Source organism: Rhizobacter sp. P2_D12 (assembly GCF_056404395.1).
This window is the reverse complement of sequence record NZ_JBFUEB010000004.1, coordinates 54,479-109,769: the sequence shown is the minus strand read 5'-3', so window position 1 is coordinate 109,769 and position 55,291 is coordinate 54,479. Positions and strand designations below refer to the sequence as shown.

Annotated in this window: 59 protein-coding genes (2 of these 59 cut by a window edge); 16 read left to right on the top strand and 43 right to left on the bottom strand. The window is 68.6% G+C overall.

The window, feature by feature from the left end:
* From nagZ to AC1DYN_RS02430, 22 genes are all read right to left on the bottom strand, one after another.
* Positions 1–818 carry the 5' portion of a beta-N-acetylhexosaminidase gene (gene nagZ / locus AC1DYN_RS02535; protein WP_477957527.1) on the bottom strand. It extends 232 nt beyond the left edge of the window, so the window shows 818 of its 1,050 coding nt (coding positions 1–818); the start codon lies at positions 816–818; its stop codon lies off the left edge, out of view.
* Positions 819–834: 16 nt separating this feature from the next.
* Positions 835–1,233 carry a holo-ACP synthase gene (gene acpS, locus AC1DYN_RS02530; protein WP_477957526.1) on the bottom strand — a complete coding sequence of 133 codons (399 nt, stop codon included), beginning with the start codon at positions 1,231–1,233 and terminating at the stop codon, positions 835–837.
* A complete protein-coding gene (locus AC1DYN_RS02525) occupies positions 1,230–2,030 on the bottom strand; it encodes a pyridoxine 5'-phosphate synthase (RefSeq protein ID WP_477957525.1) in 801 nt (266 codons plus the stop codon). Before AC1DYN_RS02525 ends, acpS begins: the two co-directional genes overlap by 4 nt.
* Positions 2,031–2,033: 3 nt before the next feature.
* Positions 2,034–2,825 carry a DNA repair protein RecO gene (gene recO, locus AC1DYN_RS02520; RefSeq protein ID WP_477957524.1) on the bottom strand — a complete coding sequence of 264 codons (792 nt, stop codon included), beginning with the start codon at positions 2,823–2,825 and terminating at the stop codon, positions 2,034–2,036.
* A gap of 9 nt (positions 2,826–2,834) precedes the next feature.
* Entirely contained in the window at positions 2,835–3,770 is a 936-nt protein-coding gene (gene era / locus AC1DYN_RS02515; RefSeq protein WP_477957523.1) for a GTPase Era, read from the bottom strand.
* 21 nt (positions 3,771–3,791) lie between these two features.
* Complete coding sequence (rnc, locus tag AC1DYN_RS02510) at positions 3,792–4,496, bottom strand: ribonuclease III (RefSeq protein ID WP_477957522.1); 705 nt, start codon at positions 4,494–4,496, stop codon at positions 3,792–3,794.
* A gap of 42 nt (positions 4,497–4,538) precedes the next feature.
* Positions 4,539–4,898: a DUF4845 domain-containing protein gene (locus AC1DYN_RS02505; RefSeq protein WP_477957521.1), complete on the bottom strand. Its 360-nt coding sequence runs from the start codon at positions 4,896–4,898 to the stop codon at positions 4,539–4,541.
* A 56-nt stretch (positions 4,899–4,954) separates the two neighbouring features.
* Positions 4,955–5,920 (bottom strand): signal peptidase I, encoded by a 966-nt coding sequence (gene lepB, locus AC1DYN_RS02500; protein ID WP_477957520.1) that lies wholly within the window; start codon positions 5,918–5,920, stop codon positions 4,955–4,957.
* An 11-nt stretch (positions 5,921–5,931) separates the two neighbouring features.
* Positions 5,932–7,740 (bottom strand): translation elongation factor 4, encoded by a 1,809-nt coding sequence (gene lepA / locus AC1DYN_RS02495; protein ID WP_477957519.1) that lies wholly within the window; start codon positions 7,738–7,740, stop codon positions 5,932–5,934.
* Between the two features lie 563 nt (positions 7,741–8,303).
* A complete protein-coding gene (locus AC1DYN_RS02490; protein ID WP_477957518.1) occupies positions 8,304–9,698 on the bottom strand; it encodes a Do family serine endopeptidase in 1,395 nt (464 codons plus the stop codon).
* Between the two features lie 54 nt (positions 9,699–9,752).
* The gene (locus tag AC1DYN_RS02485; RefSeq protein ID WP_477957517.1) at positions 9,753–10,772 is read right to left on the bottom strand and encodes a MucB/RseB C-terminal domain-containing protein; all 1,020 of its coding nucleotides are present in this window, start codon (positions 10,770–10,772) and stop codon (positions 9,753–9,755) included.
* Between the two features lie 18 nt (positions 10,773–10,790).
* On the bottom strand, positions 10,791–11,444 hold the full coding sequence (locus AC1DYN_RS02480) for a sigma-E factor negative regulatory protein (RefSeq protein ID WP_477957516.1): 654 nt from the start codon (positions 11,442–11,444) through the stop codon (positions 10,791–10,793).
* A 45-nt stretch (positions 11,445–11,489) separates the two neighbouring features.
* The gene (gene rpoE / locus AC1DYN_RS02475; protein ID WP_477957515.1) at positions 11,490–12,098 is read right to left on the bottom strand and encodes an RNA polymerase sigma factor RpoE; all 609 of its coding nucleotides are present in this window, start codon (positions 12,096–12,098) and stop codon (positions 11,490–11,492) included.
* Positions 12,095–12,544, bottom strand: coding sequence for a hypothetical protein (locus AC1DYN_RS02470; RefSeq protein ID WP_477957514.1), 450 nt, complete (start codon positions 12,542–12,544; stop codon positions 12,095–12,097). The genes rpoE and AC1DYN_RS02470 overlap by 4 nt, the downstream gene beginning before the upstream one ends.
* A gap of 18 nt (positions 12,545–12,562) precedes the next feature.
* Complete coding sequence (gene fabF / locus AC1DYN_RS02465) at positions 12,563–13,807, bottom strand: beta-ketoacyl-ACP synthase II (RefSeq protein WP_477957513.1); 1,245 nt, start codon at positions 13,805–13,807, stop codon at positions 12,563–12,565.
* Positions 13,808–13,836: 29 nt separating this feature from the next.
* A complete protein-coding gene (acpP, locus tag AC1DYN_RS02460) occupies positions 13,837–14,076 on the bottom strand; it encodes an acyl carrier protein (RefSeq protein ID WP_009552529.1) in 240 nt (79 codons plus the stop codon).
* A gap of 154 nt (positions 14,077–14,230) precedes the next feature.
* Complete coding sequence (fabG, locus tag AC1DYN_RS02455; RefSeq protein WP_477957512.1) at positions 14,231–14,980, bottom strand: 3-oxoacyl-ACP reductase FabG; 750 nt, start codon at positions 14,978–14,980, stop codon at positions 14,231–14,233.
* On the bottom strand, positions 14,977–15,915 hold the full coding sequence (fabD, locus tag AC1DYN_RS02450) for an ACP S-malonyltransferase (RefSeq protein ID WP_477957511.1): 939 nt from the start codon (positions 15,913–15,915) through the stop codon (positions 14,977–14,979). Before fabD ends, fabG begins: the two co-directional genes overlap by 4 nt.
* A 32-nt stretch (positions 15,916–15,947) precedes the next feature.
* Entirely contained in the window at positions 15,948–16,940 is a 993-nt protein-coding gene (locus AC1DYN_RS02445) for a beta-ketoacyl-ACP synthase III (RefSeq protein WP_477957510.1), read from the bottom strand.
* Positions 16,937–18,043 carry a phosphate acyltransferase PlsX gene (plsX, locus tag AC1DYN_RS02440; RefSeq protein WP_477957509.1) on the bottom strand — a complete coding sequence of 369 codons (1,107 nt, stop codon included), beginning with the start codon at positions 18,041–18,043 and terminating at the stop codon, positions 16,937–16,939. Before plsX ends, AC1DYN_RS02445 begins: the two co-directional genes overlap by 4 nt.
* A gap of 180 nt (positions 18,044–18,223) precedes the next feature.
* The gene (gene rpmF, locus AC1DYN_RS02435) at positions 18,224–18,406 is read right to left on the bottom strand and encodes a 50S ribosomal protein L32 (RefSeq protein ID WP_477957508.1); all 183 of its coding nucleotides are present in this window, start codon (positions 18,404–18,406) and stop codon (positions 18,224–18,226) included.
* 118 nt (positions 18,407–18,524) lie between these two features.
* Complete coding sequence (locus AC1DYN_RS02430) at positions 18,525–19,067, bottom strand: YceD family protein (RefSeq protein WP_477957507.1); 543 nt, start codon at positions 19,065–19,067, stop codon at positions 18,525–18,527.
* Positions 19,068–19,108: 41 nt separating this feature from the next.
* Between AC1DYN_RS02430 and AC1DYN_RS02425 the strand changes: the two genes are divergently transcribed.
* Positions 19,109–19,702, top strand: coding sequence for a Maf family nucleotide pyrophosphatase (locus AC1DYN_RS02425; protein WP_477957506.1), 594 nt, complete (start codon positions 19,109–19,111; stop codon positions 19,700–19,702).
* Positions 19,703–19,706: 4 nt separating this feature from the next.
* Positions 19,707–20,465, top strand: a complete 759-nt coding sequence (locus AC1DYN_RS02420; protein ID WP_477957505.1) for an SAM-dependent methyltransferase — start codon at positions 19,707–19,709, stop codon at positions 20,463–20,465.
* A 6-nt stretch (positions 20,466–20,471) separates the two neighbouring features.
* Here AC1DYN_RS02420 and AC1DYN_RS02415 read toward each other — a convergent pair whose 3' ends face one another.
* The gene (locus AC1DYN_RS02415; RefSeq protein WP_477957504.1) at positions 20,472–21,998 is read right to left on the bottom strand and encodes a DEAD/DEAH box helicase; all 1,527 of its coding nucleotides are present in this window, start codon (positions 21,996–21,998) and stop codon (positions 20,472–20,474) included.
* Positions 21,999–22,171: 173 nt separating this feature from the next.
* Between AC1DYN_RS02415 and AC1DYN_RS02410 the strand changes: the two genes are divergently transcribed.
* From AC1DYN_RS02410 to AC1DYN_RS02355, 12 genes are all read left to right on the top strand, one after another.
* Complete coding sequence (locus tag AC1DYN_RS02410) at positions 22,172–22,501, top strand: MarR family EPS-associated transcriptional regulator (RefSeq protein ID WP_477957503.1); 330 nt, start codon at positions 22,172–22,174, stop codon at positions 22,499–22,501.
* Complete coding sequence (locus AC1DYN_RS02405; protein ID WP_477957502.1) at positions 22,498–23,790, top strand: lipid II flippase MurJ; 1,293 nt, start codon at positions 22,498–22,500, stop codon at positions 23,788–23,790. The genes AC1DYN_RS02410 and AC1DYN_RS02405 overlap by 4 nt, the downstream gene beginning before the upstream one ends.
* Positions 23,791–23,819: 29 nt before the next feature.
* On the top strand, positions 23,820–24,893 hold the full coding sequence (locus tag AC1DYN_RS02400; protein ID WP_477957501.1) for a glycosyltransferase family 4 protein: 1,074 nt from the start codon (positions 23,820–23,822) through the stop codon (positions 24,891–24,893).
* A gap of 44 nt (positions 24,894–24,937) precedes the next feature.
* Positions 24,938–25,600, top strand: coding sequence for a class I SAM-dependent methyltransferase (locus AC1DYN_RS02395; protein WP_477957500.1), 663 nt, complete (start codon positions 24,938–24,940; stop codon positions 25,598–25,600).
* Between the two features lie 4 nt (positions 25,601–25,604).
* Positions 25,605–26,501 (top strand): GDP-mannose 4,6-dehydratase, encoded by an 897-nt coding sequence (locus tag AC1DYN_RS02390; protein WP_477957499.1) that lies wholly within the window; start codon positions 25,605–25,607, stop codon positions 26,499–26,501.
* Positions 26,498–27,469 carry a GDP-mannose 4,6-dehydratase gene (gene gmd / locus AC1DYN_RS02385; RefSeq protein WP_477957498.1) on the top strand — a complete coding sequence of 324 codons (972 nt, stop codon included), beginning with the start codon at positions 26,498–26,500 and terminating at the stop codon, positions 27,467–27,469. The genes AC1DYN_RS02390 and gmd overlap by 4 nt, the downstream gene beginning before the upstream one ends.
* 16 nt (positions 27,470–27,485) lie before the next feature.
* A complete protein-coding gene (locus tag AC1DYN_RS02380; RefSeq protein ID WP_477957497.1) occupies positions 27,486–29,111 on the top strand; it encodes a hypothetical protein in 1,626 nt (541 codons plus the stop codon).
* Positions 29,108–30,070 (top strand): glycosyltransferase family 2 protein, encoded by a 963-nt coding sequence (locus tag AC1DYN_RS02375; protein ID WP_477957496.1) that lies wholly within the window; start codon positions 29,108–29,110, stop codon positions 30,068–30,070. The genes AC1DYN_RS02380 and AC1DYN_RS02375 overlap by 4 nt, the downstream gene beginning before the upstream one ends.
* Positions 30,067–31,365 carry an O-antigen ligase family protein gene (locus AC1DYN_RS02370; protein WP_477957495.1) on the top strand — a complete coding sequence of 433 codons (1,299 nt, stop codon included), beginning with the start codon at positions 30,067–30,069 and terminating at the stop codon, positions 31,363–31,365. The genes AC1DYN_RS02375 and AC1DYN_RS02370 overlap by 4 nt, the downstream gene beginning before the upstream one ends.
* Positions 31,362–32,219, top strand: coding sequence for a 2OG-Fe(II) oxygenase (locus AC1DYN_RS02365; RefSeq protein WP_477957494.1), 858 nt, complete (start codon positions 31,362–31,364; stop codon positions 32,217–32,219). The genes AC1DYN_RS02370 and AC1DYN_RS02365 overlap by 4 nt, the downstream gene beginning before the upstream one ends.
* On the top strand, positions 32,216–32,986 hold the full coding sequence (locus AC1DYN_RS02360; protein ID WP_477957493.1) for a glycosyltransferase: 771 nt from the start codon (positions 32,216–32,218) through the stop codon (positions 32,984–32,986). Before AC1DYN_RS02365 ends, AC1DYN_RS02360 begins: the two co-directional genes overlap by 4 nt.
* A 134-nt stretch (positions 32,987–33,120) precedes the next feature.
* Complete coding sequence (locus tag AC1DYN_RS02355; RefSeq protein ID WP_477957492.1) at positions 33,121–34,221, top strand: MraY family glycosyltransferase; 1,101 nt, start codon at positions 33,121–33,123, stop codon at positions 34,219–34,221.
* A 20-nt stretch (positions 34,222–34,241) separates the two neighbouring features.
* Here the strand turns inward: AC1DYN_RS02355 and AC1DYN_RS02350 are convergent, their stop codons facing one another.
* The 17 genes from AC1DYN_RS02350 to AC1DYN_RS02270 form a co-directional block, all read right to left on the bottom strand.
* The gene (locus tag AC1DYN_RS02350; RefSeq protein WP_477957491.1) at positions 34,242–35,606 is read right to left on the bottom strand and encodes a hypothetical protein; all 1,365 of its coding nucleotides are present in this window, start codon (positions 35,604–35,606) and stop codon (positions 34,242–34,244) included.
* Positions 35,603–36,952, bottom strand: a complete 1,350-nt coding sequence (locus AC1DYN_RS02345) for a class I SAM-dependent methyltransferase (RefSeq protein WP_477957490.1) — start codon at positions 36,950–36,952, stop codon at positions 35,603–35,605. The genes AC1DYN_RS02350 and AC1DYN_RS02345 overlap by 4 nt, the downstream gene beginning before the upstream one ends.
* Positions 36,949–37,140 (bottom strand): hypothetical protein, encoded by a 192-nt coding sequence (locus tag AC1DYN_RS02340; protein WP_477957489.1) that lies wholly within the window; start codon positions 37,138–37,140, stop codon positions 36,949–36,951. The genes AC1DYN_RS02345 and AC1DYN_RS02340 overlap by 4 nt, the downstream gene beginning before the upstream one ends.
* A 65-nt stretch (positions 37,141–37,205) precedes the next feature.
* Positions 37,206–39,089 carry a polysaccharide biosynthesis protein gene (locus tag AC1DYN_RS02335; RefSeq protein ID WP_477957488.1) on the bottom strand — a complete coding sequence of 628 codons (1,884 nt, stop codon included), beginning with the start codon at positions 39,087–39,089 and terminating at the stop codon, positions 37,206–37,208.
* 11 nt (positions 39,090–39,100) lie between these two features.
* Positions 39,101–39,697, bottom strand: a complete 597-nt coding sequence (locus tag AC1DYN_RS02330) for a sugar transferase (protein ID WP_477957487.1) — start codon at positions 39,695–39,697, stop codon at positions 39,101–39,103.
* Positions 39,698–39,705: 8 nt separating this feature from the next.
* Positions 39,706–40,881, bottom strand: coding sequence for a DegT/DnrJ/EryC1/StrS family aminotransferase (locus tag AC1DYN_RS02325; protein WP_477957486.1), 1,176 nt, complete (start codon positions 40,879–40,881; stop codon positions 39,706–39,708).
* The gene (locus tag AC1DYN_RS02320; RefSeq protein WP_477957485.1) at positions 40,878–41,339 is read right to left on the bottom strand and encodes a type II toxin-antitoxin system VapC family toxin; all 462 of its coding nucleotides are present in this window, start codon (positions 41,337–41,339) and stop codon (positions 40,878–40,880) included. Before AC1DYN_RS02320 ends, AC1DYN_RS02325 begins: the two co-directional genes overlap by 4 nt.
* Positions 41,324–41,572, bottom strand: coding sequence for a FitA-like ribbon-helix-helix domain-containing protein (locus AC1DYN_RS02315; RefSeq protein ID WP_477957484.1), 249 nt, complete (start codon positions 41,570–41,572; stop codon positions 41,324–41,326). The genes AC1DYN_RS02320 and AC1DYN_RS02315 overlap by 16 nt, the downstream gene beginning before the upstream one ends.
* Positions 41,573–41,638: 66 nt before the next feature.
* The gene (locus AC1DYN_RS02310) at positions 41,639–42,325 is read right to left on the bottom strand and encodes a class I SAM-dependent methyltransferase (RefSeq protein ID WP_477957483.1); all 687 of its coding nucleotides are present in this window, start codon (positions 42,323–42,325) and stop codon (positions 41,639–41,641) included.
* The gene (locus AC1DYN_RS02305; RefSeq protein WP_477957482.1) at positions 42,322–43,560 is read right to left on the bottom strand and encodes a glycosyltransferase family 4 protein; all 1,239 of its coding nucleotides are present in this window, start codon (positions 43,558–43,560) and stop codon (positions 42,322–42,324) included. The genes AC1DYN_RS02310 and AC1DYN_RS02305 overlap by 4 nt, the downstream gene beginning before the upstream one ends.
* Positions 43,557–44,675, bottom strand: coding sequence for a glycosyltransferase family 4 protein (locus AC1DYN_RS02300; protein ID WP_477957481.1), 1,119 nt, complete (start codon positions 44,673–44,675; stop codon positions 43,557–43,559). The genes AC1DYN_RS02305 and AC1DYN_RS02300 overlap by 4 nt, the downstream gene beginning before the upstream one ends.
* Positions 44,672–45,742, bottom strand: a complete 1,071-nt coding sequence (locus AC1DYN_RS02295; RefSeq protein WP_477957480.1) for a glycosyltransferase — start codon at positions 45,740–45,742, stop codon at positions 44,672–44,674. Before AC1DYN_RS02295 ends, AC1DYN_RS02300 begins: the two co-directional genes overlap by 4 nt.
* A complete protein-coding gene (locus AC1DYN_RS02290; RefSeq protein WP_477957479.1) occupies positions 45,739–46,488 on the bottom strand; it encodes a class I SAM-dependent methyltransferase in 750 nt (249 codons plus the stop codon). Before AC1DYN_RS02290 ends, AC1DYN_RS02295 begins: the two co-directional genes overlap by 4 nt.
* Positions 46,485–47,744 (bottom strand): lipopolysaccharide biosynthesis protein, encoded by a 1,260-nt coding sequence (locus AC1DYN_RS02285; RefSeq protein ID WP_477957478.1) that lies wholly within the window; start codon positions 47,742–47,744, stop codon positions 46,485–46,487. Before AC1DYN_RS02285 ends, AC1DYN_RS02290 begins: the two co-directional genes overlap by 4 nt.
* Positions 47,741–48,832, bottom strand: coding sequence for a DegT/DnrJ/EryC1/StrS family aminotransferase (locus AC1DYN_RS02280; RefSeq protein WP_477957477.1), 1,092 nt, complete (start codon positions 48,830–48,832; stop codon positions 47,741–47,743). Before AC1DYN_RS02280 ends, AC1DYN_RS02285 begins: the two co-directional genes overlap by 4 nt.
* Positions 48,829–49,410, bottom strand: coding sequence for an acyltransferase (locus AC1DYN_RS02275; protein WP_477957476.1), 582 nt, complete (start codon positions 49,408–49,410; stop codon positions 48,829–48,831). The genes AC1DYN_RS02280 and AC1DYN_RS02275 overlap by 4 nt, the downstream gene beginning before the upstream one ends.
* A gap of 13 nt (positions 49,411–49,423) precedes the next feature.
* Positions 49,424–50,482, bottom strand: a complete 1,059-nt coding sequence (locus AC1DYN_RS02270) for a Gfo/Idh/MocA family protein (RefSeq protein WP_477957475.1) — start codon at positions 50,480–50,482, stop codon at positions 49,424–49,426.
* Between the two features lie 120 nt (positions 50,483–50,602).
* Here AC1DYN_RS02270 and lysS point away from each other — a divergent pair, with 120 nt between their 5' ends.
* Together lysS and AC1DYN_RS02260 are read left to right on the top strand one after the other, a co-directional pair.
* On the top strand, positions 50,603–52,108 hold the full coding sequence (lysS, locus tag AC1DYN_RS02265) for a lysine--tRNA ligase (protein WP_477957474.1): 1,506 nt from the start codon (positions 50,603–50,605) through the stop codon (positions 52,106–52,108).
* Between the two features lie 35 nt (positions 52,109–52,143).
* A complete protein-coding gene (locus AC1DYN_RS02260) occupies positions 52,144–52,842 on the top strand; it encodes a class I SAM-dependent methyltransferase (protein ID WP_477957473.1) in 699 nt (232 codons plus the stop codon).
* 26 nt (positions 52,843–52,868) lie between these two features.
* On the opposite strand, the gene AC1DYN_RS02255 is transcribed toward AC1DYN_RS02260, so the two are convergent.
* The 3 genes in view from AC1DYN_RS02255 to AC1DYN_RS02245 are tightly spaced (at most 52 nt apart) and all read right to left on the bottom strand, a layout consistent with a single transcriptional unit that may run on beyond the window.
* Entirely contained in the window at positions 52,869–53,657 is a 789-nt protein-coding gene (locus AC1DYN_RS02255; protein ID WP_477957472.1) for an enoyl-CoA hydratase, read from the bottom strand.
* 52 nt (positions 53,658–53,709) lie between these two features.
* Complete coding sequence (locus tag AC1DYN_RS02250) at positions 53,710–54,795, bottom strand: DUF3108 domain-containing protein (protein WP_477957471.1); 1,086 nt, start codon at positions 54,793–54,795, stop codon at positions 53,710–53,712.
* Positions 54,780–55,291: the 3' end of a M61 family metallopeptidase gene (locus AC1DYN_RS02245; RefSeq protein WP_477957470.1), read on the bottom strand. The gene runs 1,246 nt beyond the window's last position; 512 of the gene's 1,758 nt are visible here — the last part of the coding sequence; its start codon lies beyond the right edge, outside the window; it ends in the stop codon at positions 54,780–54,782. Before AC1DYN_RS02245 ends, AC1DYN_RS02250 begins: the two co-directional genes overlap by 16 nt.

The following is a 55,291-nucleotide window of genomic DNA, read 5'->3' as shown; positions in this document are numbered from 1 at the left end:
AGCGCGGCGATGCCGCCTTCGACCGGGTTGCCGGCGATGCGCGCGCCTTCCATGCTCAGGTCGTCGCAGCAGATCGCGCCGGTGAAGCCGAGCTGGCCACGCAGGATGTCCTTCAGCCAGCGCGGCGAGAAGCCGGCCGGCAACGCATCGACCTGCGGGAAGGTGACGTGCGCCGGCATCACGCTGGTCAGCGCGGTCGACAGCCAGTCGTAGGGCTTGGCGTCCTCGGCCAGGATCTCCTGCAAGCCGCGGTCGTCGACGGCGCGCGCGACGTGCGAATCGGCCACCGCATAGCCGTGGGCCGGGAAGTGCTTGCCGCAATTGGCCATGCCGGCCCGCAGCAGCCCGGTGACCAGCGACTGCGCCAGCACCGAGACGACGCGCGGATCGCGGTGGAAGGCGCGGTTGCCGACCACCTCGCTGCGCCCGTGGTCGAGGTCGACCACCGGGGTGAAGCTGAGCTCGACGCCGCAGGCCAGCAGCTCGGCGCCCAGCACATAGCCGGCCGAGGTGGCGGCATCGATCGCGCGCATCGCATCCTGCATCCACAGCGCGCCGAACTCGCGCATCGCCGGCAGGTGGGTGAAGCCGTCGGTGCGGAAGCGCTGCACGCGCCCGCCTTCGTGGTCGACGGTGATCAGCAGGTCCGGGCGGATGGCCTTGACCTCGGCGGTCAGCTCGGTGAGGTGGCGCCGGTCGACCCAGTTGCGCGTGAACAGGATCATGCCGCCGGTCAGCGGGTGCCGCAGCCGGCGTCGGTCGTCGTCGTTGAGGGCAGTGCCGGCGATGTCGAGGATCACCGGGGCGTGTTCGCTCATGCTCGTTCTTTCGGGTTCAAGGTTGCTTGACTTCGACCACGACGAAGCTGGCGGCGTAGTCGGTCTCGTCGCTGACGCTGACGTGCGCGACCAGGTGGCGCGCCTCGAACCAGGCGGCCAGCTCGCCGTGCAGCCGGATCTCGGGCTTGCCGCTGGCCAGGTTCAGGATCTCGCAGGCGCGCCAGGTCATCGGCATGCGCATGCCGCGGCCGATGGCCTTGGAAAACGCCTCCTTGGMCGAGAAGCGGGTCGCGAGGTAGCTGATGCCGCGCGATTCGACGCGGGCGCGCCGCGCATGGAACACCGCCAGTTCCTGCGGCCCGAGCACCTTGCTCGCGAAGCGGTCGCCGCGCCGCGCCAGCGAGGCCGCGATGCGGCGCACGTCGCAGACGTCGGTGCCGATGCCGTAGATCACCGCGCCGCCGCCAGCTGGATGCAGCGCAGGTAGTCGCGCACCGTCTCGGCCATGCCCAGCTCCAGCGTGTCGGCGATCAGCGCGTGGCCGATCGACACCTCGTGCACGCCGGGCACCGCCCGCAGGAAGTCGGTGAGGTTGTCGCGGTTCAGGTCGTGGCCGGCGTTGACGCCCAGGCCGGCGCGCGCGGCAGCCTCGGCCGTCGCGGTGAAGGCCGCCAGCACGCCGGGGCCGGCAGCGCTGCCGTGCGCGCGGGCATAGGTCTCGGTGTAGAGCTCGACACGGTCGGCGCCGACCTCGCGCACGGCCGCCATCGCCTGCGGCTGCGGGTCCATGAAGAGGCTGACGCGCACGCCCAGCGCCTGCACCTCGGCGACCAGCGGCGCCAGGCGCGCGGCGTCTTCGGGAAAGCGCCAGCCGTGGTCGGAGGTCGCCTGCTCGACGCTGTCGGGCACGAAGGTGCACTGGTGCAGCGGCAGGCCGCGGCGCTTGAGCTCGTGCGCGAACTCGAGCAGGTTGTGGAACGGATTGCCTTCGATGTTGTATTCGACCTGCGGCCACTGCTTCAGCAGCTCGGCCAGCTCGTAGACGTCGGTGGCGCGGATGTGGCGCTCGTCGGGCCGCGGATGCACCGTGATGCCCTGGGCACCGGCCTGCAGCGCGAGCTCGGCCGCACCGGTGACGCTGGGAATGCCCAGCTGGCGCGAGTTGCGCAGCAGCGCGACCTTGTTGAGGTTGACCGACAGCGCGGCCTGCATGCTGCGCGGGTCGGTGCCGGTGGTCTGTAGAGGATTCATGGGTCAGCGCTCCAGGGCTTGCACGTCCAGCATCACCTGCCGCGTGCGCAGCACCGATGAGCCGAGATGATAGTGAAGCAGCGCCCGCAGCAGCAGCTTCAATTCCTGCAGCGCCGGCCCGCAGGCCTGCTGCAGTGCGGCGATGCTGCCATGCTGCAGCGCAGCCTGCAGGCCGATCAGCACCTGGCCCGCCAGCTCGCCATCGCGCCCGCGCGAGGTCGCGACGCCCTGCTCGGGCAGCAGCAGGTAGGCGCCGCCGGGCTGCACTTCGTCCTGCGTCGAGGTGACGCGGCTCAGGTCGGGCAGCACGCCCACCCGCTGCAGCAGCGTCAGCTCGAAGGCCCGCAGCGCGGCCTGCACGCTGCCGTCGTCGCGCGACACCAGGGCCGGCAACGTCAGCAAGTAGGCATCGAACAGCGCGGGATGCGGGTCGCTGCGCGCGAGCAGCTTCATCAGCAGCTCGTTCAGGTAGAAGCCGCTGAACAAGGCCGCGCCGGTCAGCATCGCGCTGCCGCCGGCCCACTCGGCACCGCGCAGCGTCTGCACCTCGCTGGCCTGCTCGGCGCCGGTCTCGGATGCGCGCGGCGGCTTGCCCAGCGACACCTGGATGCGCTGGAACGGCAGCAGCACCGACCGCAGCTGCGAATACGGCCGCTTCGCGCCCTTGGCGACCACCGCCAGGCGGCCCTGTTCGCGGGTGAAGAGGTCGAGGATCAGGCTGGATTCGCTCCAGTCGTAGTGGTGCAGCACGTAGGCCGCCTGCGTGGCCGGTGCGCGCGCGGGGCGTGTGGCCATGCGCCGCGCCTACTCGTAGCCGTAGCTGCGCAGATGCTCTTCGTCGTCGGCCCAGCCCGACCGCACCTTGACCCACAGCTCGAGGAAGACGCGGCCGTCCATCAGCCGTTCGAGTTCCTGGCGCGCCTCGGAGCCGATGCGCTTGAGGCGCTCGCCCTCGTTGCCGATGACCATGCCCTTGTGGGCGTCGCGCTCGACGATGATGGTGGCGGCGATGCGCCGCAGCGCGCCCTCTTCCTCGAACTTGTCGATCACGACCGTCGAGGTGTAGGGCAGCTCGTCGCCGGTCAGGCGGAACAGCTTCTCGCGGATGATCTCGCTGGCGAGGAACTTCTCGCTGCGGTCGGTCAGCGCGTCTTCTTCATAGAACCAGGGCTGCTGCGGCAGGTAGGGCTTCACGATGCCCAGCAGGCGCTGCACGTCGGCGTCTTTCCTGGCCGTCAGCGGCACGAACTCGGCGAAGGCGTGGCGGTCCTGCATGCCCTTGAGCCAGGGCGCCAGGTCGGAGCGGCGGTGCACGTTGTCGAGCTTGTTGGCGATCAGCATCACCGGCTTGTCGGCCGGCATCAGCGCCAGCACCTTGGCATCGTCGAGCCCGAAGCGGCCGGCCTCGACCACGAACAGCACCACGTCGACGTCGCCCAGCACGCCCTGCACGGTGCGGTTCAGCGTGCGGTTCAGCGGGGCGCTGTGGCGCGTCTGGAAGCCCGGGGTGTCGACGWASAYRAACTGTGYGTCGTCGMCGGTGYGGATGCCGGTGATGCGGTGCCGCGTGGTCTGCGCCTTGTCGGACGTGATGCTGACCTTCTGGCCGACCAGCGCGTTCAGCAGCGTCGACTTGCCGACGTTCGGGCGGCCGACGATGGCGACCAGGCCGCAGCGGGTGGCGGCCGGGGGCGCGCCAGCTCCGGCTTCGCCGGCAGGGGTGTCAGGTTGGTCGGTCATGCGGGGGAATGGAGGGAGCGGTCAGGAGCGCAGCGCGCTGCCCGGCTTGTCGTTGGCCTTCAGCGCCACCAGCATCGCGCGGGCGGCTTCCTGTTCGGCGGCGCGGCGCGAACGGCCCTCGCCGGTCTGCGTGAGGCCCAGCGCCGGCACGGCGCACTCGACCTCGAAGGTCTGCGCATGCGCCTGGCCACGGGTGGTGACGATGCGGTAGGCCGGCACCGGCAGGCGGCGGGCCTGCAGCCATTCCTGCAATTCGGTCTTGGCGTCCTTCGACCAGCTGTCGATGTCGGTCGTCTCGATCACTTCGCCGAACAGGCGCTGCACCAGCGCCTGCGCGGCCTCGAAGCCGCCATCGCGGTAGGTCGCGCCGATGATCGCCTCGAGCGCATCGGCCAGGATCGACGGCCGCTGCGCGCCGCCGCCGCGCGCTTCGCCTTCGCTCAGGCGCAGCACCTCGGGCAGCCCGACCAGCAAGGCCACCTTGTGCAGGCTGTCCTCGCGCACCAGGTGGGCCCGCACGCGCGTCAGGTCGCCCTCGTCAGAGCCTGCGAAGCGCTCGAACAGCAGGTCGCTGATGGCCAGGCTGAGCACCACGTCGCCCAGGAATTCGAGGCGCTCGTTGTGGTCGGAGCCGAGGCTGCGGTGGGTCACCGCGCGTGCCAGCAGGTCCGGCTGGGTGAAGCGGTAGCCCAGTCGTTGCTGCAGGGCGGTCAGTCGGGCATCCACGCGTGCGGCCGGTTCAGCGGGGCATCGATTCGGGCCGCGGCCTTACCTCGAACGCCCTTCGTACTTCAGCAACAGGTAGACCGGCGCCATCAGCTCGATCTCCTTGTTGTAGGCAAAGCCGATCACGACCTTCTCGTTCACCTTGGTGATCTCCAGGTCCTTGCCGCTGATCGAGACGATCGAGTACTCGATGTCCTTCTGCTTGTCGAAAGCGGTGCGGATCTCGGGCACCGTGGTGGCGCCGCTGGTGGCGATCTTCTCGACCGCGCGCTTGATCGTGAAGTATTCGTTCAAGGTCGGCAGGACCTTCAGTCCGATGAGCGACACGATGCCGATCAGGATGGCCCAGAACATCAAGCCGAACAGCGTGACACCACGCTGGCGGGTAGGCCGGGCGGTCATTCCCCGAAGCTCCATCGTCATTTCCCTGCTGCTCCTGTTGCTGTTGGCCTGGCGGTTCAGTTGAACGAACCGATGCGCTTGAGGTTACCGAAATTCATCCAGACAAAGAAGGCCTTGCCGACGATGTTCTGGTCGGGCACGAAGCCCCAGAAGCGCGAGTCTTCCGAGTTGTCGCGGTTGTCGCCCATCATGAAATAGTGGCCGGCCGGCACCTTGCATGTCACGCCTTCCGCACTGTAGCGGCAGTTTTCCTTGAAGGGAAACGGGTCGTTCGGGCGCACGAAGGTGGGCCGCCGGGTGTCGACCAGGATGCGGTGGTTCGCCGGACCGAGCTTCTCGGTGTACTGGTCGAAGAAGCGCACCGTGTCCTCGTCGTAGAACTGGGCCATCGGCTGGGTCTCGACCGGCTTGCCGTTCAGGAAGAGGCGTTGGTTCAGGTAGGCCACCTCGTCGCCCGGCACGCCCACCACGCGCTTGATGTAGTCGACGCTCGGGTTGGCCGGGTAGCGGAACACCATCACGTCGCCGCGCTGCGGGTCGTTGATCTGCACGATCTTCTTGTTGATCACCGGCAGCCGGATCCCGTAGTGGTATTTGTTCACCAGGATCAGGTCGCCGATCAGCAGCGTCGGCACCATCGAGCCGGAGGGGATCTTGAAGGGCTCGAACAGGAACGAGCGCAGCAGGAAGACGACGAGGATCACCGGGAACAGCCCGGCGGTCCAGTCGAGCCACCACGGCTGCATCAGCAGCGTCTCGCGCGCCTGCGCGACGTTGCCGTCGACCTTGGCGATGCCCTGTGCGGCCAGGCGCTCGCGGCGCTCGGCATCCTGGCGCTCCAGCGTGGCCGCCGCGGCGGCGCGCCGGGGCGCGAAATGGAAACGCTCGGCCAGCCAGTAGGCCAGCGTCACGATCGTCAGGATGAACAGCAGCAGCGAGAAGTTGCCGGTCCATTTTCCGAGGTACCAGCCGCCGAGGTACAGCACGAGGCAGCCATAGAGCACACCGGTCAGAGAACCCATCAGAGAGCCCATCAATCGTCCACTTGGAGGATGGCCAGAAACGCTTCCTGCGGCACCTCGACGGAGCCGATCTGCTTCATGCGTTTCTTGCCGGCCTTTTGTTTTTCGAGCAGCTTGCGCTTGCGCGAGATGTCACCGCCGTAACACTTGGCGAGGACGTTCTTTCTCAGCGCCTTGATTGTCTCACGCGCGATGATGTTGGCCCCGATGGCGGCCTGGATCGCCACGTCGTACATCTGGCGCGAGATCAGCTCGCGCATCTTGGCCACCACCGCGCGGCTGCGGTAGGCGCTCTGGCTGCGGTGCACGATGATCGACAGCGCATCGACCTTGTCGCCGTTGAGCAGGATGTCGACCTTCACGACGTCGGCCGCGCGGTACTCCTTGAACTCGTAGTCCATCGACGCGTAGCCGCGCGACACCGACTTCAGCTTGTCGAAGAAGTCGAGCACGATCTCGGCCAGCGGCATCTCGTAGGTCAGCATGACCTGCCGGCCGTGGTAGGCCATGTTGATCTGGTTGCCGCGCTTCAGGTTGGCCAGCGTCATCACCGGGCCGACGTAGTCCTGCGGCATGTAGAGGTGCACCGTGACGATGGGCTCGCGGATCTCGTTGATGCGGCCGAGGTCGGGCATCTTCGACGGGTTCTCGACCTGGATCACCGTCTTGTCGCCCAGCTCGACCTCGTAGACCACGCTCGGGGCGGTGGTGATCAGGTCCTGGTCGAACTCGCGCTCCAGGCGCTCCTGGACGATCTCCATGTGCAGCAGGCCGAGGAAGCCGCAGCGGAAGCCGAAGCCGAGCGCCTGGCTGACCTCGGGCTCGTAGCGCAGCGACGAATCGTTGAGCTTGAGCTTCTCGAGGGCGTCGCGCAGCTGGTCGTACTCGCTCGCCTCGGTCGGGTAGAGGCCGGCGAAGACCTGCGGCTGGATCTCCTTGAAGCCGGGCAGCGCCTCGGCGGCCGGGCCGGCGTTGTTCGGCAGCTTCTTCTCGAGCGTGATGGTGTCGCCGACCTTGGCCGCCTGCAGCTCCTTGATGCCGGCGATCACGAAACCCACCTCGCCGGCGCGCAGCACGTCGCGCGCCAGCGACTTGGGCGTGAACACGCCCAGTTGCTCGGCGGCGTAGGCGGCCTCGGTGGCCATCATCTTGAAGCGCTCGCCCTTCTTCAGCTCGCCGTCGACCACGCGCACCAGCATCACGACGCCGACGTAGTTGTCGAACCAGGAGTCGATGATCATGGCCCGCAACGGGCCGTCCGGGTTGCCGCGCGGCGCGGGCATGCGGGTGATCACCGCCTCGAGGATGTCGTCGATGCCCTCGCCGGTCTTGGCGCTGCAAGGGATCGCATCGGTGGCGTCGATGCCGATCACGTCCTCGATCTCGTCCTTCGCGCGCTGCGGATCGGCCTGCGGCAGGTCCATCTTGTTCAGCACCGGCACGACGTGCACGCCGAGCTCGATCGCGGTGTAGCAATTCGCAACCGTCTGCGCCTCGACGCCCTGGCTCGCGTCGACCACCAGCAGCGCGCCTTCGCAGGCCGACAGCGATCGGCTCACTTCATACGAGAAGTCGACGTGCCCCGGCGTGTCGATCAGGTTGAGCTGGTAGGTCTGGCCGTTGCGCGCCCGGTACGTCAGCGCGGCGGTCTGCGCCTTGATCGTGATGCCGCGTTCGCGCTCGATGTCCATCGAGTCGAGCACCTGCGCTTCCATCTCGCGATCGCTCAGGCCCCCGCAGCGCTGGATCAGACGGTCCGCCAGCGTCGACTTGCCGTGGTCGATGTGGGCAATGATGGAAAAATTTCGGATGTGATCCATTGAACGATTCCGCTGCGCCGACGTTGATCGCATTCGACGCTGCAACGGCCGCGCCGTTGCGTTGGTGGCTCACATCGCATGCATGCGCGCTTGCGATGTGATGGGTATGCGGCTCTCGCGACCCTCGCCGTGAACAAAAAAAAGGCACGTCGAAGAACTGACGCGCCTTCCAACAAAACGTATGGCAACTGCTTGTTGGGCTTTCATTGTAGCCAAAAGGACCCCGCCGGAAACCGCGCCATTGCTTGATTTCTTGTCGTTGCAGGTCCCCAACAGCAAATCTTATCAACAACTTATCCACAAAGCCTTGTGGATCTCTTGGGGATAGTTTCAGCAACCTCTACTCGTTGACCGGATTGGCAATAAAGCCGATGCGCGACCTCTGAATTGTAGCCAAAAGCACGCTGAATTCGGTCCCTTGACCCACATATGCGAGCACACACTCACTTAAAGAAAATCGGACACTTCCGACTCCGGATTTTTTTGAGAGCGGCAGATCTCGCATTGCGAAACACGGACGGCAATCCCCATATCGGCAGTCGGATATCGGTGCCTGTGCCGCTTCACTTGAGTGCAGGGATGCGCAGGAACTGCGCCCAGTCCCCGCGCAGCACCGTGACGGGCAGCGACTTCGCCTTGTCGAGCTTGGACACCACCGCGTCGAACTGCTTCACGTCAGTGACGTCGGTGGTGCCGACCGCCACGATCACGTCGCCCGCGCGCAACCCGGCGGCCTCGGCTCCGCCGGTCACTGCCGCGACGCGCACGCCGGTGGCGCCGCGCAGCGCCTGGCGTTCGCTGTCGCCGAGGTTGGCCACCGTCAGGCCCCAGGCCTTCGCGGCACCGGCCGCGCGCGGCTCGGCCGGCACTTCCGCTCGCTCGGCCGCTGCGGCTGCGACCTGGGGGTTCAGTTCCGCGAGGCTCGCCTTGAAGTCCAGCAGCTTGCCGCGCCGGTTGACCTGCAACGCGACCGGCGACCCCGGCTTCAACGCCCCCAGCGTACGGCGCAGGTCGACCGCGCCGTCCACGGCCTTGCCGTTGACCGCGAGCACCACGTCGCCGGGCTGGATGCCGGCCTTGTCGGCCGGTGTGCCGCTGACGACCTGGCGCACGAAGGCGCCCTTCGCCTTGCCCTTCGCGAGGCCGTACTCCTCGGCCAGTTCGCGCGGAACGTCGATCGGCTGGATGCCCAGGTAGCCGCGCACTACGCGCCCGGTGGCCTTCAGCTGGTCGGCCACGCGCATCGCCTCGTCGATCGGGATCGCGAACGAGATGCCGACGAAGCTGCCGACCGGGCTGAGGATCTGCGAATTGATGCCGACCGCCTCGCCGCGGATGTTCAGCAGCGGGCCGCCGGAGTTGCCCGGGTTCACCGCGACGTCGGTCTGGATGAAGGGCACGTCGGAGCCGGTCTCGCGCTGCTTGGCGCTGACGATGCCGGCGGTGACGGTGCTCTCGAGGCCGAACGGCGAGCCGATCGCGAGCACCCATTCGCCCACGCGCAAACGGCCCACGTCGCCGATCTTCACCCATGGCAGCGCGGTGGCGTCGATCTTCACGAGCGCGACGTCGGTGCGTTCGTCGGCGCCGACGATCTTCGCCTTGAACTCGCGCTTGTCGGTCAGCGTGACGTAGACCTCGTTCGCGCCTTCGACGACGTGCGCATTCGTCATCACGTAGCCGTCGCTGCTGAGGATGAAGCCCGAGCCCTCGCCGCGCGGCGTCTCGTCGCCCGGCTGGGGCACCGGCCCGCGGCGGCGGAACGGGCCGCGCGGAGCCTCGGGCGCGCGCTCGGTGGTGCGGATGTTGACGACAGCCGGGCTGACCCGCTCGACCAGGTCGGCGAAATCGGGCAGCTCGCGCGCCTGCGCGTGCGCCATCGGGAGGGCGACAGGCACGACACCCAGCGCAACCGCCAGGCCCAAGGCCGCCAGGCCCGCGTTGATCAGAACTCGCATGCGACCACTCCCTCGATCATGTTGCCTTCGCCGGGGGCCGCGCGCGGCCCACCGCTATTTTCTGCGCTCGAGGCCGGCCGCGAACGCGCGCAGCGTGGCCGTCGGCACATCACCCATCACCGTGACCCAGAAATCGCCCTGGCGCCGCATCATCGTCTGCGTGGCGCCGATCACGGTGGACATCGCGCGCTGGTGGCGCTCGGCGTTGAAGGGCTCGATGAAGATGGAGACGAAGGTGAGCCCGTCGGAATAGACCGCCTGCAGCACCGGGTCGGCCGCGCCGCGCACGCGCAGGGCGCCGTCGAAGGGCCGCTTGACGCAGCTGACCATCGTGAAGCCGGGGATGTCGTGCTTGAGCGTCCAGCCCTCGGCCTCGAGCTGCGTCGCGGTGACGGGCGGGCGCACGATGCGGTAGCCGTCGAGCTTGCGCAGCGGCTGGGTCACCAACTCGACCTGCGGTTTCACGTTGATGCTGACGTCGGAGAACGCCGACGACTCCAGCACCTCGGCATGCTCGCCCAGCACCTCGGTGCGCAGCAGCAGGCCGGTCGTCTTCTCGGCCCACAGCCGGTAGCCGAAGCGGTGCGCATCCTTCGCGCGCAACTGCAGCACGTTGGCCTCGTGGCCGGCAACGCGCTCGACGCCCATCGGCTTGAGCTCGTAGAACTCCGCCACGTGCTGCGCCCCGGCCTGCAGCAGGCCGGGGAACGAGCTCATCCCGTCGCGCTGCTCGACCATCGCGACCCGGCTTTGCGGCCACACGGTGTGCACCAGGTCGTTCTGGCGCAGCACGTTGCGCATCTGGCCTTCCAGCGAATCGATGCGCTCGTACTGGTTGCGGCCTTCGCAGAAGTGCGCGATGCGCGAACTGGCGACCGTGCCGCCGGCACTGACGACGACCGTGCCCTGGAAGTTGCGCTTGTTCGCCGCCTCGTTGATGCGCGTGAGCCAGGTGTTGGTCTCGCGTGCCTCGACCAGCGGGTCGCCGCTGCCGCCGGCACCCTGCGCCCGGCTGGCCGGAGCGAACGCGACGAACGCACAACTCACCATCAACGCAGACAAGCGCAGCAGCATGGGGTCAGCAGTCCTGTGTCAGCGGGCGGGGGCTTCGGCTGCGGCATTGCGCAGGAAACCCGACGGAACGCCCGGCGCAGAACTGCCGCCGAACTTCTTGTGGACCGACAGGTATTCGTCCAGGCGGGCGTCGCGGATCAGCTGCCCGTTCAGCCGCACCGGCGCGGCTTCGGCCTGCGTCGTGCTGACGGCCTGCAGGCCGGGCGCGGCGGCAACGACCGGCGCGGGGCCGGCCTGCGCCAGCGTCGGCGTGCTGCCGAACGGCAGCGAACCCGGCACCGAGGTGACCACCAGTGCGCCGGCGACCACCATGAAACCGGCGGCCACCGCCACCGGCGTGCGCCATGCCCGGCGCGAACCGCCGGCGGCCGCCACCGCAGGCAGCGGCGCCAGCAGCGGCGCGGCCAGTTCGGCCGGCGCCAACACCACCGGCTCCTGTGCGAGCTGCTCGCGCAGGCGCAGCAGGAAGCTGCAATCGCGCTCGGCGGTCGACGCCAGGTCGCCGGAGCGCAGCACGTCGCCGATCAGCGCGTAGGCATGCCAGGTCGCGCGCGCCTGCGCATCGTCGCGCCACTGCCCGCACGCGCGGGCGCCGGCTTCGGACTCGAGTTCCCCATCGACCAGGGCCGACAGGTTCTCCATCGACGCACTGCTTTCAGACGACTGTGACATTTCCAGCTCCAGCATTCACATTCAGCAAGTGGCACGGCAAGCGCTTCACCAGCGATCGCCTTCCCGGGTGTCCAACAACGGCCGCAGGCGCTGCGCGATCGCCTCGCGGGCGCGGAAGATGCGCGATCTGACCGTCCCGATCGGGCAATTCATCACTTCGGCAATCTCTTCGTAGCTCAGGCCCTCGATTTCGCGCAGCGTGATCGCCTGGCGAAGATCCTCAGACAGTGCATCGATCGAAGCGTTCACTGTCGCCGCAATTTCTTTCGACGCCAGCAAGGCTTCGGGTGTCTCGCCGTCGCTTAGTTCATTCTCGATCCGGGAAGTTTCGTCATCATCATCCCTCAGCGCGCGTGCCGATTCCGTCACGAGCGGGTCGCGTTTCATCTCGACCAGGGCCTTCTTCGCGGTGTTGACCGCGATCCGGTACAGCCAGGTGTAGAAGGCGCTGTCGCCGCGGAACTGCGGGATGGCCCGGTAGGCACGGATGAAGGTCTCCTGGGCGATGTCCTGCACCAGGTCGGTGTCGCGCACCATGCGGCCGATCAGGCGCTCGATGCGGCGCTGGTACTTGACGACCAGCATCTCGAAGGCCTTCACGTCGCCGCGCTTGATGCGCTCGATCAGCGGGGCGTCGGCGTCGGTGGCGGTCATGGCGGCTGGCCCGCGCCCGGGGCGCCGAACAAGGTGCTGCGGAAGCGGTGCCAGGCCGCACCCAGCCCGCGGCGCTGCACCGGCAGCCAGCGCGGGGCGCCGGAACCCGGCGGATGCGGCACGAATTGCAGCAGCAACCACGCGCCGGCATCGATCGCGACGCGCAGCGTGCCGGCCTGCGGCTCGGACGCGCCGGGCGTCAGATGCCAGCACCGGGTGTCCCAGCGCAGCTGGAACGGGCGGACGCGGCCGAGCGTGAACAAGGCCAGCGTCGCGCCGGCGCATGCGAGCCACAGCAGCATGCCCGCCGGGGATGCCGGCGCGCGCTCGGTGGCCAGGGCCCACGCGAGGCCGCAGCCCCACACGGCCGCACCCAGCCCCGCCAGGCCGGCGCGCCAGGCACCGAAGCGCGTCACCGAGACCTGGAATTCAGCTGGCGCGTGCATGCGCGGCGCTCGTGGCGATCACACGCGCTTGAACACCAGGGTGCCGTTCGTGCCGCCGAAACCGAAGTTGTTCTTCACCGCGTACTCCATCTTCAGGTCGCGCGCGGTGTTGGCGCAGTAGTCCAGGTCGCACTCGGGATCCTGGTTGAAGATGTTGATGGTCGGCGGCACCACCTGGTGGTGCAGCGCGAGCGTCGTGAAGACCGATTCGATGCCGCCGGCACCGCCCAGCAGGTGGCCCGTCATCGACTTGGTCGAGCTGACGACCATCTTCTTCGCATGGTCGCCGTAGGCCAGCTTGATCGCGTTGCTCTCGTTGACGTCACCCAGCGGCGTCGAGGTGCCGTGCGCGTTCAGGTACTGGATCTGGTCGGGGTTCAGCCCGGCATTGCGCAGCGCCGCCTTCATCGAGCGCTTCGGCCCGTCGACGTTCGGCGCCGTCATGTGGAACGCGTCCGCACCCATGCCGAATCCGACCAGCTCGGCGTAGATCTTCGCGCCACGCCGCTTGGCATGCTCGTATTCCTCGAGCACCACCACGCCGGCGCCTTCGCCGAGCACGAAGCCGTCGCGGTCCTTGTCCCAGGGGCGCGAGGCCGTGGCGGGATCGTCGTTGCGCGTCGACAGCGCACGCGCCGCCGCAAAGCCGCCTATGCCCAGCGGCGAGACGGTGGATTCGGCACCGCCGGCCACCATCACGTCGGCATCGCCGTACTCGATCAGCCGGCCGGCCTCGCCGATGCAGTGCAGGCCGGTGGTGCAGGCGGTGACGATGGCCAGGTTCGGGCCCTGGAAGCCGTACTTGATCGACACATGCCCCGAGATCATGTTGATGATCGAGGCCGGCACGAAGAACGGCGAGACACGCCGCGGACCGCGCTCCACCAGCTCGGCATGGGTCTCCTCGATCATCGGCAAGCCGCCGATGCCCGAGCCGACGAGGCAGCCGATGCGTTCGGCCTGCTCCTCGGTCAGCGCATCGCCGGTCGGCAGGCCGGAATCCTGCACGGCCTGCATCGATGCGGCCAGGCCGTAATGGATGAAGGTGTCCATGTGCCGGGCTTCCTTGGCGGGGAAGTAGTCCTCCACCTTGAAACCCTTGACCTCGCCGGCGAAGCGACAGGCGAAGGGCGACGCATCGAACTTGGTGATGGTCGCGATGCCGGAACGCCCGGCCACGATGTTGGCCCACCCCTCGGCCACCGTGTTACCCACGGGACTGATGAGGCCGAGCCCGGTGACGACGACGCGGCGACGGCTCATGCGATTGCTGCTCGGTTGGGAATGAAGGCTCAGGCCTTCTGGTGCTTGACGGCGTAGTCGATCGCCAGCTGCACGGTCGTGATCTTCTCGGCTTCCTCGTCGGGGATCTCGATGCCGAACTCGTCTTCGAGGGCCATCACCAGTTCCACGGTGTCGAGCGAATCAGCGCCCAGGTCTGCCACGAAAGCCTTCTCGTTGGACACATCGGCTTCCGGAACGCCCAGTTGTTCCGCGATGATTTTCTTCACACGTGCTTCGATATCGCTCATGACTCCTCCAAGAGGGTTTGCTGAAACAGCCCGAGATTCTAAGGCTTGCAGGGTGTCGGCTCTAAGTCAGGCTGACACGCTGGAAACCAGGTTCCGGTCGGGGCCTTCCGGTCGGTCTGGAAATGCGTTCGACGCGAGATGACGGTGGTTGGCGTCAGTTCATGAACATGCCGCCATTGACGTGCAACTCCGCGCCGGTGATGTAGCCGGCCTGGGCCGATGCCAGGAAGGCCACCGCATGCGCAATGTCGCTCGCCTGGCCGAGCCGGCCCAGCGGAATCTGCGCCAGAAGCCCGGCCGTCTGCTGTTCGGACAGCTCGCTGGTCATGTCGGTCTGGATGAAACCCGGGGCGACGCAGTTGACGGTGATGCCGCGGCTGCCCAGCTCGCGCGCCAGCGCGCGCGTCATGCCGGCCACCCCCGCCTTCGACGCCGCATAGTTGGCCTGGCCGGCGTTGCCGCTGGCACCCACCACCGACGTGATGCTGATGATGCGCCCGAAGCGCTGCTTCATCATCGGGCGGATGACGGCCCGGCTGAGGCGGAACACCGCCTTCAGGTTGGTGTCGATCACCGCATCCCAGTCGTCGTCCTTCATGCGCATCGACAAGGTGTCGCGCGTGATGCCGGCGTTGTTGACGAGGATCTGCAGCCCGCCGTGCTCCTTGACGATCGCATCGACCGCCGCCTCGACGCCCGGGCCGTCGTTGACGTTCAGGCACAGGCCGCGGCTGCCGGGAAAGGCGGCCAGCGCCGCGCCGATCGCGTCGGCGCCCGCCGGTGTGGTGGCGGTGCCGATGACCTTGGCACCCTGCGCGGCCAGCGCCAGCGCAATGGCCCGGCCGATGCCGCGCGAAGCGCCGGTCACCAGGGCCACCTGGCCGGTCATTGTCGATTCACTCATTGCAGCAGGCCTTTCGCTTCAAGCAGCGTCGCGGGATCGTGGATCGCCGCCGTGACCGCGTCGGGGTCGATGCGGCGGATCGTGCTGGCCAGCACCTTGCCCGGGCCGCATTCGAAGATGTGCCGGATGCCGCGGCCGCGGATCGCCTGCACCACCTCGACCCAGCGCACCGGCCCGCAGGCCTGGCGCACCAGGGCGTCGCGGATCATCGCCGGATCGTCCTGCACCGCGACGTCGATGTTGTTGACCAGCGGGATGCGCGGCGCGTTCAGCGAAACGGCTTCGAGCCGCGCCTTCAGTTGCTCGGCGGCCGGGCGCATCAGGCTCGAGTGGAACGGTGCCGAGACGGACAGTTGCAGCGCACGCTTGGCACCCTTGTCCTTCAGCAGGCTGCAGGCGAATTCGACGGCGGCCTTGGTGCCGGCGATCACGGTCTGCTTCGGGTCGTTGAAGTTCGCGGCCTCGACGATTTCTCCGGAGGCGGTGCTCGCCTCGGCACACCCGGCACGCACGACCTCGGCATCCAGCCCGAGGATCGCCGCCATGCCACCGGCCCCGACCGGCACCGCCTGCTGCATCGCCTGCGCGCGAAAGCGCACCAGCGGCAACGCATCGGACAGGCTCAGCACGCCGGCCGCCACCAGCGCGGCGTATTCGCCGAGCGAATGGCCGGCCACCACCGCGGGCTGCAGGCCGGTTTCAGCGAGCCATGCGCGCAGGCAGGCCACGCCTGCGGTCAGCATTACCGGCTGGGTGTTCTCGGTCAGGTCGAGCGCTTCCTTCGGGCCGGCGTGGATCAGCCGGCCCACGTCGACGCCGAGCGCCGACGTGGCTTCGGCCAGCGTGTCGCGCACGGCGGCGTGATCGCCCCAGGCGTCGAGCATGCCGACAGCCTGCGAGCCCTGGCCCGGGAAGACGAATGCAAACGGTGTCATGTCAATGCCTTGAATCTCGGCAACCAGTGGGCTCAATAGTCGAGCAGCACCGCGCCCCAGGTGAATCCGCCGCCGACGCCCTCGAGCATCACGGTGTCGCCGCGCTTGACGGTGCCGGCGCGCACCGCCACGTCGAGCGCCAGCGGAATGGAGGCGGCGGACGTGTTGCCGTGTTCGTCCACCGTCACGACCAGCTTGTCCAGCGGCAGCTTCAGCTTCTTCGCCGTGCCCTGCATGATGCGGATGTTGGCCTGGTGCGGGATCAGCCAGTCGATGTCGGCATCGGTGCGGCCGGCCTTCGCGAGCACCGAGCGGGCCACGTCTTCGAGCACGCCGACTGCCAGCTTGAACACCGCCGGGCCATCCATCTTCAGCAAGGGGTCGCCGGTGATCTTGCCGCCGGAGACCGAACCCGGCGTGCACAGGATGTCGACGTGGCGGCCATCGGCATGCAGCTCGCTGGCCAGGATGCCGGGGGTGTCGCTGGCCTCCAGCACCACGGCACCGGCGCCGTCGCCGAACAGCACGCAGGTGGTGCGGTCGTTGAAGTCGAGCAGGCGCGAGAACACCTCGGCGCCGATCACCAGCGCCTTGCTGGCGGCGCCGGTGCGGATCATCGAATCGGCCACCGTCAGCGCGTAGACGAAGCCGGAACACACGGCCTGCACGTCGAACGCGGCGCAGCCGGCGACGCCCAGCTTGTGCTGCACGATGGTCGCGGTGGACGGGAACACCATGTCGGGCGTCGAGGTCGCGACGATGATCAGGTCGATCTGCGCGGCGCTGATGCCGGCCGCCTCGAGCGCATGGCGCGCGGCCGSCACGGCCAGGTCGCTGCAGGGCACGTCGGGCTCGGCAAAGTGGCGCGCGCGGATGCCGGTGCGCGCGACGATCCATTCATCGGAGGTTTCGACACCCTTGGCAGCCAGCTCGGCGGCCAGGGCTTCGTTGGTCAGTCGCTTGGGCGGCAGGAAGCTGCCGGTGCCGGCGATGCGCGAATAGCGGTTCGAAGAGGGGTGGGTCATGCAGCGAGGGCGGCACCGGCTTCCGGCGGCTCGCCGGCGGCACCTGCAGGGGTCGGCAAGGCGTGCAGCGAATCGCGAATCCGGTCGTGCACCCGATCCAGCAAGTGATTGCGGGCCGCATCATAAGCCCGATTCAAGGCCTGCTCGAAGGCATAGGCATCGGACGAACCGTGCGCCTTGAACACCAGGCCGCGCAGCCCCAGCAGCGCACCGCCGCTGTAGCGCCGGTGGTCGACGCGGTGCTTGAAATGGTTCAGCACCGGCAGCGCGACCAGCGCGGCCATCTTCGTGAAGATGTTGCGGGTGAATTCCTGCTTGATGAAATTGGACAGCATCGATGCGAGGCCTTCCGCCGTCTTCAGCGCGACGTTGCCGACGAAACCGTCGCAGACGACGATGTCGGTCGTGCCCTTGAAGATGTCGTTGCCTTCGACGTTGCCGTGGAAGTTGATGTGCCCGCCTTCGGCCGCGGCGCGCAGCAGCTCGCCGGCGCGCTTGATGGTCTCGTTGCCCTTGATGACCTCTTCGCCGATGTTCAGAAGGCCGACACTCGGGTTCTCCTTGCCGTCGACCGCCGCCACCAGCGCGCTGCCCATCACGGCGAACTGCAGCAGGTGCTCGGCGCTGCAGTCGACGTTGGCACCCAGGTCGAGCACCGTCGTGTAGCCGTCCTTCTGGTTGGGCATCACCGCGGCGATCGCCGGGCGGTCGATGCCGTCGAGCGTCTTGAGCAGGTAGCGCGCCACCGCCATCAGCGCGCCGGTGTTGCCGGCCGACACGCAGGCATGCGCACGCGGCGGCTGGCCATCCGCCCCGGCCTTCAGCTGGCCGAGCGCGATGCGCAGCGACGAATCCTTCTTGCGGCGCAACGCCACCTCGACCGCGTCGTCCATCTCGACGACTTCGGAGGCGACGACGCTGTGGCAGCGCTCCCAGCGCGCGGCCGGCGCCAGCGCCTCGGCACGGCCGACCAGCACCACTTCGGCCTGCGGGTGGGCGGCCAGGAAGGCCCGGCAGGCCGGTAGCGTGACGGACGGACCGTGGTCGCCGCCCATGCAGTCGACGGACAGCCGGATGACATCGATCGCGCCGGATGGCGACATCGCGTTCATGGTGACAAAGGAAGCAAGGGGAGCAACGGGATCAAGCCGGCGCGACCAAAAAGACAAACACCCGGCACTGCAGCGCGCCGCAGGCCGGGTCGGTACAAGGTCTCGCCGGGTTCACGCATCGTGCCTTGGCCGCGACAGGGCGCGAACAGGCGGAATTGCGCGACAACAGACTCAGGCGTCAGCCTTGGTCTTCAGGACCTTGCGCCCACGGTAGAAACCGTTGGGGCTGATGTGGTGACGCAGGTGCGTCTCGCCGGTGGTCGGCTCGATCGCGATGCCCGGGTTCACCAGGGCATTGTGCGAACGGTGCATGCCGCGCTTCGAAGGCGACTTCTTGTTTTGCTGAACGGCCATGAAAATTCTCCTTGAGACTCCTGGACACTCTCGCAGGAGCCAGGCGGGGTGCACTGACAGACAAGTCAGCGCCTTGACGAAAAAGCCTGCGATTCTAGCATGGCCCCCCAGGCCGGGATCAATTGGGCAGGCTGCCGCGCTTCAGCGCCGCCAGGCCGGCGAACGGATGGGGCGCCTTTTCCGCCTCGTCCTCCTCGTCGGCCGGCAGCACCAGCGGCTGCGGGCACTCGGCGTGGCGCGGGACGATCGGCAGCGACAGCAGCAGCTCGTCCTCGATCAACTCCAGCAGGTCGAGGTCGCGGTTCAGCGCCAGCACGTCCTGCTCGCTCTCGGCATCGAGCGCGGCGGCGGCGTCCTCGCCGGGGACGAACAGCAACGAGCGGTCGATCGAGATCGGCGTGGCAACGGCCGACAGGCAGCGCTGGCATTCGAGCTCGACCTCGGCATCGGCACGCAGGTGCAGCCAGGTCTCGACGATGCCGGCCCGGCCTTCCCGGCGTTCGCCGTGGGCCGACCAGCTGATGTTTGCGGCACTGCCGGGCAGCGCCGTCTGCTGCAGGCGGGCCAGCATGGCCAGCGGCCAGACGCCGGCCAGCTCGGCAGATTCCTTGGCGAACGCCTCGACGTCCAGGTGGCGGGGATCGGAAACACGCGACTTCATGCGTCCAGTGTACCGAGGCCGCACGATGGGAGAATCGCCGCATGACCCCACGTCCCCCTCTGATCCTGGGCTCCACGTCGCGTTACCGTCGCGAGCTGCTGGAGCGCCTGCGCCTGCCGTTCGAGGTGCGCTCCCCGTTGGTCGACGAGACGCCGCGGGCCGGCGAAGCCCCGGCGGCGCTGGCGCTGCGGCTGGCGCTGGCCAAGGCGCGTGCCGTCGCGGCACAGGCACCGGACGCGGTGGTGATCGGCTCGGACCAGGTGGCCGATCTCGACGGCCAGCCGGTCGGCAAGCCGGGCGACCATGCGCGCGCCGTCGCGCAGCTGCAGGCGATGCGCGGCCGCACCGTCGTGTTCCAGACCGCGGTGGCGGTGGTGCACCAGTCGGCCGGCTTCGAGGCCTCGGCCCTGGTGCCGGTGCGGGTGCGCTTCCGCGACCTGGGCGACGCCGAGATCGAGCACTACCTGCGCACAGAGCAGCCGTACGACTGCGCCGGCAGCGCCAAGTCCGAGGCGCTGGGCATCGCATTGCTGGCCGCCATCGAATCCGATGACCCGACGGCGCTGGTCGGCCTGCCGCTGATCCGCACCGCCGACCTGCTGCGCCAGGCGGGCATCGACCCGCTCAAGCCCTGACCCGATGGCCAGCCGCGGGCAATTGTTCCTGGTGCCGAACACGCTCGATTTCGGCGTCGCCGGCGACGCCGACCTGCGCGAGGTGCTGCCGATGGGCGTGCTGCGCACCGCAGCCTCGCTCGGGCATTGGGTGGCCGAGAACGCGAAGACGACGCGGGCGTTCCTGAAGCGGGTCGACGCGGTGGTTCCGCTGGCGCGTCCACTGCAGGAGCTGTCCATCGTCGAGTTGCCGCGCCCGCCGAAGGGCCGGGATGCGGTCGCCGCCGACCTGAAACCGCTGCTGGCCCCGGCGCTCGCCGGCCACGACGTCGGCCTGATCTCCGAGGCCGGCCTGCCGGCGATCGCCGATCCGGGCAGCGATCTGGTGCGGGCCGCGCATGCGTTGTCGCTGGAGGTGGTGCCGCTGGCGGGGCCCAGTTCGCTGTTGATGGCGCTGGGCGCGAGTGGCCTGAACGGCCAGAGCTTCGCGTTCGTCGGCTACGTGCCGGTGGACGGCGCGCAGCGTACGAGCCGGCTGCGCGAGCTGGAAACGCTGTCGCGCAAGGCCGCGCAGACGCAGCTGATGATCGAGACGCCCTACCGCAATGCGGCGCTGCTGGCGGCCCTGCTGGGCGCGCTGCAGCCGCAGACCCGGCTGTCCGTCAGCTGCGGCCTGACGCTCGCCGGCGCATGGACGCGCAGCGCCACGGTGGCCGAGTGGCGCAGCCACCCCACCGCGCTGCCCGCCGACGTGCCGGCGGTGTTCGCGCTGCTGGCAGGCTGAGCGCGCTCAGGGCTGCGCAGGCGCGGGCTTGGCGCCGAACAGCGCCGCAACCTTCTTCTTCGGCTTGATGTTGGGCGACAGGCGCCCGGCGGCCGGCGCCGCGGCGGCCTTGCTTTCCCAGGCCGGCTCTGCAGCGCTGGAACTCGGCTCGTAGGGCTTGTCGAAGAACGGATCGGCCGGCGGGCGCGGCGGCGCGTAGCTGCGCTGCGGGCGTGCCTCGCGCGGCTCGCGCGATTCGCCGACGGGGCCATCGTCCCAGCTGCGGCGCGGGCGCTCGCTGCGTTCGCCCCGGTCGCTGCGGTCCGACATGCGCGGGCGGGCATCGTCGAGTTCCAGCGGCTCGAGCTCGATCTTCTTCTTGATCAGCTTCTCGATGTCCGACACGAGGCGCGCGTCATCGCGCGTCACCAGCGTCACCGCCAGGCCCGAAGCGCCCGCGCGCCCGGTGCGGCCGATGCGGTGCACGTAGTCCTCGGCATTGAAGGGCACGTCGAAGTTGAACACCGCCGGCAGGTCGGCGATGTCGAGCCCGCGCGCCGCGACGTCGGTGCAGACCAGCACGTCGACCTCGCCACGCTTGAACGCGTCCAGCGCCTTCAGGCGCTCGTCCTGCGACTTGTCGCCGTGCAGGGCATTGGTCTTCAAGCCCTCGCGCTCCAGCGAGCGTGCCAGGCGCGCGCAACCGAGCTTGGAGTTGACGAAGACGATCGCCTGCTTCAGGTCGCGCTCGACCAGGATCTTGCGAATCGCAGCGCGCTTGTCGTCCGACGTCACGCTGTAGAAGCGCTGCTCCACGTTCGTCGCCGTCGCGTTCGGCCGTGCCACCTCGACCAGCACCGGGTCCTGCAGGTAGCTTTCGGCAAGCTTCTTGATCTCGGTCGAGAAGGTGGCCGAAAACAGCAGCGTCTGGCGCTGCTTCGGCAGGTAGCTCAGGATGCGCTGCAGGTCGGGCAGGAAGCCGATGTCGAGCATGCGGTCGGCCTCGTCGAGCACGACGTACTCGACCTGGTTCAGCACCGCGTTCTTCGCCTCGATGTGGTCGAGCAGGCGGCCCGGCGTGGCGATCAGCACCTCGACGCCGGCTTTCAGCTCGAGCGTCTGCGGCTTCATGTCGATGCCGCCGAAGACCACGGCCGCGCGCAGCTTGGTGTGCTTGGAATACGTCTTGATGTTCTTGGCGACCTGGTCGGCCAGCTCGCGCGTGGGGGCCAGCACCAGTGCCCGCACCGGGTGCCGCGCCGGCGACATGCTGGCGTTCTCGTGCCGCAGCATCTTGTGCAGCAGCGGCAGCGAGAAGGCAGCCGTCTTGCCGGTGCCGGTCTGGGCGGCGCCCATCACGTCGCGGCCGGCCAGCACGATCGGGATCGCCTTGGCCTGGATCGGCGTGCACTTGGTGTAGCCCGATTCGGCAACGGCCTTCTGTAGGACAGACGCGAGCCCGAGGGAAGAAAACTCGACGGCCGGAGGGCTGTCCGTCGTGTCGGCGGCCTGCTCCGAGCCGGTACCGACGCCGTCCTGCTTGTGTTCAATCATTCGCGGATTATCCCCTGTACGGGAAACCATCCCCCCGACGGAGTGAACGAAGCCCGCCTGCCGAGCGCGTTCAACGGKTGAACGCTCTCGCATACACTCCCGCGTTCACCCGTTGAACGCAGCACGCTCCCGTGAAAGCCCCCCCGTCACGCCCGACCGAAGACTTGGCCACCATGCTGGAGGCGCTGCGGCTTCTGGCCGAGCGGCCGGAGCTGTCGCAACGGCAATTGTCTCAGGCCATGGGCGTCAGCCTCGGCAAGACGCACTATGTGTTGCACGCGCTGCTCAACAAGGGGCTGATCAAGATCCAGAACTTCCGGCGCAGCGGCAAGAAGATCGCCTACGCCTATCTGCTGACTCCGCAAGGCGTGAAAGAGAAACTGCAACTGACCCAGGCCTTTCTCGCGCGCAAGGAGGCCGAGTTCGAGACCTTGCGCAACGCCATCTCGGCGCTGCGCAAGGAAATCACCGACGCCGGCAGACCGAAGGACGACGCGGAATGAAGCTCGGCGTGTCTCTGGGCGGCTTGGCGGCAATGCAGCTGGTCTCCAGCCTGCTGCTGCAGATCGCAATCCTGGGCATTCTCGGGGCCGGCGAGGAAACCGACGCATGGGTGGCGGCACAAGCGGTGCCGCTGGTCGTGTTCGCGGTGCTGTCCGTCGCACTGCAGGGCGCATGGCAGTCGCGCCTGGCGGTGGCAGCGCACGATCGCGCGCAATGGTCGACTCTACAGCGAACGGCCCAAGGCCAGCTGCTGCTCACGTTCGGCATCGTCACGGCCGCGCTGGTCGCCACTGCATTCATCTGGGTTCCCTGGGTGTTTATCGGGATGGGTGCCCACCGCAGCACGCTGACCGTCGAGATGACGCAGTTGCTGCTGGTCGCTGCCTTGCTGAACGGACAGTCCGCCCTGCTGACAACCGCCTTGCGGGCACGCGGCGACTTCATCGCCCCGGAAGCCACCGCGCTGGCCGGCTCGATCGGGACCATCGTCCTGGCCGTGCTCACCGTACCGCACTTCGGCATCATTGCCGCTGCCTGGGCGAGTCTGCTGCGATCTGCCTTGGTCAGCATGATCCTGTTCCATCGCGCAGGCCGCCCCGTGCCTTCGCTCCCGGCCGCATGGCACGACTCGCAGGGCTGGCGACAGGCCCGGCCGATTCTGGTGGGATCGTCGTTCTACAAGACCGGGCCGCTCGTGGACCGCTTCTGGAGTTCACTGGCGCCGGCCGGCGGGATGACGCTCTTCAATTTCGTGCAGATGGGCATGGGGGCGATGGCTTCAGTTCTCGAGCGCGCGCTGTGCATGCCCGTCGTGCCCACCCTCGCCCGCTCCGCCGAGGCCTGCGACTGGATCGGCATGCGCGCCACCTACCGCCGTTCGATCGTCCGCGTCGGCTTGTCGAGCCTGGCGATCCTGATCGCCCTGCTGGCACTTCGTCCCGTCTGGCCGATGATCGCGACGCCTGTCCTCAAGTTGCGTGCCGACGCCTTGCTGCAATCGTGGTGGCTGTGCGTGCTGCTCGTGGGCTATCTGTTCCCGGCTGCGGCAGGGTCCGTGGTCGTGTCATCGTTCTACGCGCTCGGTGATACGCGCACGCCGACCCGGATCGGTATCGCGGGGTTTTGCCTCTCGCTCGCATTGAAGGCTGGCGGTTTCCTGTGGATCGGCCTTGTCGGCCTCGCGTTGGCGACCATGGCGCACTACCTGGGCAACATGCTCGCCATGCTGTGGATCCTGGAGCGCCGCATTGGCCGCCTGATCAGTGCACCCGCGACGGAGCAGGCCTGACCTGACTTCACCAGATAATCGGCCCCCTCATGGACAACAAATCCCTCTCCATCGGCACCTGGCTCAAGTTGACCGCCCTCGGCTCGCCGCTCGTCGCCGGTGCACTCGATCGGCTGGCGAGAGCACTGCCGCGCCGAGCGTCCGAAGGACCGGTGGCGGACGTCGTCTTCGTGACACCGCCCAAGCCGGCCCAGGGCTGGATCCTCGATGCCATCTGCCGGGAAATCGGCACCCGGCTGCCCGGCCTGGACGTCCGCTACTGCGCCTTCGGGACACCGCTGCCGGCATCGCGGCGCTATTTCTTCTCGCACTACATGTACTACGTGGGTTCGCTGTCGCGCCTGCGCCCGTTCCGCCTTGGACAAAGCCATGTGTTCGCGACGCACCTCGAAGCCTCGAAGCACGGCGTGTCCGACGAGATGCTGGCACGCCTGCTGAACACGAGCGACTCCATCATCTGCATGAACGACGCCTTGCGCGACAGGCTCGCCAGCCTCGGCGTCGAACCGAACCGACTGAGTGTGAGTGTCGGGGCGGCCAGTGCCGCCGTCTACAGGCCGCATCCGCGGCGTGCCGACGGCAAGGTCGGATTCTGCTCGGCGTACTACCCCCGCAAGTCGCCGGACCTGGTGCTCGAGGTCGTGCGCGCCATGCCGCACCGCAAGTTCGTGCTGCTCGGCAAGGGCTGGGATGCCTATCCGCGGTTTGCCGAGCTGTGCGCGCTGCCCAACTTCGAGCTCGTCGACACCACCTACGAGCACTACCCGGCGTTCTATGCCCAGATGAGCGTGTTCATCTCGGCATCGCAACTCGAAGGCGGGCCGATCCCGCTGCTGGAGGCGATGATGTCGAACGCCGTGCCGGTGGCCAGCCGCACCGGATTCGCACCCGACGTCATCGAACACGGCAAGAACGGCTTCCTGTTCGACATCGGCACCCCGGCGGCGCAGGTGTGCGCGCTGGTCGAGCGGGCATTCGAGCTCGACTGTGCCGTCGACGAAACCGTACGCCACTGCGACTGGGTGCCCTATGCCGCCAAGATCGCCGACCGCATGGGCATCCGCGCGCCGCAAGCGGCCATCACGGCCCTGAAGCCGGCCTGAGCCCTCCTTTTCCGCACGACGAATCAACCATCACCCGATCGCCGATGAACAGCACTGTCGACAACAAGGCCGCACATCCAGACTACGCCGTGCGTGCGCTCAACCCGGAGCGGCTGGCCGCGGTGGAGCGCCATGCGGGCGACGTGGTACTCGACGTCGGTTGCGGCAACGGTGCCTACGTGCTCCACCTGGCCGACCGGTATCGCATCCGCGGCATGGACTACCGCCAGTTCGAAGCCTGGAAGCAGCGCCCCGAGCTGTTCGACGTGTCGGATGCGCAGGAGCTGCAACTGCCCGACGCCAGCGTCGACACCATCCTGTCGTTCGAGACGCTGGAGCACCTGCCCGATCCGGCGCGCGCGCTGCGCGAGTACTTTCGCGTCAGCCGCAAGAACCTGATCCTCACGGTGCCCAATTGCACGCTGACGCCGGGCATGCGCGGCAGCGGCATGATCTACAACCACTGGATCGACCGCACCCACGTCAACTTCTGGGACATGGACGGCCTGTGCCGCGAGGTGGAAGCGGCGGGCTTCAAGGTCGAGGTCAGGCAGCCCATCAATCACCTCAACCTCGGCCCGGTCGCGATGGAAGCGCTGGGGCTGCGCAATTCGGCGGCGCGGTATGGCGCGGCGCTGTTCCGGCGCCTGCAGCGAACCCGGTACCCGATGACCTCGCTGGTCGTTGCGGTCAAGCCTGGCGCGTGATTCCGTGAAGACACTCGTCACCGGACTGTCCGGCTTCGTCGGCTCGCACTGCGCCGAGCAGTTTGCTTGCGTCGATCTCGAGCTCGATGGCCAGCCCGTCGATTTGCGCCGGGCGGGCGATGTCTGCGCGGCGCTCGACCAGATCCGCCCGCAACGGGTGATCCACCTGGCGGCGCAGAGTTCGGTGCCTGCCGCCTTTGACGATCCGGCCGGCACGCTGGATGTCAATCTCGGCGGCACGCTCAACCTGCTGTCCGCGCTGCGCAAGACGGGCTTCGACGGCCGGATGCTGTTCGTCGGTTCGGGCGACGTCTACGGCACGGTGCCCGAGAGCGAGCTGCCCGTCATCGAGGACCGCCCGCTGCGCCCACGCAACCCGTATGCGGTGAGCAAGGTGGCGGCCGAGGCGCTTTGCTATCAGTGGAGCCAGACGGGGCCCTTCGACATCGTGATCGCGCGTCCGTTCAACCACGTCGGGCCGCGGCAGGACCCGCGCTTCGCGGTGGCGAGTTTCGCGCAGCAACTGGTGCGCGTTCGCCGGGGGAAGGCGGCACCGCAACTGACAGTGGGCGACGTGGATGCAACCCGCGACTTCACCGACGTGCGCGACGTGGTGCGCGCCTATTCGCACCTGCTCGAGAGCGGTCGCAGCGGATCGACCTACAACGTGTGCTCGGGCGTGGAGCGAAGTTTGCGCAGCATCATCGAGACGCTGTCTGCGCTCACCGATACTGCCGTCGCGCTCACTGTGGCGTCGGACCGCCTGCGCCCGTCGGAACAGCGGCGAGTCCGGGGCAGCCACGAACGGCTGTCGCAAGACACCGGGTGGCAGCCGTCGATCGCATTCGAGCAGACGCTCGCCGACATCATCGAATACTGGGAACAGAAAGAAGCAGCATGAGCAAATCGGCATTCATCACGGGCATGACCGGCCAGGACGGCGCCTACCTCGGCAAGTTGCTTCTCGAGAAGGGCTACCGAGTCAGCGGCCTGCTCGCGCGCCGCTCGTCGGACACGTTGTGGCGGCTGCGCGAACTGGGCATCGAATCGGACGTCGCGCTGCTCGACGGTGACATCACCGACCAGTCGTCGCTGATCCGGATCGTGGAGCAGACGAAGGCCGACGAGATCTACAACCTGGCGGCGCAGAGCTTCGTCGGCACCTCATGGTCGCAACCGCTGCTGACCGGCAACGTGACCGGCCTGGGCGCGGTTCACGTTCTGGAGGCGGTGCGGATCGTCAACCCGACGGCCCGCTTCTACCAGGCGAGCACCAGCGAGATGTTCGGCAAGATCCAGGAGCCGATGCAGAGCGAGCAGACGCCGTTCTATCCGCGCAGTCCGTATGGCGCAGCCAAGCTCTACGCGCACTGGATGACGGTGAACTACCGCGAGAGTTTCGGGATGCACACCTCCAGCGGCATCCTGTTCAACCATGAATCGCCGCTGCGCGGCATCGAGTTCGTCACGCGCAAGGTGACCGATGCGGCGGCGCGCATCAAGCTGGGCCAGCAGCGCGAACTGCGGCTGGGCAACATCGACGTGAAGCGCGACTGGGGCTTCGCCGGCGACTATGTGAAGGCGATGTGGCTGATGCTGCAGCAGGACAAGGGCGACGATTTCGTGATCGCCACCGGACGCACGACGACCGTGCGGGAGATGTGCCGGATCGCCTTCGAGCATGTCGGGCTGAAGTATGAGGATCACGTCGTGATCGACCCCGCCCTGTTCCGCCCGGCGGAGGTCGACGTCCTGCTCGGCAATCCGGCGAAGGCGGCCGAGCGGCTGGGCTGGAAGGCGCAGACTTCGCTCGAGACGCTGATCCGGATGATGGTGGATGCGGACCTGGCACGGATCGGTGGTCAGTGATCGGCATGTCGCAAGCATGAGCAAGGACATTCGGCCCTTCGACCTGTCCATCGCGGCTGRCCGCGGCGCCGCGGCCGGGCACTGGTTGGTGGTCGGCAAAGGACCGTCCTCGTCGAAGTTCGAGCCTTCGCTTGCCCGGTCGCACAACGTCTTCGCACTGAACCATGCGATGGGCGGCATCGAAGCGCTGGTAGGACATGCCATCGACGTCGAAGTATTCGAGCACCTTTCGCCTGACGCACTCGAACGCGTCGAGTACCTCTGCGTTCCGTGGATCCCGCACGTCCGTCAGCATCGTCCGCTCTACGGCGGCAAGGTCTTCTTCGGCCCCGGCACGCAGACCCTGGCGGACTACTGTGACACCATTCCCGTCCTGAGGTCATACCGAAGCCAGGGGCGCCTTCTGTCGTACAACTTTTGCTCGGCGGCGCCATCGCGCAGGCTCCCGGGCCTGCCGTACGTCACGGGGTATTCGTTCAGCGCCGCGGTTGCGCTGCGCCTTCTCGCCCAATCCGGCGCGACCGAGGTGCGCACGCTTGGTGTGGACGGAGGCAATGCCTACGCCTCGGCATTCGGAGCCATTGCGGCCAAGACGAAGCTGCAGACGGCTCAGACGAGCTTCGACGAACAGTTCAAGGAAATGGCCGCCACGATGAAAGAGTTCAACACCGTCTCGGGCCCGATGGATGCCGGCATTCCTGCCCGGGTCTTTGTCGGCTGCATGCCGGAGCAGGATCTTGCGTATCGCGTCCTCGAGTACTCCATCCACCGTCACTCCAGCGTATCGGTCCGCGTGGAACGCCTGCACGACGCGATCGAGCAAAGCGGATTCGAGGTGCCGGTGCCACGAGATCCCCGCAACCAGGGCCGCACTCCGTTCTCGTTCCAGCGATTCGCGATTCCGGCGCTGTGCAACCATGAAGGGCGCGCCGTCTACGTCGACTCCGACATGCTGGTGCTGCGCGACCTGCGGTCGCTGTGGATGTTCGATATGCACGACCACCAGATGGTCTCGGCCGCGCAGCCGGCAGGCAGCGGACGGCGGCCTCAATTCAGCGTGATGCTGATCGACTGCGACCGCCTGCGCTGGAACGTCCGCGACGTGGTGAGCAAGCTCGACGCCGGTGAACTCAGCTACGAGCAGGTGATGTACGACATGGCAACGGTCCAGCGCTGGGCCGCGGATCTGCCGGAGACCTGGAACAGCCTGGAGCACTACGAGCCCGAGTCCACCTGCCTGGTGCACTTCACGGACATGGACGGCCAGCCCTGGTTGAATCCCCTGCATCCCCATTCGGCGCTGTGGTCGCGCTATCTGCTGGACGCCGTCAGGGAAGGTGCGATCAGCCGGACGCTGGTGGAGGAAGAGGTCAAGCGAGGGCATGTGCGCCCCAGCCTCCTGGCACAACTGGACCAGGACGAGGAAGACGCGCTGCGCCTTCCGTTCGCCACCCTCCGCCGCGACCTGACCGAGTTCTTCCCCCCCCATCGCCGTCAGGGCCGCCGGTTGTCGCGCATCAAGCATGAGCTCTATCGCACCCGGGCTCTCGTATCGCACGTCGTCGGCAAAGGGCTCGTCCAGCCGACCGTGCGTGCCGCGCGACGGTTTGCGTCGTCGCTCATTTCGGCCGCCACCCGATGAGCTCACCTGTCGTTTCGGTCCTGCTGTCCACCTACAACGGCGAGCGATATCTCGGCGCACAGCTCGCCTCGCTCTGGCAGCAGACCTTTCAGGATTTCGAGCTTGTCGTGCGAGACGACGGATCGAGCGACGGCACGCGTCAACTGGTGCAACAGGCGGCCGACGAGCACCCCGGCCGCGTTCGCATCCTGCCGGAAGACGGGCTCCGGCTGGGTCCCAAGGCCAGCTTCGGCAAGCTGCTCTCGCACGCCACCGCCCCCTACATCGCCTTCTGCGACCAGGACGACTCGTGGCTTCCCCACAAGCTTGAACGCCTGCTCGACGCCATCAAGGAGCAAGAGACTGGTGCCGCATCCGGCACGCCTGTGCTGGCCTGCAGCGATGTCCAGGTGACGGACGCGCAGCTGAATGTCACCGATGACTCGTATTTCGCCAAGCATCGGTTCAGCGTGTCCGACGGGCGCGATCTGGTGCTCCCCCGCATGCTGTTCCGCAACTACGCGATCGGCGCGACGACGATGATCAACAGGCCGCTTGCCGCTCACTGCATGCACATGCCGGATTCGGCCATCATGCACGACTGGTGGTGTGCGCTGGTGGCGTGCGCGATGGGACGCGCGGTCGTCGTCGCCGAACCGTTGATGCTCTACAGACAACACGGCGCCAACGCCGTGGGTTCGAGACGCCGAGCTGTTCCGCGCACCCTGGCGCAGGCGGGTGAGTACCTGAGCTGGTGCAGGGCCGCCAGCGCTCGTTGCATCGGGCAGGCCATCGCACTGCAGGGGGCCCTCGGCCACCAGCTGCACCCGGCCGAACGTGCCGTCCTGGACCGATTCGTTTCGTTCGCTTCGCAGTCGGCATGGCAACGTGCCCGCACGATCGCCACGACGCGAGCGTTCAAGCCAGGCGTGCTGCTGAACGGCCTGCATGTGTACGCCTGCATGACCGTGACGCTATGACATCGCTGGCAACCCGCCCGATCGCCCACGGCAGGCGCACAACGCGCCTGGAAACGGTGGCCTTCGTGCTGGCCTGCGTCTTTGCCGCCGAGATCATTCTGGGGGGCCCCGGCTACTGGATGGTGGGCGGCACGAGCATCAGGAAGCTGCTGTTCATGCTGAACCTGCTTGTCTTCGGGGCGCTGTGGCTCGGCGGGACGATCCGCCTCGGACGGGGCGGCATGACGCTGGCTGGGGCCCTTCTGTTGTTCATGTCGGTGTGGATCCTCCTCATACCGGCATGGCGGGATACGAGGCAGGTGTCGATGGCGTTCCAGGACGGTTCGCCATTGGCGACTGCGCTCCTCGGCCTCTTCTTCTTCGCGTTCTTCGAGCGCCGCCCGGCCATGTGGCAGACCTTCTGCCGCGTCGCCACGGTGTGCCTGTCGCTGGTTGCCGTCTTCAACATTGCGCTGTGGTGCCTCGGCATGACCGGCGAGGATGGCAACTTCCTGGCGCAGGCGATCGCGCTGTTCTATTTCACGTTGGGCAACATCGACCTGGATCCCCCGCTGTACGTCGGCATGATGGCCGATGGATTCTTCCGCGCCTTGTGGATCACCGGAACGCTCTATCTGCCTGCGCTGCTGTACTGCATTGCCGTCAGGCACTTCGCCGGCGTACTTCTGTTCAGCCTGGCGCTGCTCGCAACCTACACCCGGTCGCTCTGGCTCGCCGCCGCGCTGGGCCTGATCGTCGCCCAGGCGGTGAGCACACGGCGCGAGCGTTTCGTCGACGGGCGGGTGATCGCCGGCGCCTTGATCGCCGGATGCTTGCTCGTGGTGACCGTCGGCCTCCTGTCGTCCGGCGCAGACGAGGGATTGTTCGCGTTGTTCGGCAACCGCGTTGCTTCGACCTTCTCCGACAGCTCGGCAGAGCAGCGCTACGCGCAAGTCGGCCCGCTGCTCGATGCATGGCAGGATTCCCCCGTGATCGGGAAGGGATTCGGTGCGTCTGCCTCGCTGGTGCGATCGGAGGAGACACCGTTTTCCTATGAACTGACCGTTCTGGCCATGCTGATGAAGACGGGAGTCTTCGGGTTGCTGACCCTGGGCATCATCGTCATGGCCCTCTGGTTGCCTGCCCTGCTGCAGCGCAGTTCGCGCTCTCGCACTGCCTGCGCCGGCATGGGCGCCATCATGGCGTTCCTGGCGGCATCTGCAACGAACCCTTACCTCGTCAACTTTGTCGGCATGTCGGCGCTGTCCTTCATGTTCACGAAGCTCCATTTCGACCGTCTCACAACACAGCCATGAGCACCACACGTCCACCCGCCACATACTCGCGCAAAGACATCGCCGACGCGATTCTGTCGCGCCTGGACTCATCGACCGTCGAGGAACTGCGCAACCAGTTCGCCTCCAATCCGGTCATCCAATGGTTTGCGGTCGATGACCTGCTCCCGGTCGACATGGCCCACACCATCCGCCGTTCCTTCCCGCAACCGGGCGACATGCGCGAACGCAAGACGCTTCGCGAGCACAAGCATGTGGCCGCGCAGATGGACCGCCACGATGCCCAAGGCGAGGAGGCGCTGTTTGCGTTCCAGGAGCCGCAGGTTCTCGCCGTCGTGGCACAGATCACCGGGCTGCGTTCGCTGACCCCGGACCCCGCGCTCTACGCAGGCGGATTGAGCCTGATGACGCGGGGCCACTTTCTCAATCCGCATCTGGACAATTCGCACAACAACGACCGCACGCTCTATCGCGCACTGAATCTCCTTTACTACGCTTCGCCCGACTGGACCGAAGACAGCGGGGGGCATCTGGAACTGTGGCCCGCCGGGGTACGCGGTACGCCCATCACGGTGCACAGCGCGTTCAACCGCTTGGTGGTCATGACGACGGGGCCGCAATCCTGGCACTCGGTCTGTGCTGTTCGCAGCGACCAGGCACGCTGCTGCGTCTCGAACTACTACTTCAGCCCGGATCCCATCGGTGGCAAGGACTATTTCCGAGTCACCAGTTTTCGCGGCCGCCCCGAGCAACCTCTTCGGGACCTGATGCTGCGTGTCGACGGCACGCTTCGACAGGCCGTGCGGAAGATTCGCCCGAAGGGCCTGGTGCAGACCACGCACATCTACCGTCGCCCGGACGGCCGTGATCGGTGAGCGCGATCACCGTCTCCATCGTCAGCCATGGCCACGGCCGACTTCTGGACTCGCTGCTGCAGGATCTCGATCGATGCGAGAGCCTGCGCGGAGCGAAGGTGATCGTCACGATGAACCTGGGCGAGGAGCCGTTCCAGCCACGCTCACACCACCACATCAGCGTGGTGATGGTGCGCAACGCTGCCCCGCAGGGGTTCGGCGCCAACCACAATGCCGCATTCGCCCACTGCGATGGCCGCTGGTTTGCGGTGCTGAACCCCGACCTGCGCATTCCCAAGGACCACGATCCATTCAGGGAATTGCTCGAGCGGGCCGAGCGGGACGACAAGCTGGCGCTCGCGGTCCCCGTCGTCCTGAACTCGCGTGGAGGCACCGAGGATTCCGTGCGCTCCAACCTCACGCCGGCGTCGGTCTTCGCACGCCGGCTCGCCGGCCCTCGAGCTGCGCCGGTCCGCGCTGACGCTTTCCGCTGGTTTGCCGGGATGTGCATGCTCTTCAGGAGCACGGCCTTCCGCGCAGCAGGCGGCTTCGACGATCGCTACTTTCTGTATTGTGAGGACTACGACATCTGCGCGCGCCTTCACCTGTCCGGCCACGCCCTGGCTCAGGTCGCGACCGCGCGAGTGATACACGACGCACAACGCGACAGCCACCGGTCCCGCAAGCACCTGAACTGGCATCTGCGCAGCCTGTTGCGCGTCTGGACCTCGCTGCCGTTCTGGAAGATTCTGCTGAATGTCCGGCCATCCGGCACAGTTCATCGCTGAATCTGCCATCTGACAGGGCATGCCGGCATGTGGATTGCAGGCCAGAAGCAGGCGACAATCGCGGCCCTTCCCAGGCCATCCGTGACTTGCGACAGAAGCCAGCAAGAGGCTGGTGCGGGCCCTCAGTCAAAACCATGACCTACTTTGCCGTCTGCTTTCTGGTTGGCCTGCTGGCCACCTTGTTCCTGGTGYGTTCCGCGGTTCGACATGGCCGCCTGTCCGCCGACCACGACCTGAAGGGCCCGCAGAAGTTTCACACGCGCCCTGTGCCGCGCGTTGGGGGCATCGGGGTGATGGCAGCCCTGCTGGCCGGGACGGTCATCGCGCAGGTGGTCGAGTCGCCCGCGGCAGGCAGTCTCTGGCTGCTCTTGATCTGCAGCCTTCCGGCCTTTGCGGCCGGCATTGCGGAGGACCTCACGAAGCGCGTCTCCCCGCGGCGAAGGCTGCTGGCGACCGCGGCGTCTGCGGCGCTCGGGATCGCCATGCTGGACTCCGTGATCGACCGCACGGCAATCCCTGGCGTCGACCAGATGGTCCAGTGGGCCGCCTTCTCGTGGCTGCTGACCATCCTCGTCATTGCGGGCGTCGCCAACGCAGTGAACATCATCGACGGCTTCAACGGCCTCGCATCGATGTGCGTGCTCATGATGATCCTGGCCCTTGGCTACGTCGCCTTCCAGGTACAGGACGTCTTCATCTTCACCGCAGCATGGATCACGGCCGGCGCGATTCTGGGCTTCTTTGTCTGGAATTTCCCCGCCGGCATGATTTTCCTCGGTGACGGAGGAGCGTACCTGCTGGGCTTCCTGCTCGGCGAACTGGGGATTCTGCTGGTTCACCGCAACGCATCGGTATCACCGATCTTTCCCCTGCTGCTGTGCGCCTACCCGGTGTTCGAGACGATCTTCACGATGTATCGGCGCAAGTTCGTGCGCGGCGTCGCGACGGGGGCTCCGGATGGCATCCATCTCCATACGCTGATCCACCGTCGCCTGATCCGCTGGACGCTCGAGAACAATCGGCAACGCCGCAGACTCACGAGGCGCAACTCAATGACCTCGCCCTACTTGTGGCTGCTGTGCCTGCTGTCCATCATCCCGAGCGTGCTGTGGTGGAACAGCAGTGCCATCCTCGGGTGGTTCCTGCTCGGCTTCGTGATCTTGTACGTGTGGCTGTACTCGCGCATCGTGCGTTTCAAGACGCCGCGCTGGATGGTGTTTCGCCGCACGAGGTAGGCTGCGAGGACCCGCCCGCCTCAGTCGGCCAGCCGGAACACGTCGATGTTCTCGCTCACCGTCGCAAAGGCTTTCGGCACCTCGCCTGCCACGATCAACGGCACCTTCGTGTCGACGAGATGCGGCGGCAACGGGCAGCCGTTCTGCCGGTACTGGCTGCTGCCGCACCAGACGGCGGAACGCAGGGGGTGGTCCGAGAACACGACGATCGTGTAGCGGCGATCGGGCTCTCGTGCCGCCCGGGCGGCGATGCGATCGACCAGGCGCACCGCACGCCCCAGGTTGGCGGCGTAGTGGCTGGCCAGTGCCCCCTGCCCCTCTCCGGGCGGGTGCGGCAGCGGCACGTGCGCAAACAGGAATCCCCCATCGCGCCACACCGGAGCGCGTGCTATCGCCTCCTCGACACCCGTCACGACGCTCAGCCAGGTGACGCCGCCCAGCTCGGCGCACTGCTTGTCGGCATCCGTGCCCGCCCAGGCCGCCACCAGCGCGGAACGGCGCAACGCCGCGCAACGCCAGCGCGCCACATCGAATGCCGGGGAGCTGGGCGAGAAGTGCGCGCAGCTGCGCAAACCACGCATCGCGCAGTACGGCTCATAGAAGCCGACCACGTCGACGTCGGGCCGGCTGGCGACCACCTTCGAGAAATCCAGCACCTGGGCACCGCTGCAGACGGTCTGCAGGCCGCACGGCTTGGCATCCGGGAATCGCCGGCCCGTGAACATTGCCGGCACGACCTTTGCCGTCCCGTCACCCACCGGCTGCAGCGACTTCATGGTCACCCCGCGTCCCGCCTTCGCGAGGGCTTCGACCACCGGGCCGGCCGCGCTGGCATTCAATTCGTCAAGCAGCAGGAACACCGTGACGTCGCGCGCGCCCGACGGTCCACCGTGTGCTTGCGGCCATGAGATCGTGGGCGCACTCAGCGCCGCAATCACCGGCTGGCTGGCCACGAACAGGAAGGCAGTCGCGCTGAGCGCACGTCGACACGCCGACCAACGCTTCGCATCCGCTCGCAGCGCATACCAGGCACCTGCGACGAAGACTGCAAAGACCGCGCCGTGAACCAGGGTTCGGTGACCTCCCGACACGCCCGCCAGCCAGGCAATCGCGACGTCGCCGACCAGGTCGAACCACACGGCCAGCGCGATGAAGACGGCAACGCGCCCGACCAGCCGATGCCGTGCCGGATCGACCCGCCGCCCGAGGAAGGACAACGCCAACAGCATGCCGATCCAGATCAGCGCCAGCAGCAACAGCCGCGGCAGTTCGGCGAACATCCGGTAGTACAGCTCGCGCAAGGCAAGTTCGAGCGCCACGGACGACAGCACCACGCAGGCAGCGATCACATCCTTCGTGTCGATCCGGGAATGGATCTGGTTCATTCGGCGGCCCGGCGCAACAGGGCGAGCGTGCGACCGGCCGGAGCCAGGTCAACTTCCGCCTCGATCCGCAGGCCCGCAGCCCGGAATGCGGCACGCTGCCGCTCGATGGAGAACTCCGCCGGCTGGCGTTGGCGCTGATTGCACAGCGACACCAGCTGCGGATCGGATGCATCGATCAGCTCGACGATCAACGCATCGCGCGTGCAGCCGGCCGCGAAGGCTGCCACTTCATCCAGCGGCACCGCCGCGCCGATGGCGAGGTGATGCACCAGTGCCAGCATCATCACCAGGTCGAAGCGGCCAGCCAGGCGCTGCGCAAGGCCCGGGTGCTCGCTGCCGGCCCAGCCGCGACCGGCACCGATGTCGTCCAGGCGCGCGACCAGCGGGTACAGGCGCGTGCCGGCAGGCGTCTCGCGGTACAGCCGTTCGATGCTGTCGTGATCGGCGTCCAGCGCCACCACTTGCGCCCCTTGCTGCGCGGCCATGCGCGAGAACTCGCCGGTGTTGCAACCCATGTCCAGCACCCACCCGGGCGCCACGCGCGAGACCCAGCCGGCGACCGTGTCGCGCTTGCGCTGCAGGCTGTCGCCGCCGTAGTGCGGGCGGTCCTGCTCGTAGCCGGCCCAACCGGCCGCAGCCGCGCCGCGCAAGGGCCTCGGCGCCACGCCGGCCAGCATCCATTCGAGTGCCGAATGCAGCCCATTGCGGAACGACACGGTGCCGGCACGCGCCTGCACATCGGGCTGCGGCGCCTCGGCCAGCGCCGAATGCCGGGGCGCGCCCGCTGCCGCTTCGCCCAGCAGCAGCGAGCCGTAGCGGGTCAAGTACAGGCCGCGGCCGAACAGGCGGCGCGCCGCCGATGCGGCCATGCCGTCGCGCCACATCGCGAACACCTCGTGGCCGTGCAGGCCGCGGCGCCGCGATGCCAGCAGCGGAAACAGAAAATGCCGCGCGTACTGGCCCATCGCCCACCACTTGCGCTCGGCCAGCGGTACGAACGACAGCAGGTCGCAGAAGACCGGCCGGCAGCCGTCGAACAGCACATTCCAGGCCGATGCATCCTTCAGGTCGAAGCCCGCGGACACGGCGTCGCGCTGCATCGCAAGCGTCAGCGCCGCCGCATCGTGCAACTGTGCATCGCACCATTCGGTGGGCTGCGTCACGAACGGCAGGCGCGGCGACGCCAGCGTGGTGTCATCCTGCCACTCGAAAGCGACCAGCCGCCGCTCGGCAACCCAGCGGGCTGCCAGCGAGGAACGAAGGAAATGGTCGTCCGGCAGCGCGCGCACCAGCGTGCGCAGCACCCGCTCGCCCTCGAAGCGGATGCGACCCTGCGGATCCCTCATTTGCCGCGCAGCCGCTCGATCAGTCGCTTCAGCGTCTGCCAGGGACTGCGCGCGAACACGATGACCGCGCCGATCGCGGCGATCAGGCCTTGCCACAACAGCATCCCGCTGCCGGGGTCGACATAAGCGAAAGCCGTGGCGGGCAGACAGCAGGCCAGCACAGCCAGAAGCAGAAGGCGGTTCTTCACGGCAAACGGGTTCCCTGGGATCAAGCACCGGATTGTCGCCGTTTTGTCACACGACCCCAAGCGAGTCAGTCGGGACGGTTGTATTCGGGCACCAGTTCCTGCAGCATGCGGCGGCATTCGGACGGTGGCGTCGCCGTGGACGCGTTGCCGAGGAAGGTGCGCAGCCGCTCGAGCCAGACGCCACTGGCCGGCTCCTGCAACTGTGCCACCCGAAGACGCGGGTGCGCGGACGCAAGCGTCGCATCCGCATCCGCCAGCAGTTCCTCGAACAACTTTTCGCCGGGCCGCAGGCCGGTGAACACGATCGGGATCTCGCCGTCGCGGTGCCCCGACAGCCGGATCAGGTCGCGCGCCAGGTCGACGATGCGCACCGGCTCACCCATGTCCAGCACGTAAACCTGGCCGCTTTCGGCGAGCGCCGCGGCCTGCAGCACCAGCCGTGCAGCCTCGGGAATGGTCATGAAATAGCGCGTGATGTCCGGGTGGGTGACGGTGACCGGCCCGCCCTTGGCAATCTGCTCCTTGAACTTCGGGATCACGCTGCCGCTCGACCCCAGCACGTTGCCGAAGCGCACGGCCGCGAAGGTCGTCCTCAGGCCCTGGGTCGACAGGTGTGACAGCGCCATCTCAGCGGCCCGCTTGCTGGCCCCCATCACGTTGGTCGGGTTGACGGCCTTGTCGGTCGAGATGAGCACGAAGCGCTCCGCCCCGGCTTCTGCCGCGGCGCTGGCCGCCTGCAGTGTGCCCAACGTGTTGTTGTGCAGGGCCATCCACGCGTTCTCGTCCTCCATCAGCGGGACGTGCTTGTAGGCCGCCGCATGCAGCACCAGCTGCGGCCGCCAGGTGTTGCAGGCGTGCCCGATCTGCTCGCGGCTCTTCACGTCGCCGATCAGGCGCACCAGCGGCAGGTGGGGATGCAGTTCGCTGAGCTGCTGCTCGATCTGGTACAGCGCCAGTTCGCTGAGCTCGAAGAGCACCATGCGTGCCGGCCCGTAGCGGGCCACCTGCCGGCACAACTCGGAACCGATCGAGCCGCCGGCGCCCGTCACCAGCACCGTCTTGCCCGAGATCAGGCCGGMGACGCCCGCCTCGTCCAGCAGCACGGGTTCGCGGCCGAGCAGGTCTTCGGGCTCGATGCTGCGCACGCGCTCGATGTGCGCGCTGCCGTCCTGCAGCTCGCTGGCCGACGGCACCATCAGCACCGGCAGCGCGGTCGACGAGGCCAGTTCGATGGCGCGGCGGCGCTGCGCTGCCGTGGCACCGGGCAGCGCGACGATCACGTGCGTGGCACCGGCGCGCAACTCGTCGCGCGCCAGATCCTGCAGCGTGCCCAGCACCGGCACGCCGCCGATGCGCGCGCCCCGCTTGGCCGGGTCGTCGTCGAGCAAGCCCATCACGATCCAACCTTGATGGTGTATCGTCGCCAGCAGCCGCTTCGCCGCTTCGCCGGCCCCGATCACCAGCGCGCGCCGCACGTCCGTGTCTCCCCCGGTGATCTGCGCACGTGCGTGCTCGTACAGCATCCGGTAGGCCACCCGCACCATGCACAGCCCGATCAGCGACACGAACGGGTGCAGCGCCAGCACCGCCCGCGGCACCTCGGCCAGGTGCGCCATCAGCACGACGGCAGCACTCAGCAAGCCGCTGACCCCGCAGGCGAGCGTGAGCCGCTTGACCTCTCCGAAGCCCGAGAACCGCCACATGCCGCGCGGAATGCCGGCCGCCGCGAACACGGCCAGGTAGGTGGCCACCACGGCCGCCATGACCCAGCCGTCGTACGAAGGCCGCGCATGCATCCAGCGCTCGAAGCCGAGGCGGAACAAGTAGGTGGCATTCCAGCAGAGGGCGACGATCACGCCGTCGATCAGCAGCGACAAGGGCCGGCGGTGCGGGCGCACGCGCGCGAGCGCGAGGTCGAGGCGGTGCCAGAGGGAAAGATGGGTCGTCATGGGCAGCCGTATCAGCGCAGCAGCAGGCGGCGCAAGGTCAACCCGATCAGGTGCAGGTCGGTGCGGATCGACATGCGGTCGACATAGTCCGCCGCGCGGCGCAGCTTGGCGGGCATGACCTGCTCGATGTAGACGCGCTCCGGGTCACCGGCGCGCGCGAGCAGCTCGCTCTCATCGCGGAACTCGATGGAGGCGGGATCGGTGATGCCCGGGCGCACGCTCAGCACCTTGTCGCGCAGCGCCGCAGGGTACAGCGCGACATAGCGCGGCACCTCGGGCCGCGGCCCGACCAGGCTCATCGTGCCCGCCAGCACGTCGATCAGCTGCGGCAGCTCGTCGAGCTTGCGGCGCCGCAGCGCCTGGCCGGCACGCGTGATGCGCGCATCGGCACCGACGGTGATCTGTGCGCCATGCTCGTGCGGCGCATGGCGCATCGTGCGGAACTTGTGGATGAGGAAGCGCCGGCCGTGGCGGCCGACCCGTTCCTGGCGGAAGAACACCGGCCCCGGCGAATCCAGCTTGATCCACAGAGCAATCCCGAGCAGGAACGGTGACAGCAAGAGCAGCCCGGCGGCCGACAGCAACAGGTCGAAGGCGCGCTTGGCCATTTGCCCGGTCACGCGAGGGTCGCGCGGATCACGTCGGCGACGCGCCGCACATCGTCGTCGCCCATGCGCGTGTACAACGGCAGGCTCAGCATGCGCTCGTACGCGAGCTGCGACCTTGGAAACTGTTCCGGCTTCAGCGCGTAGCGATCGCGCCAGTACGGCTGCAGATGCAGCGGGATGTAGTGCACGCTGCAGCCGATGCCGGCGGCGAACAGCCGCTCGATCAGCACGTCGCGCGTCACCTTCGCGCCGTCGGCCAGGCGCAGCACGTACAAGTGCCAGGCGTGCTGCTCGCCGGTCGGCGGCTGCGGCGGCAGCACCACCGGCAAACCCGCCAGCGCTTCGGCGTAGAGCGCCGCGAGCTCCGTGCGCCGCTGCTGGAAGGCGCGCGCGCGCTTGAGCTGGTGGATGCCGAGCGCCGACGCGATGTCGGTGAGGTTGTACTTGAAGCCCGGCGCGACGATCTCGTAGTACCAGCTCGGCACCTTGGCCGTGAAGCGATCGAAGGCATCGCGGCTCATGCCGTGCAGGCGCATCACCTTGATGCGCCTGGCGAGTTCGGGATCGCGCGTGACGACCATGCCGCCTTCGCCGGTGGTGATGGTCTTGTTGGCGTAGAAGCTGAACACCGTGACGTCGGACGCCAGCGTGCCGACGAGCTGGCCGCCCACCGTGGTCGGCAGCGCGTGCGCCGCGTCCTCGACCACCTTCAGCCCGTGCTTTTTCGCCAGCGCCAGCAGCGCGGGCATGTCGGCGGCGAGCCCGGCGTAGTGCACCGGGATGACGGCCTTGGTGCGCGGCGTGATCGCCGCCTCGACCGCCGCCACGTCGATGCACAGCGTGGCCGGGTCGATGTCGACCAGCACCACGTCGGCGCCGAGGTAGCGCACCACCTCGGCAGTGGCGGTGAAGGTGGCCGTGGTCGTGATGACCTCGTCGCCCGGGCCGATGCCCAGCGCCTCGAGCGCCAGGTGCAGGCCGGCCGTCGCCGAGTTGACCGCCATCGACTGCAGGGACGCGTCGCCGAGGAAGGCGGTGAAGTCCTCCTCGAAGCGCCGCGTCTTCGGGCCGGTCGTGACCCAGCCGGATTTCAGCGTGTCGACGACTTCGGCGATCTCCTCGTCGCCGATCTCGGGCAGGGCGAAGGGGAGGAAAGGCAGCTTGGCCGGATCGGGAGAACTCATGAGGTGACAGCCGTGTCCCAAGGGTTGATCAGGACCAGACCTGGGAGATGGTCGAAGTCCTTGGTGTTGCGTGTGGCCAGCGGCAGGCGATGGTGCGTGGCGATGGCGGCGATCTGTGCATCTTCCACCGAGATCGGTGCCCCGCGGCGGCGGCGCGTCGAAACAATGGCCGCGTAGTCCTGCGCAACGTGTTCGTCGAAGGCCAGGTTCGCCCCCTGAAACTCCTGGGCAAACATCTGATGGGCTACATCAACCAGGCCGGTGCGCTTCTTGCCGGCCGGCAGCAGCGAGATGCCCAGCAGGATTTCGGCCTGAGTGATGGCCGTGACCAGAAACCTGGCTTTGCTTCCCTGTGCCGCGAACCATGCGAGCACCTGCGAATCCGCTCGCGGTCGCATCAACTCGGACAGAACGTTCGTGTCCAGGATGATTCGTCCACCACTCACTTGCCACTCCATTTCGGCGGCAGCCGTGGCGCCTGCCTCGGCGGCACCGGCAATTCGTCCACCGCCACTTTCGCGAACCGTTGCTGGATGCGTTGGGCAAACGGCTCATCGGGCGCCGGCCCGAGCACCGCCTGCTCGATGATGTCCCTCGCCTGCTGCTCCATCGAGACGCCACGCCGTGCGGCGAGGATGCGCAACTCGGCCTTGACGCGCTCGCTCATGCTGCGAATCATCAATGTGGCCATCGAGCACTCCTCTTTGAAGCGGGAGACGTCATTGTAATCAGTGAATGCACTGCTAGCATCCCTCTCTCAGCCGGGTTTCTCCACCCATGCCAGCACATGCGTGCGCAGCAGCGGCAACGCGTTGAACACCGGATACAACCCGGCCCCCAGGCGGCAGACTGCCCGCGCCAGCGGCGGCGCCAGCGTGATGCGGCGCGGGTCGATGCGGCCGTGCGGGAACAGCTCGCGCACCCGCGCCAGCGGCACGCCGCGCACGTCCGGATTGCGCGGGTTGTCGACGGTGAAGTCGTACCACAGCACCGCACCGCCCGGCTTGACCCAGCGCCACATCGCGGCGGCCAGTTGCTGCTGGAACGCGTCGTCCAGCAGCGACGAGAACACCGTGGCGACGAAGACGATGTCCTGCGATGCATCGGCGACCGGCGCCTGCAGCGCGTCGCCTTCGTGCAGCACGAGCGCCGCCGGCAGGCAGCGGCGTGCCTGCGCCAGTCGCTCGGGCAGCAACTCGATGCCGGCCAGGTGCTCGGGCGCAAAGCCCAGGCGCAGCAGTTCGAGCAGGTTGCCGCCCTGGCCGCAGCCGACCTCCAGCAGCCGCAGCGCCGACAGGTCATGCACCCCGGCCCGCGCGAACAGCTTCAGCATCGCGCGCTGCCGCTCATGCACCATCTGCCACACCTCCGGCCGCAGCAGGCTGTAGCGGTCGCCGACGCGGCGACGCGCGTAGCGCTCGGCCACCTGCTGCGGCTCGGTCATCGCGCGGCTCCCTGCACGGCATCGATGAATCGCTGCGCCAGCACCGGATAGGTGTGATGGGCCTGCACGAAGGCACGCCCCCGTTCGCCCATCGCCTGCCGCGCCGGCGCACCGGCCGCCAGCAGCTCGTGCAGGCCCCGCACCACCGCCGGCGCATCCTCGGGCGCCACCGTCACGCCGCAGCCTGCCTCGGCCACCGGGTCGTTGCCCGCCTCCACCGAGTGCAGCACCGCGCGGCCCGCCATCATGTAGTCCATCAGCTTGTTCGGTGCGATGCCGAAGCGGTAGATCGGCGTGCGCTGCCAGCCGATCCAGGCGATGTCGACCCCCCCCAGCAGCGCCGGGATCTGCGCCTTCGGCACCGGCGGGAACAGTGCGACCTTGTCCAGGCCTTCGGCGGCCACGCGTTGTGCGAGCCGCGACTTTTCCATCCCGTCGCCGACGAGCACGAAGGCCACCGGCTCGTCCTTCATCAACCCCGCCGCATCCAGCAGCACGTCGAGCGCATTCGGCAACCCGTGCGAGCCGGCATAGCCGACGACCGTGCGGCCCAGCGCCCGCTGTGCCGCGACATGCGCGGCGATCGCCGCATCCAGCGGCGCCGTCTCGCCCGCCCAGTCGTCCGGCGAAATGCCGTTCGGCACGATGTGCAGCTTGCGCAGGTCCAGCCCGTGCGCACCCATGTGGCCCGCCACCTTCGGCAGCATCGACACCACGACGTCGGCATCGCGGTAGGCGTCGTCCTCGGCCTTCTGGCACAGCCGCGCGAACGGATGCCGCGGCGACATGCCCGACAGCTCGATCGGCGACAGCGGCCACAGATCGTGCACCTCGAACACCAGCGTCGCCTTCGCACGCCGCGCGATGCGGCGCGCGACCCAGACGTCCATCGGGTAGGTGCTGGAGGCGATGACGACGTCGGGCCGGAAGCGCTCGACCAGCGCCGGCGTCTCGCGCCACAGCCGCCACAGGAAGGCCGCGATGTTGCGCAGCCGGCCGATGCCGTTGCCTTGGTAGCGCGGCGCCGGCAGCCAGCGGTAGGCGATGCCGTCGATCGTCTCGTCGAGCGGCTGTGCGCCGACCTCGGGCTGCCGGCTGCGCACGTGCGATTGCGACGCCGCGACCACCTGCACCCGGTGCCCGGCGCGCACCCATTCGCGCGCCAGGTAGTACGGCCGGAACTCCATGCCGTGGCGCGGCGAGCCGGCGTAGTGGTTGATCAACAGGATGTTCAACGCAACAGCTCGCCGTAGAAGGCCAGCAGCGCGCGTTCCGCCTGCGGCCAGTTGAACACCTCGTTGACCGCGCGCTGTCCGGCGCGGCCCATCTCGCGCACCCGGTCGGGCGCATCGCGCAGCAACCGGATCGCATCGGCGATCGCATGCGGGTCGAGCGGATTGACGCAGACGCCGCAGCCATGCGCCTCGACGATGGCGCGCCACTGCGGAAAGTTGGACGCGATCACCGGCAACTCGGCCGACATGTATTCGAACATCTTGATCGGCAGCGCGTCGAGGTAGCTCGGCATCGGCTGCAGCGTGACCAGCCCGGCGAACGAGCGCGCCATCACGTCGCGCACCTGCTCGCGGCCCACCTGCCCCAGGTAGTCGACTTGGGCCCAGCCGGGCAGCGCGCGCAGCTCGGCCTCGAGCGCCGCATCCTCGAAGCGCCCGCACAGCAGCAGCCGCACGCCCGGCACCTGCGGCAGCGCGAGAAGCATTTCGTGCGCGCCGCGCGTGCGGGTGATGCCGCCGACGTAGCAGACCGCGTTCTCCTTCGGCAAGGCGGTGCCGGCCGGGGCCAGCTCGTCGAGGAACGGGAAGTTGCTGACGTTGGCCGTGCGCCGGGCCAGCGGCGCGAAGCGCTCGGTGATGTGCGGCGTCGCGCCGACCACGCCCGACAGCTGGCGCACGCGCCAGTTCTCGTAGCGCTCGAACGCGTGCGACAGCGGCGTGCGCAGCGCCGCCGGGATCCACTGCTTGGTCAGGATCTGGCGCGGCACGTCCTCGTGTGCGTCGTACACCGCGACGATGCCGCGGCGCGCCAGCGCGGCGCCCACCGGCAGCAGCTCGGGGTCGTGGAAGTGCACCAGCGCCGGCTGCAGGTCCAGCACGCGGCGCAGCGCGAGCCGCGGCTGGCGCCGCATGCGGGCGATGCGGCCGGCCGGCGGCGCACCGATGTCGACGATGCGCACGCCGTCGGCCTGCGCGTCGCCGAGGCCGTCGCCGACCACCTGGATCACGTCGTAGCCGGCGCGCGCGAGCGAGCGGCATTCCTTGCGGAAGATGCGGATGTCGTCGCGCGGGTGCACGGTCGTCAGGTGCACGATGCGGGGCAGCGTGGGGGTCATGGCTCTGGCCTGCGCAGGCGGTCGTAGAGTTGCAGGAACTGCCGGATGTTGCCCGAGAACATCGCCTTGTCGCGGATCAGCTGGCGGTTGAACGGCTGGCCGTCGCGGGCCCAGGTGCCGCTCTCCCAGGTGTCGATCGCGCGCAGCAGCACGTCGTCCAGCCTCGCCAGGTCGCCGACCAGGAAACCGTTGTGGCCCTCGGTCACCCACTCGCGGTTGGCCGGCAGGTCGCTCAGCACCGGCAGGCAGCCGGCGGCCATCGCCTCGAGCAGGCTGACCGAGGTGCCGTCCGATTCGGGCACGCTCGCGAACAGGGCCGCTCGGCGGTAGCTGCGGGCCAGCGACTGCGCGTCGAGCAGGCCGGTGAATTCGACGCGCGGGGCGATGCCCAGCGTGCCGGCCATGCGGCGCAGCTCGTCGGTCTGCGGGCCGGCCGCCGCCACCTCGAGCGTCCAGCCGGCGCAGCGCTGCGGCAGCCGCGCGAAGGCCTGCAGGATCGCGTCGATGCGGTACAGCGGCTTGTGCAGCCGGCACGACAGGATGCGGCGCTCGGCCACCACGCCGGGCAACGCCGGCGGCTCGGCGATGCCGAGCGGGATCCATTCGCGCAATGGACCGTCGCCGGCCAGCTCGCGGGCGGCTGCCAGCAAGACCTGCGCATCGGCCGTCCAGGCCTGCGCGCCCAGCAAGGCCTGGCGCACCATCCAGCGGTGGAAGGCGCTGCGCGACGGCAACGTCAGCACGTCCGAACCCCACAGCGTCAGCAGCAGCGGCACGCCCGTGCCGCGCACCGCGCGCGCCGCATGCCAGCCGACGCTGTTGGCCTGCTGCGCATGCAGCACGCGCGGCGACCAGCGCCGCACCAGGCGGCGCAGCCGGTACGGCGTGTCGAGCCGGGCCACCGAGAAGTCGACCTGCGCGACGTCGAGCAGCAGCGGGTGCGGCTCGATCGCCAGTTCGCCATGCGTGGCCAGCACGACCGGCTGGCCGGCCTCGCACAGGCCGCGCACCACCCGGGCGACATGGATCGACGCGCTGCCGACCATCAGCACCGGCGCACCCGTCATGCCGATCTCCTGGCGAAGACCAGCAGCTGGGTCGGCGACGCCGGCTGGGCCAGGAACTCGGTGTCGGCATCAGCCGCGGCGTGCGCGATGCGCGCCAGCAGCGGCTGCGCGCCGGGCACTTTCCAGCCCGCCAGGCGCGACAGCAGCCGCACCGCAAGCCGCTTGCGGTAGGCCAGGAAGGCGGGCGTCGGGCATTCGGTGGGGTGGTAGAAGCCGCGCCGCGACTGCAGCGACAGGCCCGCCCGCGCAAACGCGTCGACCAGTTCGGCCTGCGTGCGCCGCTTCAGGTAGCCGCCATCGCGTGTCTCGTCGGCCAGCGTTTCCAGCACGATCATCCGGCCCCCCGGCTGCAGCGCGTCGGCACAGCGTTCCAGCAGGGCCTGCAGCTCGCCATCGTCGACCACGTGCTGCAGCACCGTGATGCTGAGGATCAGGTCGTRGCGCTGCGACCACACCGCCTGCGCGATCGGCTCGTAGCGGATCGCCGTCGACGGATGCTGCCGCGCCGCGCGCAGCAGCGCCTCGCGCGACAGGTCGTGCCCGACCACGCGCTGCGCGCAGGTGGCCAGCAGCGCGCAGAAGTCGCCGACGCCGCAGCCGTAGTCGAGCGCGCTGTGCACCGGCTTCAGCAGCCAGCCGACGGCCTTCAGCCGCAGCCGCTGGTCGTAGGCGTAGGTCGCGGCATCGGACCAACCGGTGTGCCCGTAGCGCCGCACGCGCTCGCTCCAGAAGCTGACCGGGCTCATGCGATCCGCCTCGTGGCCGCCAGCCGGTGCAGCCATGCGCCATAGGCCAGCAGCACGACGCAGGACGCCGCCGACTGCAGCGCCAGGGCCGTCGCGATGTCCCAGCGCAGCACCCAGGCCAGCACATAGGGCAGCAGCATCGACACCTGGTAGGCCACGCCGAAGGCCAGCGCCCTGCCCTGCTGACCGACGACCAGCGGCAGCTGCGACAGGGGCGAGGTCAGGAAGTTCAGCAGCATCCACGGCGCGAGGATGCGCGCCTGCACGCCCGCCTCGCGCCACTCGGCACCGAAGGCCCAGGCGAACAGCGCCGGCGCGAACAGCATCAGCAGCGCGAACGGCAACGCGAACAGCGCGAGCCGGCCGGTCGTGCGCCGCGCGAGGCCCGCCAGGTCGCCGCCCTCGTTCCACACCTGCGCCGCGCGCTGCTGGAACACCTGGCCGACCGATGCGCCCAGCATCGCGAGCGGCGTGCGCGCGATGCGCAGCGCGAACGCATACCAGCCCAGCACCTGGCTGCCGAAGGCGGCCCCCATCACCGCCAGCAAGGCACTCGCCTGCAAGGCATCGAGCAGTGCATGCGGCAGGTTGATGCGCGGGAAGTTGCGGTACTGCCGCGCCAGCGCACGCAGGCGCGTCGCCCGGGCCGGCCGCAGGTCGCCGCGCGCCTGCCAGCCGAGCAGCCCGGCCGACAGCGCCTGGCCGACGGCACCGCCCAGCAGCAGCCCCGGCGCGGCCCAGCCGGCCGCCCCCAGGCCCAGCGTCGCCGCGACCCCGCCGCCGCTTTGCACGACGCGGTTGCCGGCCAGTTGCCGGTACTGCCGGCGCCGGTTGGCCCAGCACCCCAAGGTGTTCACCGCCGCGGTCAGCGCCACCGACAGCGGCAGCAGGTACAGCCAGGGCGCGAGCGTGGCATGGCCGGCCTCGGCCGCCAGCCAGCGGCCGGCCAGCGCGACGACCACCAGGCACAGCAGGGTCACGCCGAGCGCGATCAGCAGCGCCAGCAGCAGCAGCTGCCAGCCGTCGTCGTCCGATTCGGGCAGCACCACCGCCAGCTCGTAGCGGCCGGTGGCCAGGATGGCCAGCACGGCCACCACGCTCTGGAACAGCGCGAACACGCCGAAGTCTTCCGGCGCGAACAGCCGCGACAGCAGCGGGCTCGCCGCCAGCGCGATCACCTGGGCCAGCCCGGTGCCGGTCAGCAGCGTCAGCACGTGCCGCGCCGAGCCCGACCCCGCGTGGCCCGGTGCCGTCATGCGAGCAGGGCGTGCACCACCCGCTGCTGGTCGGCGAGGCTCAGGTCGGCGCTCATCGGCAGGCTCATCACGCGCGCGGCGGCGCGCTCGGCGTTCGGCGTGCCGCCCGGCACCTGCCAGGCCCGGTAGGCCGGCTGCTGGTTGATCGGCAGCGGGTAGTGCACGGCGGTCGGGATGCCCTGCGCTGCCAGCTTCGCCTGCACCGCGGCGCGGTCGTCGACGAACACGGTGTACTGCGCGAACACGCTGTTGCGCCCGGGCCGCTGCGCGACCACCGGCAGCTTGCCCGACAGCATCTCGTCGTAGCGCGCGCCGATCGCCAGGCGCTGCGCGATCTCCCAGTCGAAGCGCTCCAGCTTGGCCAGCACGATGGCGCACTGCAGCGTGTCCATGCGGCCGCCGACGCCCACGCGGGTGTGGGTGTAGCGCGCGCTCTGGCCGTGCACGCGGATCTCGCGGCAGGCCTGGGCCAGGCGGTCGTCGCTGGTGAAGATCGCACCGCCGTCGCCGTAGCAGCCGAGCGGCTTGCTCGGGAAGAAGCTGGTGCAGCCGAAGGTGCTCAGGTTGCAGCTCTTGCGGCCTTCGTAGTCGGCCCCGAAGCTCTGCGCCGCGTCCTCGATCACCGGCAACCCGTGGCGCTGCGCGATCGCGTTGATCTCGTCCATGTCGGCCGCCTGGCCGTACAGGCTCACCGGCATGATGGCGCGGGTGCGCGGCGTGATGCGCGCCTCGAGCTGCGACACGTCGATGTTGCAGGTGTCGGGCTCGATGTCGACGAACACCGGCACGCCGCCCAGCAGCACGATCATCTCGGCGGTGGCCGCGAAGGTGAACGGCGTCGTCACGACCTCGTCGCCGGGCTTCAGGTCGAGTGCCATCAGCGCGATCAGCAGCGCCTCGGTGCCGCTGGCCACCGTGATGCAGTGGCGCGCGCCGGTGTAGGCGGCGAGCTGTTCTTCCAGCTCCTTGACCTCGGGGCCCATGATGTACTGGCCATGGTCCAGCACGCGCTGCATGCGCTCGGCGATGCGGTCCTTCAGCGCGGCGTACTGCGTCTTCAGGTCGATGAATTCGAGCTTGGCGCTCATGCTTGAACTTCCTCTGCAGGTTGGCACACCGCGTTGCGCAGCACGTAACGCTCGCCGGTGGCCGGGCACAGCGCTTCGCCGTCGCCGGCCAGCGGCAGGTCGAGCCGCTCGCCGTGCCGGCTCATCCAGCCGACCTGGCGCGCCGGCACGCCGACCATCAACGCGAAATCCGGCACGTCGCGGTTGACCACCGCGCCGGCGCCGACGAAGGCGTAGCGGCCCACCGTGTGGCCGCAGACGATGGTGCAGTTGGCGCCCAGCGTCGCGCCGCGGCGCACCAGCGTGCGGCGGTATTCGTTCTTGCGCGCGACCGCCGAGCGCGGGTTGTAGACGTTGGTGAAGACCATGCTCGGGCCGCAGAACACGTCGTCCTCCAGCGTCACCGCGTCGTACACCGAGACGTTGTTCTGGATCTTCACGTTGTGGCCGATCGCCACGTCGTTGCCGACGTAGACGCCCTGGCCGAGCGAGCAGCCGTCGCCGATGCGCGCGCCGGCGCAGACGTGGGCGAAGTGCCAGACGCGGGTGCCGGCGCCGAGCTGCGCGCCGTCGTCGACGATGGCCGAGGCGTGGATCATCGGGACGTCCGGCTCAAAAGACCAGCGGCAGGCCGACCCGCACGCCGTCGCGCGCCGAGCGGTAGCCCGCGATCAGCACCTCGAGCGAGCGCAGCCCTTCGTAGCCGTCGACCTCGGCATGCGCCTCGCCGCGCAGCGTGTTGATCACGTTGTCGTAGTACAGCGGGTGGCCGGGGCCGTAGACCGAGGTCACGCCATAGCTGGCGTCGGCCACCTTGGCGTCGTCGGCGTGCGGCGCGTCGAACTCCCAGTGCTCGATCTTGTTGACCGCCACGCCGCCGACGCGCACCGTGCCGCGCTCGCCGAGGATCGTGATGCTGCCTTCGAAGTTCTTGTTGTGCGTCAGCATCGTCACGTTGATCGAGGCCAGCGCGCCGTTGCGCAGCCGCAGGCTCATCACGCCGGTGTCCTCGGCCTCGATGTTGCGCGACAGCGTCGCGGTGTAGGCGTGCACGTTGTCGACCGGGCCGACCAGCCAGTCGACCATGTCGACGTAGTGGCTGGCCTGGTTCATGAAGGCGCCGCCGTCCATGTCCCAGCGGCCGCGCCACGGCGCCGCGTCGTAGTAGGCCTGCGGCCGGGTCCAGAACACGTTGACCGTCACCATCGCCAGCTTGCCGAAGCGGCCCTGGTCGACCGCGCGCTTGACCAGCTGCAGCGTCGCGTTGAGCCGGTTCTGCTTGACGACGAACAGCTTGACGCCGGCGTCGCGGCAGGCGCGCACCATCGCCACGCCCTCGTCCCACTTGGTGGCCATCGGCTTCTCGCTCAGCACGTGGCGGCCGGCCTGCGCGACCTTGATCGCCTGGCGCGGGTGCAGCCCGCTGGGCGTGGCCAGCACCACCAGGTCGGCGTCACTGTCGGCCAGCAGCGCGTCGAGCGAGGCAAAGCCCTTGGCGCCGGTCAGCTCGACCGCCTTGGCCAGCAGCTCGGGCTGGTTGTCGCAGACGGCGACCCATTCGGCGCGGTCGGCGTGCTGCTTGAGCGCCGCGAAGTGGTTCTGCGCGATGCGGCCGCAGCCCACCAGCGCCAGGCGCAGCTTGCGGTCTCGGATGATGGACGGTGTCGGCATGGGGGTCTCGGGAAACGGCTGCCCGGGCGGGCAAACGTGCGATTTTATTCGCCGCGGCGGGGCCGCTGCCGCGGGCGCGGGCCCGTCCGCCTAAAATTGCGGCGCATTTCCCGAACCCCCATGACCCAGAACAACCCGCCCCAGCCCCCCGTCGACGAGAACCAGCTGATCGCCGAACGGCGCGAGAAGCTCGCCGCCATCCGCCAGCAAGGCGTCGCGTTCCCGAACGATTTCAAGCCGAAGCAGCACGCGCTCGACCTGGTCCGCAAGTACGGCGAGCTACCGAACGAGGAACTGGAGCCGCAGGCCGTCGTCGTCAGCCTGGGCGGGCGGATGATGCTCAAGCGCATGATGGGCAAGGCGAGCTTCGCGACGCTGCAGGACAGCACCGGCCGCATCCAGCTGTTCGTCACCAAGGACGCGCTGGGCGACGAGGTGTACGCCGCGTTCAAGCACTGGGACCTGGGCGACATCCTCGGCGCCGAGGGTACCCTCTTCAAGACCAAGACCGGCGAGCTGTCGGTGCGCGTGACCACGCTGCGCCTGCTGACCAAGAGCCTGCGTCCGCTGCCGGACAAGTTCCACGGCATGACCGACCAGGAGCAGAAGTACCGCCAGCGCTACGTCGACCTGATCACCGACGAGGAGGCCCGCGCCCGCTTCGCCGCGCGCAGCAAGGCGCTGAGCTCGATCCGCCACTTCATGGTGGAGCACGGCTTCATGGAGGTCGAGACGCCGATGCTGCACCCGATCCCGGGCGGTGCCAACGCCAAGCCCTTCGTCACACACCACAACGCGCTGGCGCAGGACATGTTCCTGCGCATCGCGCCCGAGCTGTACCTGAAGCGGCTGATCGTCGGCGGCTTCGAGCGCGTGTTCGAGATCAACCGCAGCTTCCGCAACGAAGGCATCTCGGTGCGCCACAACCCCGAGTTCACGATGATGGAGTTCTATGCGGCGTGGTGGAACCACCACGACCTGATGGACTTCACCGAAGGCGTGCTGCGCCACGCGGCGCGCCAGGCCACCGGCTCGGCCAGCATCACCTACGCCGGCAAGCCGGTCGACCTGGACAAGCCGTTCACGCGCCTGACGGTGCGCGATTCGCTGGTGGCCCATGCCGGGCTCGGCGAGGCCGAGGCGGGCGATGCCGGCGTGCTGCGCGCAAAGCTGAAGGCGCTGGGCGAGGAAGCCCCGGCGCACTGGAAGCTGCCCGAGCTGCAGTTCGGCCTGTTCGAGGCGGTCGTCGAAGAGCAGCTGTGGCAACCCACCTTCATCATCGACTACCCGGTCGAGGTGTCGCCGCTGGCGCGCGCCTCCGACAGCAACCCGGCCATCACCGAGCGCTTCGAGCTCTTCATCACCGGGCGCGAGTATGCGAACGGCTTCTCCGAGCTGAACGACGCCGAGGACCAGGCGGCGCGCTTCCTGGCCCAGGCGGCCAACAAGGAGGCCGGCGACGAGGAGGCGATGTWCTAYGACGCCGACTWCATCCGCGCSCTGGAATACGGCATGCCGCCSRCMGGYGGYTGCGGCATCGGCATCGACCGSCTGATGATGCTGATYACCGACAGCCCGAGCATCCGCGACGTGATCCTGTTCCCTTCGCTGCGCAAGGAGAGCTGAGCGGCGCATCCGCGGCATCGCGCCTACACTGCGCGATGCCTGGATACTTGGTCAAACACGAGCACATCGCCATCGACGGCGTCGCCGACCTGCAGATTCGCTCGTTGCTGGACCGCCAGCAGTTCTCCGATCCGCACGACCTGGCCCTCGGCCAGGGCATCTCGTCGGCGGCCTGGCCGCTGTTCGGGCTGCTGTGGCCGTCGGGGCTGCAGCTGGCGCAGCGCATGGCGGTGCGCACGATGCTGCCGGGCGAACGCATCCTCGAGATCGGCTGCGGCCTGGCGCTTGCCAGCCTGGTCAGCCACCGCCGCGGGTCGGACGTGACCGCGAGCGACTGCCACCCGCTCGCCGCCAGCTTCCTGGCGGAGAACCTGCGCCTCAACGGCCTGCTGCCGATGGCCTACCGGCACGGGCAATGGTCGGAATCGGCCGACGACCTGCTGCCGCCGGTGCCGCAGGACGAGCAGGTGCTCAGCGGCCGCTTCGACCTGGTGATCGGCAGCGACATCCTGTACGAGCGCGACGACGGCGGCCTGCTGGCGGGCTTCATCGGCCGCCATGCCGGGCCGCGCGCCGAGGTGTGGATCGTCGACCCGAACCGCGGAAATCGCGCGGCGTTCACGCGCGAGATGGCAGGGATGGGGTTCTCGCTGCAGGAGGAGCGGCTGCAGCAGGTGGCGGATGCCACGCACGCTTCGTACAAGGGTCGGCTGCTCGTCTATCGCAGGCACTGATCCCGGATTGGCATCCGGGCTACGGTCTAGCGGTGCTTGAACACCGGCTTGCGCTTGGCGAGGAAGGCGTCCATGCCTTCCTTCTGGTCTTCGGTCGCGAACAGCGCGTGGAACATGCGCCGCTCGAACTGGATGCCGTCGGCCAGCGGCCCTTCGAAGGCGCGGTTCACGGCTTCCTTGGCCATCATCACGCTCGGCCCGCCCAGCTCGCAGATGGTCTGCGCGGCCGCCAGCGCAACGCCCAGCAGCTCGGCCGCCGGCACCACGCGCGACACCAGGCCCGCACGCTCGGCCTCGGCCGCGTCCATCATGCGGCCGGTCAGCACCATGTCCATCGCCTTCGCCTTGCCGATCGCGCGCGGCAGGCGCTGCGTGCCGCCGGCCCCGGGGATGATGCCGAGCTTGATCTCGGGCTGGCCGAACTTCGCGGTGTCGGCCGCGATGATGAAGTCGCACATCATCGCCAGCTCGCAGCCGCCACCCAGCGCGAAGCCGCCCACCGCGGCGATCACCGGCTTGCGCACGCTGCGGATCGTCTCCCAGTTGCGCGTGATGAAGTCGCCCTTGTAGACGTCCATGAAGCTCCAGGGGGCCATCGCGGCGATGTCGGCGCCGGCCGCGAAGGCCTTCTCGCTGCCGGTGATCACCATGCAGCCGATGGTCTCATCGGCATCGAAGGCCTTCAGCGCCGCGCCCAGCTCGTCCATCAGCGTGTCGTTCAGCGCGTTCAGCTGCTTGGGCCGGTTCAGCGTCACGATGCCGATGCGCAGCGGGCCGTTGCCCTGGACGTCGGTCAGGATGCACTGGTAGCTCATGGGAATCGTCTCCTTCGATGGATCGTCAATGGCCGCAGTGTAGGCAAGCCCGTCAGGATGCGATTTCCGGCTTGCGCTTGATCATCAGGTCGACCCAGGTGTCGGCATCCTGGTGGATGCGGATGCGCAGCGGCAGGTAGCGCATGCCGGGCGCGATCCACATCTCGGGGACCAGGTCGCCGCCGCGCGGCTGCCGGCGCGGCTTCACGTGGAAGGACGGCACCTCGCCGAACGGCGTGTACAGCACCTCCTCCTCCAGCACGTCGTAGGGCCAGGTCTCCACCTTGAACGGCAGCGCGAGCGGGATCTCGACCGTGCTGCCGGTGCGCAGCAGCTCGGGCCGGGTCGTGAACAGCCAGGTCAGCTGCACGAACTGGCTGGCGGTGTCCTGCACGCCCGGCCAGCGAATGCGCCGCTGGCCGTTCGCCAGCACCACCGCATCCGGCAGGAACTGCATCGCGACGCGCTGGTCGTCGCGCAGGATCGCGCGCGTCAGCTGGTCGTAGCGCTGCGGGGAGAGGCCGTCGGCCGTCAGCTCGCCTTCGCTGCTGAGGCGGCGCGACGCGGTCGGCGCGAACGACAGGCCGATGACCACGTCGACGTGCACCTGGTAGCGGTTGCCGTCGCGGATCCATTCGACCTGCGCCTCGCCGTCGACGGGGCCGCGGAAGTTGCCGGTCAGCACGTAGCTCAGTCGGGTCGAGCCGGGCCATTCGAAGGCGGCCGGGGCCGATGCCGCGGCATCGGCCGCCGCCGGCGAGGGCTCGGACGCGGCGCTGGCCGGTGCGGGCGGTGGCTCCGGCTCGGCCTGGGCCACCACCTCGGGCGGCGGCTCGGGCACAGGCGTCGGCTCGGGCGGCACCACCGCCGACGCCGCCGGGGCCGCGGCGCGGGCGGCCGGCTCGACACGCTTCGGTGCCGGTGCAGGCGCCGGCTTCACCGGCACGGTCGGCTCCAGCTCGCGCACATACGCCACCTGCATCCGCGGTGGCATCGGCTGCACCGAGAACGCCGTCATGCGATCGGCCACGGCGCGCGTCACGCAGCCGTGCACCCCGACCACGCCCAGCACCAGGGCCAGCCACGCCAGCCGGCGCCGCGGCGCCGCGAACCGCGTGCCGCTCAGCCGCGCAGCCATGCCTGCCGCAGCGCATGCGCGGCAACGGCGGACTTGTCGGTGCCGGGCGCCGCCGGCGCCAGCGTCACGGTGCCGCTGTCGGCCGCCTCTCCCGCCACCAGCGGCAGGTGCAGCAGGCGCTGGTCGCGCGACACCAGCAGCGTCACGCGGCCATCGGCCGGCAGCAGGCGCGGCAGGTCGTCGAGCCGGCGCACGCGCCAGTCGTCGACGCCGAGCAACTCGTCGCCGGCCGCCAGCCCGGCCGCTTCGGCCGCGCCACCGCGCAGCACGTGGCTCACCTTGATGCCGGTGAGCGGGCTTTCCGACACGCGCAGGCCCAGGCGCTGCGCCATCGTCGGCGCCTGCTGCGACCAGTGCACGCCGGCGCGCTGCAGCAAGGCCTTCAGGGGCAGCTCGTCCGTGCCGTGCACCCAGGCCTGCAGCTCGCCCGCCATCGAGCGACCGCCGACCTCGTGCAGCACCGCGGCGATGTCGGCCTCGGCGATCGGCCCGCCGT

Excerpts from the sequence above, each read along its gene's own strand:
- AC1DYN_RS02525 (WP_477957525.1), bottom strand. The coding sequence starts at position 2,030 with ATGAATCCTCTACAGACCACCGGCACCGACCCGCGCAGCATGCAGGCC.
- recO (WP_477957524.1), bottom strand. The coding sequence starts at position 2,825 with ATGGCCACACGCCCCGCGCGCGCACCGGCCACGCAGGCGGCCTACGTG.
- AC1DYN_RS02505 (WP_477957521.1), bottom strand. The coding sequence starts at position 4,898 with ATGACCGCCCGGCCTACCCGCCAGCGTGGTGTCACGCTGTTCGGCTTG.
- lepB (WP_477957520.1), bottom strand. The coding sequence starts at position 5,920 with ATGGGTTCTCTGACCGGTGTGCTCTATGGCTGCCTCGTGCTGTACCTC.
- lepA (WP_477957519.1), bottom strand. The coding sequence starts at position 7,740 with ATGGATCACATCCGAAATTTTTCCATCATTGCCCACATCGACCACGGC.
- AC1DYN_RS02490 (WP_477957518.1), bottom strand. The coding sequence starts at position 9,698 with ATGCGAGTTCTGATCAACGCGGGCCTGGCGGCCTTGGGCCTGGCGGTT.
- AC1DYN_RS02485 (WP_477957517.1), bottom strand. The coding sequence starts at position 10,772 with ATGCTGCTGCGCTTGTCTGCGTTGATGGTGAGTTGTGCGTTCGTCGCG.
- AC1DYN_RS02480 (WP_477957516.1), bottom strand. The coding sequence starts at position 11,444 with ATGTCACAGTCGTCTGAAAGCAGTGCGTCGATGGAGAACCTGTCGGCC.
- rpoE (WP_477957515.1), bottom strand. The coding sequence starts at position 12,098 with ATGACCGCCACCGACGCCGACGCCCCGCTGATCGAGCGCATCAAGCGC.
- AC1DYN_RS02470 (WP_477957514.1), bottom strand. The coding sequence starts at position 12,544 with ATGCACGCGCCAGCTGAATTCCAGGTCTCGGTGACGCGCTTCGGTGCC.
- fabF (WP_477957513.1), bottom strand. The coding sequence starts at position 13,807 with ATGAGCCGTCGCCGCGTCGTCGTCACCGGGCTCGGCCTCATCAGTCCC.
- acpP (WP_009552529.1), bottom strand. The coding sequence starts at position 14,076 with ATGAGCGATATCGAAGCACGTGTGAAGAAAATCATCGCGGAACAACTG.
- fabG (WP_477957512.1), bottom strand. The coding sequence starts at position 14,980 with ATGAGTGAATCGACAATGACCGGCCAGGTGGCCCTGGTGACCGGCGCT.
- fabD (WP_477957511.1), bottom strand. The coding sequence starts at position 15,915 with ATGACACCGTTTGCATTCGTCTTCCCGGGCCAGGGCTCGCAGGCTGTC.
- plsX (WP_477957509.1), bottom strand. The coding sequence starts at position 18,043 with ATGTCGCCATCCGGCGCGATCGATGTCATCCGGCTGTCCGTCGACTGC.
- rpmF (WP_477957508.1), bottom strand. The coding sequence starts at position 18,406 with ATGGCCGTTCAGCAAAACAAGAAGTCGCCTTCGAAGCGCGGCATGCAC.
- AC1DYN_RS02430 (WP_477957507.1), bottom strand. The coding sequence starts at position 19,067 with ATGAAGTCGCGTGTTTCCGATCCCCGCCACCTGGACGTCGAGGCGTTC.
- AC1DYN_RS02425 (WP_477957506.1), top strand. The coding sequence starts at position 19,109 with ATGACCCCACGTCCCCCTCTGATCCTGGGCTCCACGTCGCGTTACCGT.
- AC1DYN_RS02420 (WP_477957505.1), top strand. The coding sequence starts at position 19,707 with ATGGCCAGCCGCGGGCAATTGTTCCTGGTGCCGAACACGCTCGATTTC.
- AC1DYN_RS02415 (WP_477957504.1), bottom strand. The coding sequence starts at position 21,998 with ATGATTGAACACAAGCAGGACGGCGTCGGTACCGGCTCGGAGCAGGCC.
- AC1DYN_RS02410 (WP_477957503.1), top strand. The coding sequence starts at position 22,172 with ATGCTGGAGGCGCTGCGGCTTCTGGCCGAGCGGCCGGAGCTGTCGCAA.
- AC1DYN_RS02405 (WP_477957502.1), top strand. The coding sequence starts at position 22,498 with ATGAAGCTCGGCGTGTCTCTGGGCGGCTTGGCGGCAATGCAGCTGGTC.
- AC1DYN_RS02400 (WP_477957501.1), top strand. The coding sequence starts at position 23,820 with ATGGACAACAAATCCCTCTCCATCGGCACCTGGCTCAAGTTGACCGCC.
- AC1DYN_RS02395 (WP_477957500.1), top strand. The coding sequence starts at position 24,938 with ATGAACAGCACTGTCGACAACAAGGCCGCACATCCAGACTACGCCGTG.
- gmd (WP_477957498.1), top strand. The coding sequence starts at position 26,498 with ATGAGCAAATCGGCATTCATCACGGGCATGACCGGCCAGGACGGCGCC.
- AC1DYN_RS02375 (WP_477957496.1), top strand. The coding sequence starts at position 29,108 with ATGAGCTCACCTGTCGTTTCGGTCCTGCTGTCCACCTACAACGGCGAG.
- AC1DYN_RS02370 (WP_477957495.1), top strand. The coding sequence starts at position 30,067 with ATGACATCGCTGGCAACCCGCCCGATCGCCCACGGCAGGCGCACAACG.
- AC1DYN_RS02365 (WP_477957494.1), top strand. The coding sequence starts at position 31,362 with ATGAGCACCACACGTCCACCCGCCACATACTCGCGCAAAGACATCGCC.
- AC1DYN_RS02350 (WP_477957491.1), bottom strand. The coding sequence starts at position 35,606 with ATGAACCAGATCCATTCCCGGATCGACACGAAGGATGTGATCGCTGCC.
- AC1DYN_RS02345 (WP_477957490.1), bottom strand. The coding sequence starts at position 36,952 with ATGAGGGATCCGCAGGGTCGCATCCGCTTCGAGGGCGAGCGGGTGCTG.
- AC1DYN_RS02330 (WP_477957487.1), bottom strand. The coding sequence starts at position 39,697 with ATGGCCAAGCGCGCCTTCGACCTGTTGCTGTCGGCCGCCGGGCTGCTC.
- AC1DYN_RS02325 (WP_477957486.1), bottom strand. The coding sequence starts at position 40,881 with ATGAGTTCTCCCGATCCGGCCAAGCTGCCTTTCCTCCCCTTCGCCCTG.
- AC1DYN_RS02320 (WP_477957485.1), bottom strand. The coding sequence starts at position 41,339 with ATGGAGTGGCAAGTGAGTGGTGGACGAATCATCCTGGACACGAACGTT.
- AC1DYN_RS02315 (WP_477957484.1), bottom strand. The coding sequence starts at position 41,572 with ATGGCCACATTGATGATTCGCAGCATGAGCGAGCGCGTCAAGGCCGAG.
- AC1DYN_RS02310 (WP_477957483.1), bottom strand. The coding sequence starts at position 42,325 with ATGACCGAGCCGCAGCAGGTGGCCGAGCGCTACGCGCGTCGCCGCGTC.
- AC1DYN_RS02300 (WP_477957481.1), bottom strand. The coding sequence starts at position 44,675 with ATGACCCCCACGCTGCCCCGCATCGTGCACCTGACGACCGTGCACCCG.
- AC1DYN_RS02295 (WP_477957480.1), bottom strand. The coding sequence starts at position 45,742 with ATGACGGGTGCGCCGGTGCTGATGGTCGGCAGCGCGTCGATCCATGTC.
- AC1DYN_RS02285 (WP_477957478.1), bottom strand. The coding sequence starts at position 47,744 with ATGACGGCACCGGGCCACGCGGGGTCGGGCTCGGCGCGGCACGTGCTG.
- AC1DYN_RS02280 (WP_477957477.1), bottom strand. The coding sequence starts at position 48,832 with ATGAGCGCCAAGCTCGAATTCATCGACCTGAAGACGCAGTACGCCGCG.
- AC1DYN_RS02275 (WP_477957476.1), bottom strand. The coding sequence starts at position 49,410 with ATGATCCACGCCTCGGCCATCGTCGACGACGGCGCGCAGCTCGGCGCC.
- AC1DYN_RS02270 (WP_477957475.1), bottom strand. The coding sequence starts at position 50,482 with ATGCCGACACCGTCCATCATCCGAGACCGCAAGCTGCGCCTGGCGCTG.
- AC1DYN_RS02260 (WP_477957473.1), top strand. The coding sequence starts at position 52,144 with ATGCCTGGATACTTGGTCAAACACGAGCACATCGCCATCGACGGCGTC.
- AC1DYN_RS02255 (WP_477957472.1), bottom strand. The coding sequence starts at position 53,657 with ATGAGCTACCAGTGCATCCTGACCGACGTCCAGGGCAACGGCCCGCTG.
- AC1DYN_RS02250 (WP_477957471.1), bottom strand. The coding sequence starts at position 54,795 with ATGGCTGCGCGGCTGAGCGGCACGCGGTTCGCGGCGCCGCGGCGCCGG.